Below are 56,965 nucleotides of genomic sequence, written 5' to 3'. Positions count from 1 at the left end.
GATCAGGGCCCGCGACGGGCAGGTGCACACCTCGCCCTGGTTGAGGGCGAACATGGTGAAGCCCTCCAGCGCCTTGTCGTGGAAGTCGTCCGCCGCGGAGGAGACGTCGTCGAAGAAGATGTTGGGGCTCTTGCCGCCCAGTTCGAGGGTCACCGGGCGCAGGTGCTCGGACGCGTACTGCATGATCAGGCGGCCGGTGGTGGTCTCGCCGGTGAAGGCGACCTTGGCGACCCGGGGGCTGGAGGCCAGCGGCTTGCCGGCCTCGACGCCGAAGCCGTTGACGATGTTCACGACGCCGGGCGGGAGCAGGTCCGCCACCAGGCTCATCCAGTAGTGCACCGAGGCGGGGGTCTGTTCGGCCGGCTTCAGGACGACCGCGTTGCCGGCGGCGAGCGCCGGGGCGAGCTTCCAGGTGGCCATCAGGATGGGGAAGTTCCAGGGGATGATCTGGGCGACGACCCCGAGCGGCTCGTGGAAGTGGTACGCGACGGTGTCCTCGTCGATCTCCGACAGGGAGCCCTCCTGGGCCCGGACGGCGCCCGCGAAGTAGCGGAAGTGGTCGATGGCGAGCGGGATGTCGGCGGCCAGCGTCTCCCGTACCGGCTTGCCGTTCTCCCAGCTCTCGGCGACCGCGAGCGCTTCGAGGTTCTGCTCCATCCGGTCGGCGATCTTGTTGAGGACGGCGGCGCGCTCGGCCGCCGGGGTGCGGGCCCAGCCGGGCGCGGCGGCGTGCGCGGCGTCCAGGGCCCGCTCGACGTCCTCGGCGGTACCGCGCGCGACCTCGCAGAACGGCTGCCCGTTGACCGGCGTCGGGTTCTCGAAGTACCGGCCCAGCGCGGGCGCGACGAACTCGCCGCCGATCCAGTGGTCGTAGCGGGGCAGGTAGCTCATGACGGCATCGGTGGAACCCGGGCTGGCGTAACGGGCCATGGGGCGGCCTCCCAATCGCTCTCGGCGCGGTGCCCGCCACTCCCGTGCGACGGGCGTCGTGCGCAGGCTATGAGCGGGGAGGTTGCGCGAACGTTGCGACGCGCGTGGTGGCCGGATTGCTCGTTGCGCCGTCGGTCAGACCGTAGGCGGCGCGCAGCCGGTCGGCGCCGGCGACGGAGGCGGTACGGGCGGGGGAGCGGGCCGGCAGGGCGTCCACCAGCGCCTCGAAGACCTCCAGATCGTCCTCGCCCCACGGCGTGCGCGACCACTCGCGCAGCAGGTCGGCGTCGCGGGTGGCCAGCAGCGTGCACCGCATCCGGTCCGCCAGCGCCTCCCGCATCCGCCGCACGCCGGGCGCCTCCGACAGCGGCAGCAGCGGGCCGCGGTACGCGCCGAGCGCGGAGCGGGGGTGCCCGGCCGCCAACTGGCCCTCGACCACGCCCAGATCGGTTTCTACGGCGCGGCTCAGGCGGTACGGGCGGGAGTGCAGCAGCGCCCCCACGAGATGGCGCAGCCGGGACAGTTCGGCCCGCAGGGTGACCGGCCGCATGTCGCGCTCCCCGTACAGCAGCAACGAGAGCTGATCACCCGTCAGGCCGTCCGGGTGCTGTGCGAGCAGCAGCATGATCTCGCTGTGCCGGCGTCCGAGGCGCAGCCGTTCCCCGTCCACGACCAGTAGCGCCTCGTCCCGGCCGAGCGCCGACAGGAACACCCCGGGCTCCGGGGACCCGGACGCCAGATGGGCCTCCGCGGCGCGGGCCGTGGCCTGCACCAGGGCCAGGCTGTGCGGGCTCGCCAGGTGGTCACCGCCGGTGATGTCCACCGCGCCCAGCAGCCGGCCGGTCCGCGGATCGTGCAGCGGGGCCGCGGCGCAGGTCCAGCGCTGCACCTGCCGGTTGTAGTGCTCGGCCGCGAAGATCTGGACGGCGTGGTCGGCGGCGAGCGCGGTACCCGGCGCGTTGGTGCCGGCGTGCCGCTCGTCCCAGCGGGCGCCGACGACGAAGTTCATCCGCTCCGCGCTGCGGCGCACCCCGCGGTGCCCCTCCACCCACAGCAGCCGCCCCTGCGGGTCGCAGACGGCCAGCAGATGCGCCCCGTCCTGCGCGAAGCTGCCCAGCAGCTCCCGGAACACCGGCATCGCGCGGGCCAGCGGGTGCGCCTCCCGGTAGGCGCACAGCGCGGCCTCGTCCAGCTCGATGGGCGCGGCCCCGTCCGAGGCGGCCCGGGCCTCGGCCGAGCGGCGCCAGGAATCGGCGACCACCCGGCGCACCGGCGCCGCCACGGTCCCGTCGGCCAGGAATTCCGCGTGCGCCCGCCGCACCGTACGGGTGCGCTCCGCCGGGTCGCCACCGGTCTCCATCGCCAGCCAGGGGTTGACCACGTGTCACCTCTTCGTCACAGCTCTGCCCTCGTACGGCCGATGGTGCTCGTACCGGGCGGTGCCGTAAACCCCGCGTGGGCCGCCGCCTCACGTGCCGGGGCCGCTCCGGGCACCCGCGCGCAGCCGCAACCCGTCCGCGGTGATCAGGTCCGAGGTGACCAGTGCCTGCTCGGCGTCGACGTCCGTCATGAAGACGAAGGGCGGGACGACCGGGGGCACCGGGAGGGTGTCCGGGGTGAAGGTGAGGCAGACCAGGCCCTCCAGGCAACCGCTGAACCGGGTGAGGTAGAGCGTCACCTCACCCCTGAGGTGCAACGTGTCGGCGCTCAGGCCGAGTTCGGGGCCACCGTCGTGGGTGGTGAGGCGGTAGTCGGTCAGCGAGGCGGCCGTCATCCTCAACACCATCGCCCTGACCGGGCCGCGGGCCGTGGGCACCTCCTCGACGCCGGCCAGGGTGAAGCCCTGAGGCGCGAACATCGTGGTGGTCACGGTCGGCGGGCGGGACGGCGCCGGGAGGCCGGCCGCCGCCCGGGCCCGCTGCGCCGGGCCGCCCACCGCGGCGAGCAGGGCCACCGGCAGCGCGACCGCGAGCACCTTGCCGCCACCACCGCGCACCGGAGCGGGGCCCGCGGCGGGCGCCGGGCCCCGCCCCGGCGTCCACCCGAAGCCCATCGCACTGCCCGCGATTCCCAGGGCCATACCGACCAGGAACCCGCCGAGGTTCGTCGCGGCGAAGGAGAGCACCGACAGGATCAGCGCGTTGATGCTCACGTAGTGGTGGGTGGCCGGCGCGCACCACAGGAAGAGCCCCGCGGCCATCAGCGCCAGCCCGATGCCCAGCGCCGCCAGCCCGCCCAGCCCCAGGCTGACCAGCACGGTCAGTGGCGAGAGCGGTACCAGCACCAGTTCCGCCCCGCCGAGGAGGAGCAGCAGCCCGGCCCAGAACGGCCGGGTCCGCCGCCAGCGGCGCAGCGCCGCCCGCCGCGCCGGCCGGCCCGGTGTCCGTCCGGCCCGGGCCCGGCGCCACGCGCTCAGAAGCACGTCGCGCCGTCCAGGCTCACGCTCACCCGCAGCCCGTTGAGGCGGAAGTTCCCGCCGGTGGCCGACCAGGCGTGCGACTTCACCCCGGCCACGGAGATGTCCCCGGCCTGCAGCCCGAACGCGCCCCGGCGGCCGTGCACGCCCGGTACGGCGTCCAGCGTGGCCGCGTCCCGGCCGATCTGCGCGGTGCCGAAGCGGGCGTCGCCCACCAGGTCCTCCCCGTCGATGACCAGGCTGTCGGCGCGCACCGGACCGGCCCGGCCGCCGGCGGTCAGCTTGAACACCACCGTCCCCACCGGCGTCCTCACCCGGGCCGACTGGCAGATGTCGGCGAGCGAGGCCCGGCCGATGCCGAGCAGCGCCACCGGATGGCCGCGGCCGTCCGCGTCGCGGTCGGTGTGCACGTACGAGGCCAGGCCGCTGCTGGTCAGCTTCCCCGACGACACCTGGAAGTGGGTGCCGGAGACGGCGAACGAGGCGGCCAGGGCGCCCTGCGCCATCACCGTGGCCAGTGCGCCCACGGCGAGTACGGCGGGCAGCGCCACCACGGCGCTCTTGCGCCAGGAGGTCCGCCCCTCGGGCGAGGTGTCCGTTGACGATCTCACTGCGTCCTCCCCGGGGCAGTGGTCGAATGCGCGGGGGAAGTGCTGGTGGCGCCGGCGGGAGGGCCCGTCGTCGTTCATGACGCCCTGTCATACTGCGGAAAACTCAAGGCAGTTGGAGACTAGGGCGGACTTTGAATAATAGTCAACAGCGCGGACGGGGTGGCTCGCAGACCGCCCGCGGATCCGTACGCTCCCAGGCCCGCCGCGCCGAACTCATCGCCACCGGGCGGAGGTTGTTCGCCGACACCTCCTACGACGCGCTGTCCATGGACGACATCGCGCGCCAGGCCGGTGTCGCCAAAGGCTTGATCTACTACTACTTCACCAACAAGCGCGGCTACTACCTGGCGATCATCGAGGACGCGGTGGCCGAGCTGGTCGAGCGGGCCGGCAGCACCCACGACCTGCCGCCCGCCGAACGCGTCCAGCGCACCGTCGACGGCTATCTGCGCTACGCCCAGCACCACCAGGCCGCCTACCGCGCCATCGTCACCGGCGGGGTCGGCTTCGACGCCGAGGTGATGGCGATCCGCGACGCGGTGCGGGCCCGGCTGCTCGGCACCATCGCCCTCGGCGCCTGGGGCCGCACCGACCTCCCGCCGGTCGCCCGCACCGCGCTGACCGGCTGGCTCTCCAGCGTCGAGGGAGTCACCCTCGACTGGATCGCGGAACAGGAACTGCCCCGGGAGACGGTGGTCGCGCTGCTGGTTCGCGGCCTGGGCGACACCCTGCGGCTGATCGAGGAGTACGAGCCCGGCTGCCCGGCGCCGCCCCGCCCGCCGGCCTGACGGCCCTGGAGGGCCGCCTGCGTCCGGACATGCGGGCGGGCGGGAGGCCGCCACCTCCCGCCCGCCCGGTCCGGTCGCCCGCGGCTACCTGATCGCCTTGATCAGCTCGCCGTTGGTGGTGTCACCGCTCAGCTCCCAGAAGAACGTGCCGCCCAGGCCCTGCGCGTCCTTGAAGGCCATCTTCGTGCCGATGGTCTCGGGGGTGTCGTAACTCCACCACTGGTCACCGCACTTGGCGTAGGCGGTGCCGCCCACCTTGCCGGTGGCCGGGCAACGGCTCTTGAGCACCTTGTAGTCGTCGATGCCGGCCTCGTACTTGCCCGGTGCCGCGCCGGTCGCCGTACCGCCCGGCGCGTCCTGGGTGACGCCCGACCAGCCGCGGCCGTAGAAGCCGATGCCCAGCAGCAGCTTGTTCGCCGGCACGCCCAGGCCCTTGAGCTTGGCGATGGTGTCGGTGGTGTTGAAGCCGGCTTTCGGGATGCCGTTGTACGACGACAGCGGGGAGTGCGGCGCCGTCGGGCCCTTGGCGTCCCAGGCGCCGAAGTAGTCGTACGTCATCGGATTGTACCAGTCGACGTACTGGGCGGCGCCCTTGTAGTCCGCGGCGTCCATCTTGCCGCCGGCCGAGGCGTCAGCGGTGATCGCCGCGGTCACCAGGTTGTTCTGGCCGAACTTCGCCCGCAGCGCCTTCATGACGTTCGTGAAGGCGTCCTTGCCGCTGGTGTCGCAGGTCAGACCGCAGGCGTTCGGGTACTCCCAGTCGATGTCGATGCCGTCGAAGACATCGGCCCAGCGCTTGTCCTCGACCAGGTCGTAGCAGGACTGCGCGAAGGCGGCCGGGTTCCGGGCGGCCTCGCCGAAGCCGCCCGACCAGGTCCAGCCGCCGAAGGACCAGATCACCTTGAGGTTCGGGTGCAGCTTCTTGAGCTTCCTGAGCTGGTTGAAGTTGCCGCGCAGCGCGCCGTTGTCCCAGGTGTCCGCCTGGCCGTCGACGCTCTGGTCGGCGGTGTACGCCTTGTCGTAGTCGGCGTAGGAGTCCCCGATGGCGCACTTGCCGCCCTGGACGTTGCCGAAGGCGTAGTTGATGTGCGTCAGCTTGGCCGCCGACCCGGACGTCTCGATGTTCTTGACGTGGTAATTGCGGTCGTAGACACCCCAGTTGGTGAAGTATCCGACGACCTTGCTGCCGGCTGCCGCCGGCTTCGCGGAGGTCGCGGCGGCCGTCGCGGGGTTCTGCTTCGCGGGGGCGCCGGCAGGGTGGGCGGAAGCCTGTCCGGCGAGCAGGGTGCCGGCCAGTGCCGCCGTACACAGCGCGGTGGCGGCGGCGATCACTCTGCGCGGTGATCGCATCCGGTGCGGTCTGAGCATGTCGTCTCCTCGGAGGGGGGCGAGGGGTGGAGCCTGACCTGCGTTCCGAATTGGCATGAACGCGTTGAACGTTGGAGGAGAAGTTAGAAGGACTAGACCAGTGAGTCAATGGTTCGGACCAATTTTGTTCACGCGGGGTAGCGGGGCACCGCCGCTTCCGGTAGGGGGCCGGATCTCCGCAGCAGATGATGATCAACCAGTGACGCGGGGCCTCCGATCGGGCATACTCCTAGCGCCACAGCCGCAGGTCATCGCCATCCGCGACCCGGAACGCGATCATCGGCCTGGCACTACGGAAACCGGCGCCGCCGCCCACCCCGCGCGTGCGTCGCCGCAGCGCCCGACAGGGAGGAGAGCGCCGCCATGACCGAGTACGGCCCCCAGCCGGTGGACCGCAGGCTGCCCACGGAGGAAGCCCGCGACCTGCTGACCCTCGTACGCGATCTCGCCGAGCGCGAGATCAGGCCCACGGCCGCGGAGGAAGAGGAGGCCGGCCGCTTCCCCCGCGAGACCTTCGCCCTGCTGTCGGAATCCGGACTTCTCTCCCTGCCCTATGACGAGGAATTCGGGGGCGGCGGCCAGCCCTACGAGGTCTACCTCCAGGTCCTGGAGGAGCTCGCGGCCGCACGGCTGACCGTCGGCCTCGGCGTCAGCGTGCACACCCTCGCCTGCCACGCCCTCGCCGGCTTCGGCACGAAGGAACAGCGCGCCGAACACCTCCCCGACATGCTGGGCGGCGGGCTGCTCGGCGCCTACTGCCTCTCCGAGCCCTCCTCCGGCTCCGACGCCGCCTCCCTGACCACCCGCGCCACCCGGCAGGGCGACGCCTGGACCCTGGACGGCACCAAAGCCTGGACCACCCACGGCGGCGTGGCCGACTTCTACACCGTCCTGGCCCGCACCGGCGGCAGCGGCGCCCACGGCATCACCGCCTTCCTGGTCCCCGGCGATGCCGAGGGCCTGAGCGCCGCGGCACCCGAGCGCAAGATGGGCATGAAGGGCTCCCCGACGGCCCAGCTGCACTTCGACGGCGTACGCGTCCCCGACTCCCGCCGCCTCGGCGACGAGGGCCAGGGCTTCGCCATCGCCCTCTCCGCCCTCGACTCCGGGCGCCTGGGCATCGCCGCCTGCGCCATCGGCGTCGCCCAGGCGGCGCTGGACGAGGCGCTCGCGTACGCCGCCGAGCGGCAGCAGTTCGGCCGGCCGATCGTCGACTTCCAGGGCCTGCGCTTCATGCTCGCCGACATGGCCACCCAGATCGAGGCCGGCCGCGCGCTGTACCTCACCGCCGCCCGGCTGCGCGACGCCGGTCTGCCGTTCTCCAAGGAGGCGGCGATGTCCAAGCTGTTCTGCACGGACGCCGCGATGCGGGTCACCACCGACGCCGTCCAGCTCCTCGGCGGCTACGGCTACACCGTCGACTTCCCCGCCGAGCGCTACATGCGCGAGGCCAAGGTCCTGCAGATCGTCGAGGGCACCAACCAGATCCAGCGCATGGTCATCGCCCGCCACCTCGCGGGCCCGGAGACGCGCTGAGCGCCGGCCGGGGCGGGGGAATCATCCCCCACCCCGGCCTCCCGGTACCGGAGAGGGTCTGGCTGTCGCACGACAGCTGACGTACCGTCAACTCCTCGCCGGGGGCGGCCTTTTGTCCGCTCCCCGGTCCGCCGCCGCGCGCCCAGGAGGAGACCGTGCCCGACCGCCCGATCGCGCTCGACGAGTACCCGATCCACCAGGTCCCGCTCTCCCTGCGGCACGTCGCCACCGGCGACCGCAACGCCTACGACCGGTGCATCTTCCACGTCATGGACCACGCGGGGCGGGCCCTGCTGATCGCGGGGCTCGGCGTCTATCCCAACACCGGCGTCATCGACGCGTACGCCACCCTCCGCCTCGGCGACCGGCTGCACGCCGTACGCGCCTCCGACGCGCTCACCGACGACCGGATGGCCCTCACCGTCGGCCCGCTCACCATCACCGTCGAGGAACCGCTCGCCCGCCTCCGGCTGAGCTGCGCCGCGGACCCGGACGATCCGGACGGCCTGGCGTGCGACGTGACGTGGAACGCGGCCTTCCCCGCCACCTGGGAGCCGCACCACACCCAGTACCGCGGCGACCGGCTGACGCTGGAGGGGCGGCGGTTCGTCCAGGCGGGCACCTGTACCGGCCGGATCCGCGCCGGGGGCGAGGAGCTGATCGTCACGGCGGGGGAGTGGACCGGCACCCGGGACCGCAGCTGGGGCGTACGGCCGATCCCCGGTGAGGACGCCGGACGGGCCGGTGCGGAGCTGCGGCCGGAGGGCTTCCACTGGGTGTGGTGCCCGGTCCGCTTCGACGACCGCTTCGTGATGGTCATCGTCCAGGAGGACGCCGACGGCCACCGCACCCTGAACGAGGCCCTGTTGGTCCGCAACGGCGCCCGCGACCTCCAGCTGGGCTGGCCGCACACCGACATCCGCTACCGCCCCGGCACCCGCCACCCCGAGACCGCGGTCATCCACCTCACCGACCCCGCCCGCCAACCCCTCGACCTCACCGCCGAGATCCTCACCTCCTCACCCCTCGCGGTGGGCGCCGGCTATCCGCCCGCCGACGACTGGCAGCACGGCACCTGGCGCGGCCGCGGCTGGACCGACCGGCGCAGCTACGACCTCTCCGACCCGGCCGCCCACCCCCTCGCCGCCTACGGGGTCACCGACCACGCCGCCCGCTTCACCCTCGACGGCCGCGTCGGCTACGGGATCTTCGAGCACGGCAGCTTCGGCCGGCACGACCCGAGCGGGTTCACCGGCTACGGCGACGTCGCGGGGGAGGCCGGACGATGAGCGCGGCGCCCCGCCCCCGTACCACCACCCGCGACCCCGCGGACCTCACCCGCCGCCTCACCGCCTGGCTCGGCACCCGCCTGCCCGGCGCCCGCGCGCTCGCCGCCGGCGTCCCCGCCTCCAACGGCATGTCCAGCGAAACCCTGCTCTTCGACATCGACCACCCGCGGCCGGCGCCCCCCGACGTCCCGGTTTCCTGCGCACTGCGCCTCGCCGCCGATCCGGCCGCGTACACCGTCTTCCCGCGCTACGACATGGCCCGGCAGTTCCGCACCATGCGCCTGGTCGCCGAGCACACCGACCTGCCGGTGCCCCGCACCCTCTGGCTGGAGGAGGACCCGGCGCACCTCGGGGCCCCGTTCTTCGTCATGGCCCGGGTCGCCGGGCGCGTCCCACCGGACGTCATGCCCTATACGTACGCGGGCAGTTGGCTCCATGACGCCACCGACGCCGAGCGCGCGCGCCTGGAGGCCGCGAGCGTGTCCGTGCTCGCCCGGCTGCACGATCAGGTCCCGCTCGCCGCGGCGGGCTTCCTGGCCACCAGCGGGCAGGGCAGCGCCCTGCACCGGCACGTCGCCTCCCAACGTGCCTACTACGCCTGGGTGGTTGACGGCCGGCCGCGCTCACCGCTCATCGAGCGCGGCTTCGCCCGGCTCGTCGAACTCTGGCCGGACGACCCCGGAGAGACCGTCCTCACCTGGGGCGACGCCCGGATCGGCAATATCGTCTACGACGGTTTCGAGCCGGCTGCGGTGCTCGACTGGGAGATGGCCGCCCTCGGTCCGCGTGAACTCGACCTGGGCTGGCTGGTGTTCCTGCACCGCTTCTTCCAGGACCTCACGGAAGCCGGCGGCGAGCGGGGGCTGCCCGGCTTCCTGCGCCGGGACGCCGTCGAGTCACGCTATGCCCGGCTCACCGGCCACACACCGCGTGACATGGAATTCCACACCCTCTACGCGGCCCTGCGGCACGCCATCGTCATGCTGCGGGTGGCCTACCGCCAGGTGCACTTCGGAGAGGTCCCCGTACCGGCCGACGCCGATGCGTTGATCCTCCACCGGGGTGCGCTGGAGGCGATGATCGAGGGCCGCTACTGGTGAGGCCGCAGCGGCCGTCGTCCGAACGAGGCGCTGCTCAGGCGCCGTGACGCATCCGCGGCACCCGGATCGGCCGGGTGCCCGGACCGCCGATGTGCGAGAACGGCTGACGGCGCCAGTCCAGGCCCTCCGGCAGCGTCAGCAGCATCGCCGCGTCCTGCTCCTGGGCGTCCAGGGTGTCCTCGGTCTCCGGCGCCTCGGACACCGCGCGGCCGGAGCCCTGGCACACCGTCAGGCCGAACGGATTCCAGGGAGTGGGGCACAGTGCGTGCTCCGGGAGCGTGTCCTCGTCGGCCAGCAGCGCGATCGGCTGGAGGCAGTCCGGGCAGGTCACGCGGTAGATCTCAAAGGTCTCGAACGCGTCGTACGCACCGTCGTCGCCGGAGAAGCCGGGACTGTCGCCCTCCTGGTCGCTGAAGTTCTCGGCAGTGGGGTCCTGCTGAAGGCGTCGCATGATGTCCATCCCCCTCGGGTGGGCCGGTCGGACCGCTGACTTCCTGTGACGGGCGGCCCCGGCCACCACCAGCAATTCCCTCCATGCCCCGCGCATAATCGCGACCGGTCCACGGACACCGGTTCACCCGTGTGGCATTGGTCACACAACCCGGCGCGGGGGTGTCCACGAGCCGGCGCGCGGTGCGCACACGCGTCCGCGCGCAGTAGGTTGAGCGGGTGGAGGAGTTGGACCGACAAATCGTGGATCTGCTCGTCAAGGACGGGCGGATGAGTTACACCGACCTGGGCAAGGCCACCGGCCTGTCCACCTCGGCGGTGCATCAGCGTGTGCGCCGCCTGGAGCAGCGCGGTGTCATCCGGGGCTATGCCGCCATCGTCGACCCCGAAGCCGTGGGCCTGCCGCTCACCGCCTTCATCTCGGTCAAACCCTTCGACCCCAGCGCGCCGGACGACATCTCCGACCGCCTCGCCGAGGTCCCCGAGCTGGAGGCGTGCCACAGCGTGGCCGGCGACGAGAACTACATCCTCAAGGTCCGCGTCTCCACCCCGCTGGAGCTGGAGCACCTGCTCACCCGCATCCGCACGCTGGCCGGCGTCTCGACCCGCACCACGGTCGTGCTGTCCACGCCGTACGAGGCCCGGCCGCCGCGGATCTGACCGGTAACGGCCCCCTGGACGCCGCCGGCCCGGGCGCAGGGGCCAAACTGTCCGGTATGAGCGAGCACATTCCCGCCCCCGCCCGGCAGCACGACCCGCACCCGGCGCAGCCCCGTACCGTCCTGCTGCGCGGCGGCGAGGTGCACAGCCCCGCGGACCCCTTCGCCACGGCCATGGTCGTGGAAGGGGACCGCATCGCCTGGGTCGGTGAGGAGGGCGCGGCCGACTCGTTCGCCGACGGCGTGGACGAGGTGGTCCAGCTCGACGGCGCGCTCGTCACCCCGGCGTTCACGGACGCACATGTGCACACCACCGCGACCGGCCTCGCGCTCACCGGTCTCGACCTGTCCGCCGCCGGCACGCTCGCCGACGCGCTGGCCCGGATCCGCGCGTACGCCGACGCCCGCCCCTCGGACCGGGTCCTGCTCGGGCACGGCTGGGACACCAGCGCCTGGCCGGAGGGCCGGGCGCCGTCCCGTACGGAGCTGGACGCGGCCACCGGCGGCCGTCCGCTGTACCTCACCCGCGTCGACGTGCACTCCGCGGTGGTCACCACGGCCCTGCTGGACCTGGTCCCCGGCATCCGCGACCGGTCCGGCTTCCACCCCGACGCCCCGCTGACCGGCGACGCCCACCACGCGGTGCGCCGGGCCGCGTACGCCACCCTCACCCCGGCCCAGCGCGCCGAGGCCCAGGCCGCCGCGCTGGCCCGCGCCGCCTCGCTCGGCATCGGCAGCCTCCACGAGTGCGCCGGACCGGAGATCTCCGGCGAGGAGGACTTCACGGCGCTGCTCGCCCTGGCGCGGGAGGGGAACGGCCCGCGGGTGGTGGGCTACTGGGCCGAGACCGTCGCATCCGCAAAGGACGCCGAGCGGATCCGTGAACTCGGCGCGATCGGCGCGGCCGGCGATCTCTTCGTCGACGGCTCGCTCGGCTCGCACACCGCCCATCTGCACGCGCCGTACGCGGATTCCCCCGGCCACACCGGCACCGCCCACCTCGACACCGACGCGGTCGCCGCCCATGTCGCCGCCTGCACCGAGGCCGGGCTCCAGGCCGGCTTCCACGCCATCGGCGACGCCGCGATCAGCAGCGTCGTCGACGGCGTCCGGGCCGCCGCCGAACGCCTCGGCACCGCCCGGATCCGCGCCGCCCGGCACCGCGTCGAGCACGCCGAGATGCTCACCGAAGCCACCCTCGCCGGCTTCGCCGACCTGGCCCTGACCGCCTCCGTCCAGCCCGCCTTCGACGCGGCCTGGGGCGGCCCGGACGGCATGTACGCCGCCCGCCTGGGCGCCGAACGGGCCGCCACCCTCAACCCGTACGCGGCCCTGCTCAAGGCCGGGGTGCCGCTCGCCCTGGGCTCCGACAGCCCGGTCACCCCGCTCGACCCCTGGGGCACCGTGCGCGCCGCGGTCTTCCACCGCACCCGCGCCCACGGCATCTCCGCCCGCGCCGCGTTCACCGCCCACACCCGCGGCGGCTGGCGGGCCATCGGCCGGGACGACGCGGGCGTCCTGGTGCCCGGCGCGCCCGCCGACTACGCGGTCTGGCGCACCGGCGAACTGGTCGTCCAGGCGCCCGACGAGCGGGTGGAGCGCTGGTCCACCGACCCCCGCTCCGGCACCCCCGGCCTGCCCGATCTCACGCCCGGCCGCGACCTCCCCGTGTGCCTGCGCACGGTCGTCGGCGGCCGGACGGTCTTCGGACGGCCGAACGAGTGACATCAGGCAGGCACGTGCTCTCGCGGCCCGCGCTTGCCGCTACTCGCCCCATCACGGGGCGTCCTCGGCTGACCTGGGGCGACGCGAAAGCGACGCAGGCCGGGCACCTGTTGACAGCAGGCGGTCGACGGCCGGTAGGTTCGGCCGAGTCCACCACAGGACGTCCGGCCGGGAGACCTCCGCGCACTCGTCGAACGCAGCTGGGCCATGGGGCGGTACGCCACACCGGCGCACCGCCACTGGGAGCCAGGTCCAGCACCAGCGGCACGGGGCGAGGGGACGTCTCGCCCGGTCGGCAGGTGCGACCCGGGTGGGGCCCGGACGCTCAGTAGACAACGGCTCTCGGTCGACCCGCAGCCAGCGGGTCCCAGGTCGGCCCGAAGGGCGCCCGGGCCCCTATCCGCACCCCGTCGCGGACCGGCCGCACCCTCCTCGCGGGGCCTTCACCTTTTGTGCACCCCGCATCCGCACGACGGGTCTTCCGATGTACGGTCAGCTCACACCTTCCGCCACGCGCGCGACGCGCCGGGAGGGTCCCCATCCGACCTGCAGGAAGGCCCGGCGACCGTGCCATCGGGTTCCGACACCACCGAAGAAGCCGTGAGCGGCACCACGCCCGACGGCCCGGTGCCGTCCGCCCGGACGGGTTCCCCGGCCTCACCCGGGCGCCCCGGTCGGGCCCGGCGGCTCCTGGCGTTCGTGCGTCGCGAGGCGCTGCGTACCGGCCTGGCCGTGGTCTTCGGCGTCGCGCTGGGCCTCGCCTTCCCGCCGTACGACCTGTGGCCGCTGTCCCTGGTGGCGGTGGCCGCGCTGTCGCTGCTGACCCGGGGCCGGACCGCGCGCCAGGGCGCCTGGACGGGCCTGGTGTTCGGGCTGCCGTTCTTCCTGATCCTGCTGAAGTGGCTGCATGTCGTCGGCTGGGACGCGGTGGTGGGCCTCTCGATCGCCGAGGCGCTCTTCGTGGCGCTGCTCGGCGCGGGGCTCGCGGTCACCTCCCGGCTGCCGGCCTGGCCGCTGTGGGCCGCCTGCCTGTGGGTCGCCGAGGAGTGGGCCCGCGACCGGCTCCCCTTCGGCGGCTTCCCGTGGGGGCGGCTGGCGTTCGCCAACACCGGCTCGCCGTTCACCCCGCTCGCCGCGCTCGGCGGCGCCCCGCTGGTGACGTTCGCCGTCGCGCTGGCCGGCACCCTGCTGGCCGCCTGTGTCGCCGCCCTGTGGGGGCTGCGCGGCAACGGCACCGTGCGCCGCGCGGTGACCGCCCTGGAGGCGTTCGGGCTGGCCGCCGCGGTGACGCTGGCCGGGCTGCTGGTCCCCGTCCCGACGAAGGCCGACGACTCCGTCGACATCGCCGTGGTCCAGGGCAACGTCCAGCAGGCCGGTATGGACTTCCTGGGCCGCCCCATGAAGATCCTCGACAACCACGCCACGGCCACCGAGAAGCTCGCCGCCGACATCAAGGCCGGCCGGGCCAAGAAGCCCGACCTGGTCATCTGGCCGGAGAACTCCTCCGACCTCGATCCGTTCCAGTACCCGCAGGCGTACGACCGGATCGACGAGGCGGTGAAGGCCATCGGCGTGCCGGTGCTCGTCGGCGCCCTCGTCGACCACCCCTCCAAGAAGGGCTACGTCTTCAACGAGGGCATCGTCTGGGACCCGAAGAAGGGCCCCGGCGCCTCGTACACCAAGCAGCACCCGGTGCCGTTCGGCGAGTACGTGCCGTTCCGGGAGCAGCTCAGCAAGATCATCACGCGCTTCCAGCGGGTGCCGCGCGACTTCTACCCCGGCGACCACACGGGCCTGCTCAACGTCGGCCCCGCCAGGCTCGGCGACGTGATCTGCTTCGAGGTCGCCTACGACGAGATCGTGCACGACACCGTGGGCGCCGGCGCCCGGGCGCTGGTGATCCAGACCAACAACGCCACCTACGGGCGCACCGGCCAGCCCGAGCAGCAGCTGGCGATGTCCAAGCTGCGCGCCGTCGAACACGGCCGGGCCGTGGTCACCGCCGCCACCAGCGGCATCAGCGCGGTGGTCGCCCCGGACGGCAGGATCACCCACCGGATCCCGGAGTTCACCCAGGGCGTGGTCTCCGCACGGATCCCGCTGCGGGACGAAACGACGCTCGCCGACCGCGTCGGTGCGGCGCCTGAGTGGGCGCTCGCTATCGTGGGTCTTCTGTCCTGTGCCGCCGCGGTGATCGTCGGCCGGCGCGGGCGTACGAAGGACGAGAAGGGGCAGCAGTGACAGACGGTCAGCGGCAATACGGTCCGCTCGGCACCACGTTGGTGATCATCCCGACGTACAACGAGGCGGAGAACATCAAGCCGGTCGTCTCGCGGGTGCGGTCCGCCGTCCCGGAGGCGCACGTCCTCGTCGCGGACGACAACAGCCCTGACGGCACCGGCAAGCTCGCCGACGAACTGGCCGCCGAGGACGAACACGTCCACGTCCTGCACCGCAAGGGCAAGGAAGGGCTGGGGGCCGCCTACCTCGCGGGCTTCCGCTGGGGCATCGACAACGGCTACGGCGTCCTGGTCGAGATGGACGCCGACGGCTCGCACCAGCCCGAGGAGCTGCCGCGGCTGCTCACCGCCCTCAAGGGCGCCGATCTGGTCCTCGGCTCGCGCTGGGTGCCCGGCGGCCGCACCGTGAACTGGCCCAAGTACCGCCAGTTCATCTCCCGCGGCGGCAGCACCTACTCCCGGCTGGTGCTGGACCTGCCGCTGCGCGACATCACCGGCGGCTTCCGCGCCTTCCGCGCCGAGACCCTGGAGGGCCTGGGCCTGGACGAGGTGTCCTCGCAGGGCTACTGCTTCCAGGTCGACCTCGCCCGCCGCGCCGTCCAGGCCGGCTATCACGTCGTCGAGGTCCCGATCACCTTCGTCGAGCGGGAGCACGGCGACAGCAAGATGAGCCGGGACATCGTGGTCGAGGCGCTGTGGCGGGTCACCGCCTGGGGCGTCGGCTCCCGGGTGGAGAAGTTCCGCGGCCGCTGAGCCCGGAGCCCCGGGTGCACCGCGTCCCGTGGTCCCCGGCAGGCGCCGCGGACCGTCCAGGCACACTTGAGGCATGACGTTCACAGGCACGCCATCGCCGAGTCCCCGTCCGCCCCAGCGCTCGCGCGCCCGCCGGTTCGTGCCGCTGGGCGTCGTCGCCTGGGTGGTGCTGGAGATCTGGCTGCTGACCCTGGTCGCCGGGGACACCAACGGTCTGACCGTCTTCCTGCTGCTGCTCGCCGGGGTGGTCGTCGGCGGCTGGGTGGTCAAGCGGGCCGGCCGCCGCGCCTGGAAGAACCTCACCGAGAGCCTTCAGCGGAGCGGGCCGGCGGACCCGGCCGAGGCCGCCCCGTCCCACAACGGCCGCTCCGGCAGCGGCAATACGCTCCCGATCGCCGGCGGCCTGCTGCTGATGGTGCCGGGCCTGCTCTCCGACGTGCTGGGGCTGCTCTGCCTTTTCCCGCCGACCGGGAAGCTGATCCAGGGCCGCGCCGAGAAGCTGCTGAACAGGCGGGCGTCGTACGCGCCCGGGTCGTTCGGCGACGCCTTCCAGCAGGCCCGGATGCACCGGCCGGACGGCAAGGTCGTGCCGGGCGAGGTGATCCGCGACGAGCCGCCGGCCTCCCGGCGCCAGGATCCGCCGCTGACCGGCTGAGCGTCCGACCGACCGACCCCGGCTGAGAAATTGCGCGCACGACAAGGGCCGGGGCCACTGCGAAGTGCAGTGGCCCCGGCCCTTGCTGCTGTCTGCAGGTCCGTCGTCAGGCGGACTTGCGGTTGGTGTCGCGCGGATGCACGGCAATGTTCATGGTGCCGGAGCGCAGGACGGCCAGCCGTTCGGCCAGCACCTCCTCGAGCTCCTCGCGGGTGCGTCGCTCCATGAGCATGTCCCAGTGCGTACGCGCGGGCTTACCCTTCTTTTCCTCAGGGCCATCGCCATCCACCAGAAGCGAGGGTGCACCACAAACCTTGCACTCCCACTCCGGCGGAATCTCGGCCTCAACCGAGAACGGCATCTCGAATCGATGTCCGTTCTGGCATGCGTACTCCACCGCCTGGCGCGGGGCCAGGTCGATGCCGCGGTCGGTCTCGTAGCTGGTCACCACGAGTCGCGTGCCGCGGAGAGCTCGCTCACTCATGAATCGTGCCTCCCGGGCTTGTCGCCCACAGGACAGGTGTCGCTGTCGTCGTCATCCGGTCAACGTCCGGTCGGCGGTGAAGATTCCCGTAATCGGGACATGTGCGTCGCCCGTCGTGCCGCCCCTTGTTGTACCCACCGACGCCCGGTTTGTCACATCTGGCAACAGATGTCACCCAGCGCCTTCCATCGTTGAGCGCGCAGTAACGGTCCGCCTGGTGAGCCAAAGGCGTACACTACCGCCCCGCACCCTCCGGGGCTAAATCCGGTCAGGCACAGGATTTCCGGCCGCGGCGATCGCCCGGCTCACAGGGACCCTCGCCAGCAGGACAAAACCGACCACAAAGAATGCCACGAGGGACACGATCGCGTCCCGGTAGCTCCCGGTCAGCTGGTAGGCCACCCCGAACACCAGCGGCCCCAGCCAGCTCACGCCCCGGTCGCTCATCTCGTACGCGGAGAAGTACTCCGCCTCCTTGCCGCGCGGCACCAGATGCGAGAACAGCGAGCGCGACAGCGCCTGACTGCCGCCCAGCACCAGGCCGATGCCGACGGCCAGGGCGAAGAACCACACGGGCGCCTTCGCGGGCAGGAAGTAGCCGGCCGCCAGCGTCAGCGTCCAGGCCACCAGCGACCCCAGGATCGTCCGCTGCGCGCCGTACCGCCGCGCGAGCCGCCCCATCAGCAGGGCGCCCGCCGCGGCCAGTACCTGGACCAGCAGGATCGCCACGATCAGCGTGCTCTGGTCCAGCCGCAGCTCCTCCGAGCCGTAGACGGACGCCTGGGTGATCACCGTTTGCACGCCGTCGTTGTAGAGGAGGTAGGCGAGGAGGAAGGAAAGGGTGAGCGGGTGCCGGCGCATGTCGCGCAGGGTCTCCCGCAGCTGCCGCCACCCCTGGGCCGGCGCGGTACCGCCCGCCTCCGTGGGCGCCGCCGCGGCGGTGCGGCGGTCACGCAGCCGCCGCAGCGGGATCAGCGAGAACGCGCCCCACCACAGTCCCGCCGACGCCAGGCAGATGCGCACCGCCGTGCCCTCGGAGACGCCGAACGAGTCGTGCGCGCCGTAGAGCGCCAGGTCGGCGACGAGCACCAGCGCCCCGGCCGCGTAGCCGAAGGCCCAGCCGCGGGAGGAGACCGCGTCGCGCTCGTCCGGCTCGGCGATCTGCGGCAGGAACGAGTTGTAGAGCATCATCGACACCACGAACGAGGCATTCGCGACGATCAGCAGCGCCCCGCCCAGCAGGTAGCGCTCGCCGGACAGGAAGAACATCCCCGTCGTCGCCCCCGCGCCCAGATACGCGCAGCCGCCCATCAGCGGCTTCTTGCGGCCGGTCCGGTCGGCCAGCGCCCCGGCGAGCGGCATCGCCAGGACGGACAGCACCAGCGAGGCCGACACCGCGTAGGCGTAGAAGGAACCGGCCCGCACCGGGATGCCCAGGGGGTGCACAAAGCCGTCCGCGTCCGCGGCGGCCTTCGCCACGGACGTCAGATACGGCCCGAGGAACACCGTCAGCACGCTCGTCGAGTAGACGCTGTTCGCCCAGTCGTACCAGTACCAGCCGCGTTGCTCGCGGCGCCGGGCGGCCGTCTCGTCGACGACCCCGGTCACGGCCTCCGTGCTCTGCACGCCCACCCCCGTCTTCCCGTGCCCGTTCCCCGCGGCGGACGCGCGACGGGGTGGGCGCCCCCGGACGTCATGCGCCCGGGACCCAGCACCCCCGCTCGGTCAGCACCGTGCGCAGCGTCTCTATGTGGTCGGTCATGATGCCATCCACACCGAGGTCCAACAGCGCGTTCATCCGATCCTGGTCGTTGACCGTCCAGACGTGGACCTGCATGCCCAGCGCGTGCGCGGCGCGCAGGAACAGCGGATCGACGACCGGTATCCCGGACTGCGCCTCGGGGACCTGGACGCACACCGCGCTGCGCCGTACCGCCGCACCCAGCAGCCGGTCCAGCGGCAGCACTCCGCGGCCGTACGAGCGCAGCCGCAGGCCGGCGACGCCGCGGGTGCCGAGCGAGCTGGCCATCCGGCCGCCGGCCAGCCGCTGCGCCCGCGCCACCCGGGCCTCCGAGAAGGAGCCCACGCACACCCGGTCCCAGGCGCCGGTGCGGCGCAGCAGGTCGAGCAGCGGGCCGAGTGCGGCGTCCGCCTTGAGGTCGACGTTCCAGCGGGCCTCTGGGAACTCCTCCATCAGGTCCTCGAACAGCGGCAGCGGCTCCCGGCCGCCGACCCGGGCCCGGCGCACCGCGCGCCAGGGGAGGTGCCCGATCGCGCCCCGGGCGTCGGTGACGCGGTCGAGCGTCGCGTCGTGGAAGGCGACGAGCCGGCCGTCCGACGTGGCGTGCACATCGGTCTCCAGATAGCGGTAGCCGAGGCCGACCGCGCGGCGGAAGGCGGCGGCGGTGTTCTCCAGGCCCTCCGCGGCCCCGCCGCGGTGGGCGAAGGGGAGCGGCGCGGGGTGGTCGAGGTAGGCATGGCGGAGGCGTATCGCGGGGGTCACTCCGGCAGTATGGCGCGCTCGGGTGAAGTGACGTGGCGGGCCACCACCCGCGACGGCTGCTCGGGCAATCCCTTGATCGCGAAGAGCCGCAGGAAGAGCTGTGCCAGCGGTCCGATGGCCAGGGCGTAGACCACCGTGCCGGCCCCGATCGAGCCGCCGAGCAGGAAGCCGACCGCGAGCACCGTGACCTCGATGCAGGTGCGCACCAGCCGCACCGGGCGGCCGGTACGCAGGTGCAGTCCGGTCATCAGCCCGTCGCGCGGCCCGGGGCCGAAGCGGGCGGAGATGTACAGGCCGGTCGCGGCGCCGTTGAGGAGGACGGCGAACGCCAGCAGCGGGATGCGGGCGCCGAGCGCGTGCAGCTCGGGCACCAGGGTGATGGTCAGGTCCATCACGAGGCCGAGCAGCACCACGTTCGAGACCGTCCCCAGGCCGGGGCGCTGGCGCAGCGGGATCCACAGCAGCAGGATCAGCGCGCCGGACACGATGGTGACGGTGCCGATCGACAGTCCCGTGTGACGGGATATGCCCTGGTTGAGTACGCTCCAGGGCTCCAGGCCCAGGCCGGCGCGGACCATCAGGCCCATGCTCACGCCGTACAGGGTCAGCCCCGTGTACAGCTGGACCAGCCGGCGCGCCAGCAGGCCCCTCCGCGGACCGGCCTCTTTCGTTATGGACACAAAAATTCCCCCTCCTGGCAGGATTGGACCGACGCGTGACACCATGTGGCGTGTCGGGGCTCGGGAAGTAGAGCCAATTCCGGGAAGGTGGACTGATCTTCATGGCTCAGTGGACTTCAGCGGTGGGGGCGCCCCAGCTGGCCCGGCTGCTCCGGTCGCAGGACCCGCGCGATGCCCAACTCGCCGTCGGCGGACGCCGGTTGCCCGCCTACCGCAGCCTCGCCGACGGCGTCCGCCTGCTCGTGCTGGAAGGCCGGATACCGGTCGCCGCCCGGCTGCCCGCCGAACGGGAGCTGGCCGCCGCCTTCGGCGTCAGCCGCACCACCGTCGCCGCCGCCTACGAAGCGCTGCGCGCCGAGGGCTTCCTGGAGTCCCGGCGCGGCTCCGGCAGCTGGACCGCCGTCCCGGCCGGCAACCCGCTGCCCACCCGCGGCCTGGAACCGCTGCCCCCGGAGGCCGCCGGTTCCATGATCGACCTCGGCTGCGCCGCCCTCCCGGCACCCGAACCCTGGCTCACCCGCGCCGTCCAGGGCGCCATGGCCGACCTCCCGCTCTACGCCCACACCCACGGCGACTACCCGGCCGGCCTGCCCGTGCTGCGCCAGGCCCTCGCCGACCGCTACACCGCCCGCGGCATCCCCACCATGCCCGAACAGATCATGGTGACCACCGGCGCGATGGGTGCCGTCGCCGCGATCTGCCGCCTCTGTACGAGCCCCGGCGAGCGGGTGGCCGTCGACTCGCCCTCGTACGCCAACATTCTCCAGCTGATGCGGGACGCCGGCGCCCGGCTGGTCCCGGTCGCCCTCGGGGAGCGGCTGGCCGGCTGGGACATCCCCGCCTGGCGCCAGGTGATGCGCGATGCCGCGCCGCGCATGGCGTACGTCGTCGCCGACTTCCACAACCCCACCGGCACGCTTGCCACCGAGGACCAGCGCCGCCGGCTCGTCGACGCCGCGCGGTCGGCCGGCACCCTGCTCGTCGTCGACGAGACCATGACCGAGCTCCAGCTCGACGAGGACACCGAACCGCCCCGTCCGGTCTGCGCGTTCGACCCCGCCGGCAGCGCGGTGATCACCGTCGGCTCGGCCAGCAAGGCGTTCTGGGCCGGGATGCGGATCGGCTGGGTGCGCGCCGCGCCCGACATCATCCGCAGCCTGGTCGCCGCCCGCGCCTACTCCGACCTGGGCTCACCGGTCCTCGAACAGCTCGCCATCGCCTCGCTGCTGGAGAGCGGCGGCTGGGAGCAGGCCGTCGGTATCCGCCGCGACCAGGCCCGCGAGAACCGCGATGCGATCGTCGAAGCCCTCCAACGGCACCTCCCCGACTGGGAGTACAGCGTGCCGCGCGGCGGGCTCACGCTCTGGGTGCGTACGGGCGGCCTCTCCGGCTCCCGGATCGCCGAGGCGGGCGAGCGGCTGGGGGTGCGGGTGCCCTCCGGCCCCCGGTTCGGCGTCGACGGTGCCTTCGAGGGCTTCGTACGGCTGCCGTTCACGGTCAGCGGGGCGGTCGCCGACGAGGCCGCCGTCCGGCTGGCCGGCGCCGCGCGGCTGGTCGCGACGGGTGCGCCGGTGGAGGCCGCCGAGCCGCGGCACAGCTTCGTCGCCTGAGGGGCACGTGGCGGGGCGGGACGTCAGGGGGCCGGCCGCCCCGCCCGTCACCGTTCCGCGCGCAGGGCCTCTCGCGAACCGCCCGTGACCGTACGGGACTCGCCGCCCTTGACGATGGACACCCGGGCGGCCGCTCCCACCGGCTCGGCCGCTGACGGCTCCGCCTCGCCCACCTCGTCGACCCCGTCCGTGCCGTCCACCCCGTCCGCCCCGTCCGCCCGGGCCGGGTGGGAGGGCGCGGAGCCGTCCTCCACGGTGGCGAGGGACTCGGTGTCGTCCGGGACCGTGCGCTCCGGCAGCAGCGCCAGGACGGCTTCCCGGTGCCCCTCGCTCGTCGCGTCGTCGAAAGGGTCGGGCGTGGCCGGCACCTGGACCCGCAGGACGGGCCCGCTGCCCAGCCGCGCATAGCCCCGCCCCGGCGGCACGCTCGCGGTCGGCGTGGTGTGCGGCGGCGCCCCGAGCACCGCCCGTACCTCCTCCGCCGTGGCGGTGCCGAGCACCACCCGCGCCTTGGTGTGCGCCCGCACCGGATCGCTCAGCAGGTCGGCGCTCTCGAACTGATCGGCCACGACCACCGTCACCTGGGCCGCCCGGCCGTGCCGCAGCGGCACCTGGAGCCACCGCTGCGGATCGTCCCGGCCCTCCGCCGCCGCGAGGTGGGACAGCGCGGTAGGGCGGTCCACGACGATCCACAGCGGCCGCCGGGTGTCGTCCGGCGCCGGCCGGCCGGACTGCCGGGCCCGGTTCGCCACGACCAGTCGCCGCTCGGTCTCCTGCGAGGCCCACTCCAGCGCCGCCAGCGCCCCCGCCAGCCCGCTCTCCACCCCCCGCACACCGCGGCGCCCGGCCAGACACCCGAACTCGCCGGTGCCGGTGCCGTCGACGACCAGCACATCGCCGTGGACCAGCGCCTGCAACGCGATCGAGCGCAGCAGCGTCGTGGTGCCGCTGCCCGACTGCCCCAGGGCGAGCAGATGCGGCTCGGTGGAGCGGGGGCCGGTACGCCAGACCACCGGCGGCGCGTCCCGGGTGCCGTCCTCGCCGTCGACCGGCAGCGTCCGCTGGACGGAATCCGGGTCGGTGAAGCCGAGCACCGTCTCGCCCGGCGAGGTGACGAAGCGCTGGGCGGCGATATCGGCGGGCAGCGCCGCCAGGACCGTCACGGTCAGCTGATTGGCCAGCTCGTCCCAGGCGAAGTGGTACTCGCGACCGCGGCCGGCCTTCGCGTAGAGGACCTGCTCGATGCGGCCCCGGGACCGGTCCTCACCGTCGGTGAAGTACGCCGGGTACTTGAGCTGCAGCCGCTCCAGCCGCCCGCTGTCGTCGAAGGCGTACTCGCCGAAGACCCGTTCCCAGTCGCCGCCGTGCGCGTACAGCGGGGCGGGGTCGCCCTCGGCGGAGAGGTACGGCACCAGCGCCTCGTACAGCGCCCGCAGCCGCTCCGTCTCCGCCTCGCTGGGACCGGTGACCACCGGGGTGCGCTCCCGGCCCGCCCAGGCCCCTGCCGCCATCGCGGCGATCAGGGCGAGCAGCGGCCCGTACGGCACCAGGGCCACCACCAGCACGCAGGCGCCGATGAAGAACAGCAGCGGACCGCGGCTCTCCTTGGGCGTGGCGTCCCACCGCCCCCGGGCCGCCACCGCCATCCGGCGCAGGCCCCGGCCGATGGTGATCAGGGGGTGGAACACGTCGGAGGCGCTGTCGGCGGCGGTGCGCGCGAACTCGCGACTGCGCGCCAGCGACGCGAAGTTGGCCATCCGGGCCAGCGGTGCGCTGTCGGTCAGGATGCGGGGCAGAGGGCGCCGGGCCACAACTTCTCCTGTTGCTCGTGCGGTGGGGCTTGCGGGCTCGGTGTGGGCGCCGAGCCGGGACGGGCGGCACACGGAGCCGCCCGGACGGGACCTGGGGCGGCCCGTGCGGGCGGGACCCGTGCGGGTGCGCCGGAGGAGGGCGTGGGAGCCACCCCTAGAGCTTGATGCCGCCGAGGAGGCTCGCCAGGCTCGCCCCGCCGGCCTTGATGCTCGGCGCGATGGCGGAACTGGCGAGATAGAACCCGAAGAGCGCGGAGATCAGCGCGTGGGACAACTTGAGGCCGTCTTTCCGGAAGAAGAGGAAGACGATGACACCGAGCAGGACGACGCCGGAAATGGACAGAATCATGGGGGGCTCTCTCCTGGAGGGTGGGGACGGTCACCATGAGTTCTTCCAGCCTCACGGCCCGGATCAAGCCACAAAAAGCCGCAAACGGGTGATTTGTCGTTGAAATTCCCTATATGGGCGCAGCTCCATGACGTGTCCCTCCGGCGTGTCGCTCCGGCGCGGCACCGGCGTGTCGCGACCGCCTCCCGCGGACCGGCACAATCGTCGGGTGTCGAAGCCGAAGAAGAAGCCGCTCACGAGTCCGTCGGACGGGCCCCGCCGCCCCGCCGCCCTCGCCCCCGCCGCGCCCTGCCCCTGCGGGCGTCCGGAGACCTACCGCGACTGCTGTGCCGCCTTCCACGAGGGCCGCGCCACCGCCCCGACCGCGGAGCGGCTGATGCGCTCGCGCTACAGCGCCTTCGCCGTCGGCGACGCCGCGTACCTCCGGCGCACCTGGCACCCGACGACCCGCCCCGCCGCCCTCGACCTCGAACCGGCGCAGCGCTGGACCGGCCTGGACATCCTCGGCACGACCGGCGGCACCGCCTTCCACACCGAGGGCACCGTGGAATTCCGCGCGCACTACAGCCTGCACGGCGTCGCCGGCAGCCAGTACGAGCACAGCCGCTTCGTCCGCGAGAGCGGCGAGTGGGTCTATCTGGACGCGCTGCCCGACGCCTGAGCCGGTCCGCTCACCGGCCGGCGCTCACCGCTGCCGCAGCTGGTCGATCTCGCGCCGGTCGCGCTTGGTGGGCCGCCCGGTGCCGCGGTCGCGGTGGGCGATCAGCGGCTGCTCCTCGCGCGGCGGGGCCGGCGGGGAGTTGTCGACGAAGCACTCGGCGGCGACGGCCGCGCCGACCCGCTTGCGCACCAGCCGCGAGACCACCACGATCCGCTCCCGCCCGGCGTGCCGCAGCCGCACCTCGTCGCCGTTGCGCACGGCGTGGGCCGGCTTCACCCGCTCCCCGTTGACCCGTACGTGCCCGGCGCGACAGGCCGCCGCGGCCAGCGAACGGGTCTTGGTGAGCCGTACGGACCAGATCCAGCTGTCGATGCGGGTGGTCCCCTCGTCTGAAGCCATACCCAGACTCTAGAACGGGCGGGGGAGGCGGTGGTGGACGGTCAGCCGGACTTCTTCGCCCGCGGCTTCCCGGCCGCGGTCTTCTTGGCCGCGGCTTTCCCGGCGGTGCTCTTCCCGGTGGCCTTCCGCGCGGCCTTTTCCGTGGTCCCGCCCGTGCTCTTCTGTGCGGTCCGCGCGGTGGATTTCTTCGCGCCGCCCTTTGCCGCGGTCTTCTCGGCCGGAGCGTCGGCCGTGCTCTTCCCGGCCGCGGGCTTCTTCTCCGCGGCCTTCTTCGTCGTCCGCCCCCGGATGGGCGTCACCGACGCCGACTCCGCGCCCTCCCCGCGGCCCGACCGGGCCGCCCGCACGCTCTTCTCCAGGGCCGCGGTCAGATCGATGACCTGGGCGTCGGACGCACTCGGCGCGGGGGCGACCGGCTCCTCGCCCTCCAGCTTGGCGGCCGCCAGCTCCTCGACGGCCTCCCGGTAGTCGTCGTGGAGTTCTGCCGGGTCCAGCTCACCCAGGGAGTCCATCAGCGTCTCGGCCAGCGCCATCTCGTTCTCGCGCAGCTTGACCTCCTCGTGCACGACGTCGGGGGCGGGGCGGACCTGGTCCGGCCACAGCAGCTGGTGCATCACGATCGCCCCGTCGTGCGCCCGCAGCATCGCCAGCGACTCCCGGCCGCGCATCGCCACCTTGCCGAGCGCCACCTTCCGGTGGTGCTCCAGCGCCTCCCGCAGCAGCGCGTACGGCTTGGCGGCGGACGCCCCGTTGGGTCCCAGGTAGTACGCCTTGTCCATCTGGAGCGGGTCGATCTCCGAGGGGTCGACGAACGACAGAATCGTCAGCGCCTTGCCGGTGGGCGCCGGCAGCCGTGACAACTCGTCGTCGGTGACCGGCACGACGGTGTCGTCGCCCGGCGGCTGATAGCCCTTGCCGACCTCCTCGTTCGGCACCTCCTTGCCGTCCAGCTCGCACACCTTCCGGTACTGGATCGGCGCGCCGTCCTTCTCGTGGATGCGCAGGAAGGAGACCGACGAGGTCCGCTCGGTGGCGCTGTAGGTCTTCACGGGGATGGTGACCAGGCCGAAGGAGATCGACCCATTCCATATAGAACGCATATTTCACCCCTTGTGTGGGATTCTCATCGTATGTCGCCGATCACCGTCGTGGAGGGGCGGCGCCTCCCGCTGACCAACCTCGACAAGGTCCTGTATCCCGAGACCGGCACCACCAAGGGTGAGGTCGTCCACTACTGCACCACCACCGCTGAGCCGCTGCTCGCGCACCTCCACGACCGGCCGCTGTCCTTCCTGCGCTACCCCGACGGGCCCGACGGCCAGCGCTTCTTCACCAAGAACGTGCCGCCCGGCACGCCCTCCTGGGTGAAGACCTGCGAGGTCCCCCATTCGACGTCCGGGCCCACCCGGCAGGCCCTGCTGCAGGACCTGCCCTCACTCGTCTGGGCCGCGAACCTCGTCGTCGAACTGCACACCCCGCAGTGGACCTGCCGCGCGCCGGGCACCGCAGACCGCCTCGTCCTGGATCTGGACCCCGGCGACCCCGCCACCGTCGTCGAGTGCTGTACCGCGGCGCAGTGGCTGCACGAGCGGCTGGCCGCCGACGGCCTGGAGGTCTTCGCCAAGACCAGCGGCTCCAAGGGCCTGCATCTGGTCGTGCCGATCGAGCCCACCCCGTCGGAGCGGGCCACCGCCTACGCCAGGACCCTCGCCGTCGAGGCGGCCAGGGCCCTGCCGGACCTCGTCGTGCACAAGATGACCAAGGCGCTGCGGCCCGGCAAGGTCTTCATCGACTTCTCCCAGAACGCCGCCGCCAAGACCACCGCCGTCGCCTACACCCTGCGCGCCCGCGCCACTCCCACCGTCTCCGCCCCGGTCACCTGGGACGAGATCGCCGACTGCCGCGACCCGGAGCAACTCAGCTTCCTCTTCGATGAGATCGGTCCCCGCATCGAGCACTACGGCGATCTGCACGCACCGCTCCTCGACCCCGATCGGGCCCGACCGCTGCCCTGAGCGGCATAGTTGTCCCCATGACCGACGGGATACCGGATGACACGTTGCCGCTGCGCGCCCCGAGCCGGCAGACCACCGGCGGGGGCGACGCCACGGGGAAGGAGGCCGCCGCCAAGGGCGGGGTGGCGCGTTCCTCGCTCCTGATGGCCGTGGGGACCGTGGTGTCCCGTGCCACCGGGCTGTTCCGCAATGTGCTCCAGGCCGCCGCCCTCGGCACCGGCCTGCTCGCCTCCACGTACAACACCGCCAACGTCGTCCCGATGAGCCTCTACACCCTGCTGATCGGCGGCGCGCTGAACTCGGTGCTGGTACCCCAGCTGGTGCGCGCCCGAGCCGAGCACGCGGACGGCGGCCGCGCCTTCGAACAGCGGCTGGTCACCCTCGTCCTGAGCGTGCTGGCGGTCGGCACACTGCTCTCGGTGTGGGCCGCGCCGCACCTCGTCGCCGTCTACACCACCGACACCCCGGCGACCCACGCCGCCTTCGAACTCACCGTCGTCTTCGCGCGCTTCCTGCTCCCGCAGATCTTCTTCTACGGACTCTTCTTCATCCTCGGCCAAGTCCTCAACGCCCGGAGCAAGTTCGGCGCGATGATGTGGACCCCGGTCCTCAACAACCTCGTCCTGATCGCGATGTTCGGCGTCTACCTCGGCCTGCTGGCCGGGCCCGACCGCATCGAGGACATCACCCGGAGCCAGATCGACCTGCTGGGCCTCGCCACCACCGGCGGCATCGCCCTCCAGGGCCTGGCGCTGATCCCGTTCGTGCGCGCCGCCGGCTTCCGCTTCCGGCCGCGCTTCGACTGGCGCGGCAGCGGCCTCGGCAAGAGCATCGCGGCCGCCCGCTGGACGCTGCTGTTCGTCCTCGCCAACCTGGCCGCGATGACCGTCGTCACGCACTACGCCAACGCCGCCGACCAGCAGCTCCCCACCGCCGGCGTGGGGTACACCGCCTACAGCTACGCCCAGACCGTCTGGATGCTGCCGCAGTCGATCGTCACCGTCTCGCTCGTGACGGCGCTGCTGCCCCGGATGAGCCGCGCGGTCGCCGAACACCGCCTGGACGATCTGCGCGGCGACCTCTCCCGCGCCTTGCGCGCCAGTGGCGTCCTCATCGTGCCGGCCGCGTTCTTCTTCCTCGCCTTCGGCCCGCAGACCGCCCAACTGCTCTTCGCACACGGCTCGGTGGACGCCGCCTCGGCCGCGCCCGCCGGTCACATGCTGCAGGCGTTCGGCCTCGGCCTGATCCCGTTCTCCGCGCAGTACCTGCTGCTGCGCGGCTTCTACGCCTTCGAGGACACCCGTACGCCGTTCTGGATGGCCTTCTGGATCAGCGCGGTCAACGTCGCCCTGGCCACCGCCTGCCATCTGCTGCTGCCCGCGCGCTGGTCGGTCACCGGTATGGCCGCCGCCTATGCCGTCGCCTACGGCGTCGGTCTGCTGGTCACCGCGCTGCTGCTGCGCCGGCGCATCGCCGGCCGCCTCGACGGCCGGCGGCTGTGCCGTACCTACGGCAGGCTGGCCGTGGCCGCCGCCCTGGCCGGTGCGGCCGGCCGGCTCGCGGCGTGGGCCTGCACCGGTGCGTCCGTTCCGGCGGGCTGGGCCCCCGCCCTGGCGCTGACCGCCGGCGGACTCACCATGGCGCTGCTCTTCCTGGGGCTGGCCCGCGTCCTGCGGATCGACGAGCTGCGCCGGCTGCCGGGGCTGCGCTGAGCGGTCCGGCAGGCCCGTTCACACCGCCTGCGGCCGTTGCCAGGATGCCCGCGCGGCGGCCTCGAGCCAGCCGACGACGGCCCGGACCGTGGCGTCGCCGAGCCCGGCCAGCTCCGCGAGGGCGGCCTGATCACCCTCGGACGGCGCGACCCCGGCCGCGGCGAGGGCGGCCCGGAGGTCCGGCCGCTGCCGGTCGGGCAGCGCCACCGGACCCTGTAGGCGCTCCTCGGGGCCCGGGGGTAGGAGCGGCAGATCCTCGGCGCGCGCGTCGAGCGGCAGCCGGTCCTCGGGGCGGGGCGGCGGAAGCAGGAAATCGGCCGGGAAGGCCAGGGTGCTGAGCCGGTCCTCGGCGCGCGGGGGAGCGAGCACCGGGACCGGTGTCGCGCCGTACGGCGGGGGAGTCGGGCAGTGCGGCGTCATCGGGGCCTCCAGATCGCGGTCCGAGGAGCGGAGGGGGTCGACGAAGCAGTCGTCAGCTCTTCGGAGGCCCTGGTACGCCCCCACGGTTCCGGAACGGGCCCTGTTTCACCCGATCGGGGCAGCTCACGCCGGGTGCCCGGCTACCGTTGCCGGATGCCGCCCACCGACGGACCGATGTCCCCGCGCCCGTACTGGAACCACAACGTGCACTACCACCGGCTCGTACGGGACGCGGTCCCGGACGGCTGCGCGCGGGCACTGGACATCGGCTGCGGCGACGGCCTCCTGGTCGCCGAACTGGCCGGGCTGGTCGGTGAGGTGACCGGAGTGGACCGCTCCGCCGCGATGGTGCGGCTGGCCCGGGTGCGCGGTGCCGGGCTCCCCAACGCCGCGTTCGTCGAGGCCGACGTCATGACGGCGGAGGAGATCCGGCCGGGTGCGTACGACTTCGTCACCGCCGTGGCCGTCGTCCACCACATCGGCTTCGAGGCCGCGGCCCGGCGGATGGCCGAGCTGCTGGCGCCCGGCGGACGTCTCGTCATCATCGGTCTGGCGAACAACCGGACGCTGCTGGACCGGTGCGTCAGCGGCGCGGGACTGCCCGCCGCTCGCCTCCTCGCCCGGCGCCACGGGGGCAAGAACGGGCCGCCGGGGATGCCGGTCGAGGACTCGGACATGGCCTGGGGTGGGGTCCGGCGGGCGGCCCGGGACTGCCTGCCGGGCAGTCGTGTGCGTCGCCATCTGCTGTGGCGCTATTCGGTGGTGTGGGACAAACCCCTGATCTGAGCACGGAGTTCGTCACCGCCCGGCGGCCGGGCCGGGCCGGGCGTCGGCTCGTCGAAGTTTTGGAATAGCCGATCCAAAATGATGTTAGAGTCCCGGGCATGTATTGGAACGATCGGTTCAGAAATGGGGTTCCGGGCATGTCGCGCGCCGTGTACGTCCTGGCCGTGGGCATCTTCGCCATGGTGACCAGCGAGTTCGCGGTGGCCGGGCTGATGCCGCAGATGGCGGACGGGCTGGGGGTGGGCATCCCGCAGATCGGCTATCTCATCACCGCCTTCGCGGTGGCCATGTCGGCCGGCGGGCCGTTCCTCACCGTTGCCGTGCTGCGGCTGCGTCAGAAGCACGCGCTGATGGTGCTGTTCGGGATATTCCTGACGGGCAACGTGCTGGCCGCCCTCGCGCCGGACTACGGGGTGATGCTGGCGGCGCGGATCGTCACCGGCGTCGCCTCCCAGGCGTTCTTCGGGGTGGCGATCTCCCTCTGCGTCCAGGTCACCCGCCCGGAGGTCCGCGGTCGGGCCATCGCGCTGGCGATGAACGGGCTGATGCTCGGCACGCTGCTCGGGCTGCCGCTCTCGACGGTGATCGGTGAACACCTGGGCTGGCGGGCGGCGTTCTGGGTCATTTCGGGGATCGCGGTACTCGCCGCACTCGCCACGCTCGTCGGAGTTCCGCCGCAGGGGCGTGCCGGAGGCGGCGGCGTCCGGGAGGAACTGGCCGCGTTCAGGAATCCCCGGCTGTGGCTGGTGCTCTCGACCAGCACCCTGATCATCGGCGCGACCTTCTCGGCGTTCAGCTATCTCCACCCCATTCTGACCGAGGTCACCGGATTTGATTCCGGAACCGTGCCGCTGCTTCTCATCGGATACGGTGCCGCCACGGTCATCGGCAATGCCGTCGTCGGACGACTCGCGGACCGGCACACCGTGGCGGTCCAACTCGTCGGGCTGGCGCTGAATTTCCTGTTCCTCGCCGGATTCGCCGTCCTCGCCCGGCTCGCCGTTCCGGCGGTATTGCTCACGACGGGAATCGGGCTGGTCGGAGTGACCATGAACCCGGCCATGGTCACTCGTGTCCAACGCATAGCCAATTCCGGTCCGTTGGTGAATACCGTGCATTCGTCCTTCATCACCCTCGGGGTCATCGTGGGGTCCTCGGGCGGCGGTCTGGCGATCAACTCCTTCGGCCTGCGTGCGCCGTTGTGGCTCGGCGCCGGGCTTGCCGTCCTCGGCGTTCTGACCCTGCTGCCCGACCTACGGCGGCGCTCCGGGGCGGTGCCGGCAGTCGCCCCCGAGCAGCGCGACTCGGAGCCGTACGCCCTCCGTGCGGATGCGGCGGGAGAGCCGGAAGGGGCCTGTCTGGCGCGGCCATGACAGACCGTTGACCGGCCCTGACGGACCGTCTATCAGCGGTGTGGCGTGTGCGGGGGGAATGCGGTGGTTGCCACGGAGCGGACACACAACTCCCCCCTGGTGTTCACACCGTGGTGATTACCGCGGTGGAAAGCTGCCTGCGGCCGTATAACCGACGGCCGGTGCCGGACGTGCCCCCACAGCTTTCACGCCCGGTACCACAATTCGGGGAGAGGACACCCTTCGTGGACAAGACCCACAAAACCCATCGCGGCCGCGCGCTGGCCCTCGCCACCGTCACCGTCGTGGTGGCGGTGGCCGCGCAGATCCCGGCCAGTGCGACCGCCGGGCCGGCACACCACGGATCCGGCAGCGCGACGGCCGCGCACCGCGCGTCCATATCCGTCGGCACGTATGACGACACCTACTACAAGGACGCCGTCGGAAAGACCGGAAAGGCGCTCAAGGACGCGCTGCACCGGATCATCAGCAGCACCCAGACCGGGAAACTGACCTATTCCCAGGTCTGGGACGCCCTCAAGAACACCGACCAGGACCCGGCGAACAGCGCGAACGTGATTCTGCTGTATTCCGGGAAGTCCCAGAGCAAGAACTCCAACGGCGGGGATCCGGATGACTGGAACCGCGAGCACGTCTGGGCGAAGTCGCACGGCGACTTCGGTACCGCCACCGGCCCCGGGACCGACCTGCACCACCTGCGCCCGGCGGACGTCTCCGTCAACAGCACCCGGGGCAACAAGGACTTCGACAACGGCGGCACGGAGGTCGGCGAGGCGCCGGGCAACTACACCGACGGCGACTCCTTCGAGCCCCGCGACGCGGACAAGGGCGATGTCGCCCGCATGATCCTCTACATGGCCGTCCGTTACGACGGCGGCGACGGCTTCCCCGACCTGGAGCCCAACGACACGGTCGGCAACGGCAGCCACCCGAACATCGGCCGGATCTCCGTCCTCAAGCAGTGGAGCCAGCAGGACCCGCCCTCGGCCTTCGAGAAGCGGCGCAACCAGGTGATCTTCGACAAGTACCAGCACAACCGCAACCCGTTCGTCGACCACCCCGAGTGGGTCAACCAGATCTGGTAGCGGACGGCCGGCCGCCCCGGCGGGCGCATCCACCGGGGCGGCCGGACATCGGATGGAGTACGTCAACCGGCGGGCGGCCGCGGTCGTTCTTAGCGTGGGCCTCATGTCGAGCGTGAGTTGGGCCCCCGTCAGAGCCGTTACCGCGGCCACCGTTTGCGCCGCGAGCCTGCTGGCCGCCGCCGGACCGGCGCTCGCCGACGGCCCGCACGGCGTCGACGATCTGCGGCCCGGCACGCACCTGGCCGAGCCGGGCGACGCCGGGAACCGGCTGGACCGGCACGGTGTGCAGTTCCAGCCCCGGGACGGCGTACCCGAGCCGCCGGACGTCACCGCACTGTCGTGGATGGTCACGGACCTGGACAGCGGCAAGATCCTGGCCGCCAAGGACGTCCACCGGCCGCTGCCGCCCGCCAGCACGCTCAAGACCCTCTTCGCGGTGACCGTGCTGCCGAAGTTCTCCCAGCGGCAGGTGCACACCGTCTCCCTGGAGGACCTGGCCGGCATCGAGTCGGGGAGTTCGATGGCCGGGCTCAAGGAGGAGGTGCCGTACCACGTCGCCGACCTGTGGCACGGCGTGTTCCTGAGCTCGGGCAGCGACGCCGTGCACACCCTGGCCAGCATGAACGGCGGCTGGAACAAGACCATCGACGACATGCAGGAGACCGCGCGGCGCCTCGGCGCCCGCGACACCAGGGTCGAGTCCGCGGACGGCTTCGACACACCGGGGCAGTTCTCCTCCGCCTACGACCTCACGCTCTTCGGGCAGGCCGGGCTGACCAACCCGGACTTCGCCCGGTTCGCCTCGACGAAGCGGGCGGAGCTGCCGCAGGAGGGCGGGCCGGACGCGTTCGGCATCCAGAACACCAACCGGCTGCTGGTCGGCTCGCACGGCGTCCGCCCGTACGACGGCCTGATCGGGGTGAAGAACGGCTACACCAGCCACGCCGGCAACACCCTCGTCGCCGCCGCCCGGCGCGCCGGCCGCACCCTGCTGGTCACCGTCATGAACCCGCAGTCCGGCGGCCGGAACGCCGTCTACGAGGAGACCCGCGCCCTGTTGGACTGGGGGTTCGCCGCGGCACCCCGGGCCGTGGCCGTCGGCATGCTTCCCACCCTGGCGCCCGGTGACAGGCTGGCGGACCTCCAGCGCGTCGCCCACCGGCCGGACGGGCAGACCGCGCTGCACAAGGCCCCCGTCGCGGCACAGACCGATGCCGGCGCGCGCCAGCGGTGGCTGCTCTCGGCGGCCGCGGCCGTCGGGGTCATCGCGGTCGCCGGGCTCGGCACCGGCCTGTGGCGGCGCCGGCGCAAGCCCCGCGAGGCAGCGGCCGAGGAGTCCGACTGAACTCACCCGGCCGCACCCACCGGCGGTCGTACGGGTGTCCGATCGGTCAGGGATACGGAGGACATCCGATGGCCTTGCCCGGTGAAGGGCGACGCGTCAGCCACGGTTGTGCGGCCCGCCGGGCGCTCTGCGGTGTAGCGTCCTGCTCAGCTGTCGTGGTTCCGAAGTACCGGGCGCCCGTGTCGCATTCACGGGCGTTCTTGCTGTGCGGTGCGTGTCCGGGCCAGGCGATCACCTCCGGGTTCCGCAGCACGCGGAAGCCGATTCGAGCCCATTGAACAAAGGAGACGTACATGGCTTCCGGCACGGTGAAGTGGTTCAACTCGGAAAAGGGCTTCGGCTTCATCGCCCAGGACGGTGGCGGTGCCGATGTCTTCGCGCACTACTCCAACATCGACGCGACCGGCTTCCGCGAGCTCCAGGAGGGGCAGAAGGTGACCTTCGAGGTCACCCAGGGCCACAAGGGGCCGCAGGCGGAGAAGATCCGCCCGGCGTAGTCCGTCCCACCCGCGTCGGCGCCCGTTCCCTGTCGGGGGAGCGGGCGTCGACGCATGGGGCACCGCCCCACCCGTCCGGCCGTCACGGCCGGCGGTCGTTGAGGATCTTCTGGAAGAGACGGTGGTCGCGCCAGGCACCGTTGATGTGGAGGTAGCGCTCGGCGGTGCCGAAGAGGGTGAAACCGCACTTGGTCAGCACCCGTTGCGAGGCGACGTTGTGCAGCAGGGTGCCGGCCTGTAGCCGGTGCAGGCCCAGCTCGGTGTCGGAGAGGGCGCACACCGCGCGTACCGCGGCGGAGGCCAGCCCGCGGCCCACCTGCCCGGCGTCGATCCAATAGCCGAGAGAAGCACTGCACATCGGCCCGCGGGTGATCCCGCTGAGGGTGACCGCACCGACGACGTCGGGCTCCGCCGCGTCCTGATCGGGCTGCCGGACCAGGACCCACGGCACGGCCCGCCCGGCGCTCCACTCCGCGAGCAGACCCTGAAGCCGCTCCGTCTGCCCGGCGGGCGTGAAGAAGGACTCGTGCCGGTCCGGCTCCCAGGGGCGGAGGTGGTCACGGCTGCGCTGATAGGCCCGGGCGAGGGGCGCGGCGTCCTCCAGCACCGGGAGACGCATCAGGACGTCGGGCGTCAACCGGGCGGACGGTGCGGGCGTCATCCGAACAGCGTACGCGCGGTGCGCCGGACGGGGGAGCGGCGGCCGAGCACCGCCGCTCGGGCCGCCGGCTCAGGGCTGCGGGGGCCGGTCCTCGCCGCGGCCGCCGCCGAACTGGTCCCGGAGCTTGTCCTGACCGGTGTCGACCTGACCCTTGTATTTGCCCTGGGTCCGCTCGTCGATCATGTCGCCGGCCTTGTCGATGCCCTTGTCGGTCTGGGATTCGTGACCCTTCAGCATGTGCTTGAGCTTGTCCATCATGGACATGGGCGGTCCTCCTCACCACGGTCCCCCACGCCTCCAGCATCGCCCCCCACCTGGCGATCTGCATCTGCGGGGCGGGGACGACGCCGGCGCGGCGCGGGGGAGCGGTTCAGGAGCCGCTCGCCACCGGGCCCTTCAGCTGGTCGCTGATGAACTTCATCGAGCCGGCGGCCATGCCCTTCTGGTAGTCCCAGGCGTTGTGCCGACCGCCCGGTATCAGCTGGAGGGCGGTGTGGATCGGGCCCTTGCCGTACGCGGTGCGGAATTTCTGTATCGCGGTGGTGACGGCGGGGGATTCCCTGGTTCCGGCCTGGAACGCGAGGTACACGTCCGGGCCGCCCTTGCGCAACAGGCCGCCGGCGAGCTTCCCGGGGTCGTTGGCGTCCTTCTCCGCCCGGTGGCCGGCCCACAGCGGGGAGTCCGGCGCGAGGTCGGGCCCGCTGGCTATCGCGGCCTTGAACTTGTCCGGGTGCTTGAGGACGGACTTCAGGCCGGCGAAGCCGCCCGAGGACGAGCCCATGAAGGCCCAGCCGTCCCGGGAGGCGAACGTACGGAAGTTGGCCTTCGTCAGGTTCACCACGTCCTCGGTCAACCAGGTGCCCATCTTCTGCTGACCGGGGATGTCGCTGCCGTCGTGGTACCGGGTGTCCGGATTCAGCATCGGCATCACCACGATGAACGGCAGGCTCTTGCCCTCCGCCGTCCACTTCGTGAGGTTCTCCTGGAGCTCGATGTCGCCGCCGACCCAGTAGTTGGTGACGCCGCCCGGCTCCTTGGGGCTGCCCAGCCCGCCGGGCAGTGCTATCAGCACCGGGAACCCGCTCTTGGCGTACTTCGCCTCCTGGTACTCCTTCGGCGCCCACACCCACACGCTTCCGGTGACACCGGACTTCGCGCCCTTCAACGTCGTGCGCGCTATATGGGTGCCGTCGTCCAGGGTCCGGGTGATGCGGAAGTCGCTCCGCGGGCCGGTCGGCATGCGGGTGTCGCCGTCGACGGGTTCGGTCCGCGTGGTGCCGTCGCTCTTCGCGCCGGCGTTGAAGTCGACCGCTTTTCCGGCGTCGGAGCAGCCGGTGAGCAGCGCGCAGAGGGTGACGAGGGTGGCCGCGAGCGCGACGGTACAGGGACGTTTCAACGGTGACTCCGCGACGATGGACCAGGGGCAAGTGCCCATAAAGAGGGAAAACGGGCCGCGGTGGTTCCCCTGGTCTCCTCGGCCCGTGCCGGCGGGCGGGCTCTGTCCGTGATCCTAGGGCCAGCGATCCGGCTCACCCGCCCGGCGCAACGGGCGCCGTCGTGTTCCCGCCGGAACCCAATGGCCCGCTCGACGGGCACGGTGCGACGGTCCGGCCGAGAATGCAGCGGTGACCGATGAACACCGCAGTGCCGATGCCACCGCGCCCCGCGCCGCGCCGTGTGACGAGGAACGACGGCTCGCCAGGAAGGCGCTGGCCGGCCGTGCGCGGGACGCCGATGATCTGACGTTGCTGATGGACATGCTCGGCCTGGACCCGAGCCGTGACCCCGGCCGGGAAGCGGGGTGCGGCCCCGCCCGGGGCCGGGTGCCGGACACCGGCCGCGACCGGCGGGCCGGCCGCGGCGGCGGGCGTGAGCGGCGCCGCGACACCTGCCCCGACGCCCGCTTCCGGCCGGGCCGCCCCAGAGACTAGGGGCGCCTCCCCTCCAGGGTCTGCCGGCCTCCGTCCGGCCCCGGACGCCGGCGCTCGCCCGCCCGGCTCAGTCGCAGCGTCACGATCTGGAACGGACGCAGCCGCATCCGGACCGTGTCGCCGTCGCGTTCGAGCGCCGGCCCGTCGTCCGTCGGCCGCTCCAGCAGATCGGTGGTGACCACGTCCGCCACCTCGAACCCGGCGGTCACCGCGGTGACCGCCCGCCCGCCGAGCGCCTCGTGCAGACGGACGACCACATCGCCGCTCGTGTCGTCGGCCAGCTTGACCGCGGTGACCACCGTCGCGTCATTGCCGACCGTGACCAGCGGAGGCACCGCCCGGGCGCCGGCGATCCGGCGCTCGGGCAGGTTGATGCGATGGCCCTCGCGGACCGCGTCCCCGAGGTCCGCGCCGGGCACCAGCGCGTACCGGAAGACGTGCCGGCCCTGGTCGGTCTCCGGGTCGGGGAAGCGCGGGGCCCGCAGCAGGGAGAGCCGTACGGTCGTGGTGGTGCCCCGGTCGCCGTCGTCCCGCACCGTACGCGTGACGTCATGGCCGTACGTGGCGTCATTGACCAGCGCGACGCCCCAGCCCGGCTCCGCGACGTGCACAAAGCGGTGCGCGCACGCCTCGAACTTGGCCGCCTCCCAGCTGGTGTTGGTGTGCGTGGGCCGGTACAGGTGCCCGAACTGGGTCTCCGCGGCGTACCGCTCGGCGTGCACGTCCAGCGGGAACGCCGCCTTGAGGAACTTCTCCGTCTCGTGCCAGTCGACCTCGGTGTCGATGTCCAGGCGCCGCTGCCCGCGGGCCAGCGTCAGCGACTGCACCACACGGGAGTCACCGAAGCTGCGGACCACCCGCACCGTCGCCGACTCGCCGGTCACCTCGCCGAGCGCGACCTCGTCGGCGTCCGTCAGATCGGTGACGACGTTGCGGTAGAAGGAATCCACGTCCCAGGCGTCCCACATGTTCGGGAAGTCCGGGTGGATCTGCAGCAGGTTCGCCGCCCCGCCGGGCGCCACCACCTCCCGGCCGGCGGCGCAGTCGTACGCGGAGACCACCAGGCCGCGGGCGTCGATCCGGATCCGCAGCAGCCCGTTGGCCAGCGTGAACCCGCCGTCCTCGCAGGGCGCCGCGGACACCTCGGGACCGTCGGCCACCGGCGGCGCCACCGCCCCCGCCGCGACCCCGCCGCGCCGGTGCGGCGCCGAGTTCACCGCCAGCTCCTCGCTCCCGCCGCCGGCCAGCGCCGCCAGGGCGCCCGCGATGATCCCCTCCAGCTCGGCGGCGACCGCCGCATAGGTCCGCTCCGCCTCATGGTGCACCCACGCGATGGACGAGCCGGGCAGGATGTCATGGAACTGATGGAGCAGCACGGTCTTCCAGAGCCGGTCCAACTCCGCGTACGGATAAGGGCGGCCGGCTGCCACGGCCGCCGTCGCCGACCACAGTTCGGCCTCCCGCAGCAGCTGCTCGCTGCGCCGGTTGCCCCGCTTGGTCCGCGCCTGGCTGGTCAGCGTCGCCCGGTGCAGCTCCAGATACAGCTCACCCACCCACACCGGCGCGTTCGGGTACTCCGCCTCCGCCTTCGCGAAGAAGTCCGCGGGCCGCTCCCACCGCACCGTCGCCGAGCCGTCCAGATCGCGCAGCCGGCGGGCCTTGGCGATCATCTCGCGGGTGGTGCCCCCGCCGCCGTCGCCCCAGCCGGTCGGTGCCAGCGAGTGGCTGGCCACGCCCTTGTCCTTGAAGTTCCGTGCCGCATGGGCGATCTCGCGCCCCGCCATCTGGCAGTTGTAGGTGTCCACCGGCGGGAAGTGGGTGAAGATCCGGGTGCCGTCGATGCCCTCCCAGCGGAAGGTGTGGTGCGGAAAGGCGTTGATCTGGCTCCAGGAGATCTTCTGCGTCAGCAGCCACTTCGAGCCCGCCGCCCGGATGATCTGCGGCAGCCCGGCGGCGAAACCGAAGGTGTCCGGCAGCCACGCCTCGTCGTTCTCGACGCCGAACTCCTCCAGGAAGAACCGCTTGCCGTGCACGAACTGCCGGGCCATCGCCTCCGATCCGGGCATATTGGTGTCCGCCTCCACCCACATCCCGCCCGCCGGCACGAACCGCCCCTCCGCGACCGCCTTCTTGACCTTGGCGTAGACCTCGGGCCGGTGCTCCTTGATCCAGGCGTACTGCTGCGCCTGCGACATGGCGTAGACGAACTCCGGCTCGTCCTCCAGCAGCGCCGTCATGTTGGACGTCGTACGCGCCACCTTCCGCACGGTCTCCCGCAGCGGCCACAGCCATGCCGAGTCGATGTGCGCGTGCCCCACCGCGCTGATCCGGTGCGCGGACGCCCCCGCGGGCGCCGCCAGCACCGCCCGCAGCTCCGCCCGTGCCGCCCGCGCCGTCGCGTTGACGTCCTGCAGGTCCACCGCGTCCAGCGCCCGGCCCACGGCCCGCAGCACCTCCCAGCGCCGCGGGCTGTCCACCGGCAGCTCCACCATCAGCTCGCCCAGCACCTCCAGGTCCAGGATCAGCTCCCACACCTCGGTGTCGAACACCGCCAGATCCATCCGCGCCAGCCGGTACTGCGGTTCACTGCCCGCCGTCTCCGGGTCGCCCAGCAGGGTCGGCTGGAACGGATGGACGTCGAGGAGGACGGGGTTGGACGCGGCCTCCAGATGCCACTCGACCCGCTCGCCACCGCGCACCGGCGCCCCCACCCGCACCCACTGGTTGCGCGGATTGATCGCCTTCACCGGAGTGCCGTCGGGCAGATGCACCAGCGCCTCGCACTGGAAGCCCGGCATCCGCTCGTCGAAGCCCAGGTCCAGCACCGCCTCGACGGTGCGCCCCGCCCACTCCGCCGGCACCTCGCCACTCACCTTGAACCAGGTCGTGCCCCAGGGCGCGCCCCAGGCGTCCCCCACCGCGACCGGGGTGTGCGCGGCGGCCAGCCCCTCGGCCACCGGCACCGTTCCGCCCGGTGCGACCCAGGCCGCGACCTCCAGGGGAACCGATTCCGGATACAGCGCGGGCCGGATGCGCTCGTCCAGGACCCGCTTGAGGCGGGCTTCGATCAGTGCGCGGTCGTCGTGCATGACAGGGGCTCCGTATCGTCGCGGGTGGTACGGGTAGTGGTGGGGGCGGGCAACGTCCTTGACTACCAGGGAAGTTGGACGCGAGCCGGTTCCGAGGTGGTGAACAGTTCGTGGACGGCGCGTACCTCGATCTCGGCGGCCGGCTCGGTCCCGGCGCGCCGCAGCCCCGGTACGTACAGGGCCGTGCCGCAGGTGCCGCCGAGGAAGCGCCGGCTGCCGTCCGGGAGCCGGCGGTGGAGCTCGTAGTGGCGCACCGGGCCGTTCGCGCGGCGCCAGGCCAGCCGCACCGAGACGGCACCGTCGACGGCGGCGGTGTCGGTGACCCTCAGCCCACCGGGAGCGGCCGGCGACGCCGGGCCGTCGTGGACCGCGAGCGCCCCCAGTCGCCAGGCCACCGCCGCCCCGCCGCTCCCGGTCAGCCGTACGCCCAGTGCGTGCAGCGTGCCGGAGCCGAGCGGGCCGAGCCGTACGGTGTCGGTGCGCCAGCCGTCGCCCGGCTGGAGCGTCCCGGCCGGCAGGTGGACGTACGGCGCGGGCCGGCCCGGCGCCGGGGCCGGCCGGGTCGCGACCGCCACCTCGACGGTCACCGGGCCGGAGGCCGGATCGAGCCGGTGGGTGAGGTCGAGGACCGTGGCGGCACCGGCCGGCAGCCGGGCGGGGAACAGCTCCACCGTGGCCGGTGCGTCCAGGGCGCCGCGCACCAGCAGACTGCTGCCGCCCCGCCAGGCGTCGTCGAAGTCCCAGGAAATATCCGGGTGTTGCCCCTCGGTGTGTACCACCCAGCGCCGCGGCGGCAGCCGGTCCTGCAGGCCGAGATGGCTCCAGGGGGCCTCGGAGGTGACCTTGCCGGCCTCGTACCAGCGCAGGCCGTGGCCGGTGTTGAAGCCGGTGGCGAACGGCAGCGCGGTGAGCGTCGACCGGTCGGCGACCGCGGTGGCCGGCGCCCGCCAGCCCCCCGCCCCGCCGGGCCGGGCAGCGGCCGCTCCCTCTCCCGCCCAGAACCGGTCGTCCGCGGCGTGGAACTGGCCCGGCGTACGCCCCGCCGGCAGGTGCTGAAGGGTCCACTCGGGCCGGTAGAAACCGAACGAGACGACCTGGTCCCGCCCCTCGGGGAGGATCGCGTCCCAGTCGGTGCCGGTGTCCCAGCCCGCCGACTCCACATCGACGCCGGCCCACAACTCGTAGCGGCTGCGTCCCAGCTGCTCCGCCAGCCGCCCGGAGTCCGCGAGCGACCGGGCGCTCCAGCGGAAGTCCACGAACAGGCTGTCGGCGACCGGCCCGGAAGCGTCCTGGAAGAACGACCGGTTGAGGTCGTCGAGCGCGCCCTGCCAGCCGACCTGCCCGGTCCGGTTCATCGCGTCGTACCAGGTGATCCGCACGCCCTGCCCGGCGCCCGCGGCACGCAGCGCCCGCAGGAACGCCTGCATCTCCGCGGCCAGCGCGGCGTCCCCGCCGCCGGTCTCCGCGTTGATGAACCAGCCGTCGAAGCCGTACACCGTCGCGACCTGCACCAGCTTCGCGGCCAGCGGGAAACGCCCCGCCGCGTCCCTGCGCACCAGGTCACGCGTCCAGCGCAGCTGCCCGCCGTAGGCGACCGGCGGCAGGAAGACGGTGCCCAGTACGGGTACGCCGTTGCGGTGCGCGGCGTCGACCAACGGGGCGTTCGGCGCCAGGATCAGCCCCTCGCCGGCGGAACCGCCCCAGAAGACCAGCTCGTCGAGCAGCGCCCAGTGGGTCGGCGCGTAGGTGTCCGCGGTCGCCGAGCCCTGCGACGGGTTGCCCGCGGTGTGGTCGAAGGCCGCCAGCGCGCTGATCCGGGCCTGTCCGGCGCGGGCGGTGGTGTGCGCCGGGACGGGCGTGAAGCGCCGGGCGAGCGGCACCGTCGACCGGTTGAAGGCCAGGTCCCGGTCGGTACCCGGCTGCCAGGCCGCGAGGCTGCGCCAGGTGATGCCGTCACCGGGCGTGCCCGGCGGCAGCGAATCGGGGAACCAGTACGAGGCGTACGGCTGCAGCGAGTCCGCGGCGCGCGGCCGGTGCCGGCCGGCGGCCCGTGCGGGGGACGCCCCGAGGGACGGGCCGGCCAGCGCGGCCGCGGCACCCGCCCCGGCCAGCAGCACACGACGGCGGGGGACGGGTGACGGTTGCCGGTTCATGAGGTACTCCTCCGAGGGGAGACGGACGGTGACGACGGGCGCCGGCTCGCGGGGGCGGACGGCCGGTGGTGCCGCGCGGCGCCCCCGACCTCCTCGGGCGTCAGGACCGCGGTGATGCCACGGGACGCCAAGTGGGCGCTGTCGGCGGCGCGTTCGGCCAGTACGAGGGCCGGCCGGACGCCCTCGGCGGCGAGCTCGGCCCAGGACTCGAAGACCGGGCCGCCGGGCGCGCACACCGACCGCCGCGGCGCGGCCCCGGCCTCGCCGGCGTCGACGACCAGCGCGGTGCTGCGGACCGCCGGCCGGTGCTGCCGGCCGCGCCACTGCTCGGCCAGCGCCGCGAGCGCCCGCCCCGCCGGTTTGACCGTGCGGTCGTTGCCGAGCAGCCCCAGCCCGTATTCCAGCTCCGGGAAGTCGGCGAGCGAGCGCGAGACGTCGTGCGAACACCACCAGGTCACGCCCCACACGTCCGGGCAGTCCAGGGCGTGGGTCACGGTGGCCTCGGTGAAGCCCGCCGCCCGCTCCTCGGGAATGTGCGGCGCGGGGGCGCCGACCTCCTGGAGCCACACCGGGCGGTGCGGGTCCTCCGCCCACGCCTTCGACAGTTCGATGAGATAGGCGGCGTGCTGCTCGGTGGCGGTGCCCGTCGGGCCGTGGCGCTGCGCGGTGCCGTTGAACACCCAGGAGTGCACGGCGGTGACCGCGCCCAGCCGGGCCGCCTGGGCGGGGGTGAAGGGGTGGCCGTCGCGGTACCAGGCGGCGTCGTAGGCGGCGTGCAGATGCGTCCGGCCCGGGGCGCCCCGCTCGCAGGCCGCCAGCATCCGTTCCAGCCAGGCGGTGGCCTGCGCGGCGGTGATGCGGTCGGGGTCCGGGTGCGGGCCGTCGGAGAACTGGTTGATCTCGTTGCCGAGCGTCATCCCGAGGAAGTTGGGCCGGTCGGCGAGCGCGGCCGCCAGCGTCCGCAGATACTCCTCCTGCCCGGCCAGTACGTCCGGGTCGGTGAAGAGGTTGCGGCGGTGCCAGGTCGCGGTCCACGCGGGGAGGAAGTCGAAGCTCGACAGATGGCCCTGCAGCCCGTCGACGTTGACGTCCAGCCCGCGTTCGGCCGCCGCGTCCGCCAGTTCCACCAGCTGTTCCACGGCGCGCGGCCGGATCAGCGTCCGGTTGGGCTGGAAGAGCGGCCAGAGCGGGAAGACCCGGATGTGGTCCAGGCCGAGACCGGCTATGGAATCGAGGTCGGCACGTACGGAATCCGCGTCGAAGTCCAGCCAGTGGTGGAACCAGCCCTGAGTGGGGGTGTAGTTGACGCCGAATCGCATGGGGCTCCTGTGGGTCGGGGCGGGTGCGGGCGCGTACGGGCGGGCTCAGCCCTTGACGGCGCCCTCACCGACGCCGCGGAAGAAGTAGCGCTGCAGACAGGCGAACAGCACGATCAGCGGGAGGACGGCGATGACGGTGCCGGCCGCGACCAGCCGCTGGTTGTCCGCGAAGGTGCCGTGCAGGAAGTTCAGGCCGATGGTCAGGGTGAACTTCGACTGGTCGCTCAGCACGATCAGCGGCCACAGGAAGTCGTCCCAGGCCCCCATGAAGGCGAAGATCGCGACGACCGCGAGAGTGCCCTTGACCGACGGCAGCGCGATCCGGACGAACCGCTGCCAGGCGTTGGCGCCGTCGACGAACGCCGCCTCCTCGACCTCGTACGGCAGGCCGGCGAAGGCGTTCCGCATCAGCAGCACGTTCATCGCCCCGATGCAGCCGGGCAGCACCACACCGAGCAGGGTGTTGTTGAGCTGCAGCTCCCGCATCGTCACGAACTGGGCGATCATGATGGACTCGACCGGCACCAGCATCGCCATGACGAACACGACCAGCGCGGCCCGGCGGCCCCGGAAGCGCATCCGGGCCAGCGCGTAGCCGGCCAGCGCCGCCCCCGCGCAGTTGGTGACCACATTGGCGGCGGCCACCTTCAGCGAGTTCAGCGCGAAGTCCCACACCGGGATGATCCGGGCCACGCCGCCGTAGTTGGCGAGGGTCGCCCGGTGCGGCACCAGACTCGGCGGATAGCGGTAGATGTCCTCGCCGGGGCCCTTGAGCGAGGTGGACAGCTGCCAGAGGAACGGTCCTACGGTCAGTGCCAGCACCGCGAGCAGCAGCAGGTAGCGCAGCAGCAGCTGCCACCGCGGCAGCCGCCGCCCGGCCCGTCGCCCCCGTGGCACGGCGGCCGGCTTGCCGTCCTCCCGCTGCGCCCCGCCCCGCGCCCGCGAGGGGCGTGCCATGACGCGCTCGCTCATGCGTCCTCCCTGCGGTTCGCGCGGAGCACCAGCAGCATCAGCCCGAGCGTGATCACGAACACCACGACGGAGAGCGCGGAGGCGTAGCCGACCCGGCCGCTGAGGCCGGTGCCGACCTGCTGGACGAGCATCACCAGGGTGGTGTCCTCCCCGCCGGGGCCGCCGGTCGGACCGGCCATCAGATAGACCTCGGAGAACACCTTGAAGGCGTTGACCGCGGAGAGCGCGGCCACCAGCACCATCGTCGAGCGCACCGCGGGCACCGTGACGGTCAGGAAGCGGCGCACCGCTCCGGCGCCGTCGACCGCGCATGCCTCGTGCAGCTCCCGGGGGACGTTCGCCAGCGCCGCCAGATAAATGATCATGTAGTAGCCGAGGCCCTTCCAGACCGTGACCGCCATCGCGCTGAACAGCAGCAGCCACGGATCGCTGAGGAAGCCGACCTTGCCGAAGCCCAGCCCGTCGAGCAGCGCGTTGATCAGACCCCGGTCGTCCAGCAGCCACACCCAGATCAGCCCCACCACGACGACGGAGGCGACCACCGGGGTGTAGAACGCGGCACGGAAGAAGGTGATCCCGGGGATCTGCCGCTGCACCAGCATCGCCAGCAGCAGCGGCAGGACCACCAGCAGCGGGACGACCCCGAGGACGTAGAGCGCGCTGTTGCGCAGCCCGGTCCAGAACATCGCGTCCTGGATCAGCTCCCGGTAATTGGCGCTGCCGATGAACCGCCCCTCGGTCAGGGTGCGGGCATCGGTGAACGAGTGCGCCACGGTGCTGAGGAAGGGATAGAGACTGAAGGCGGCGACCACCAGAAGGCCGGGGCCCAGGAAAAGCCACGGGCTGGCGGAACGGTGCGTTTTCACGGTTGCCCCGGCCTCAGCCGGTCTTCAGCAGACGGTTGCACTCGGCGACCGCGCCGTCCAGCGCCGCCCGGGGCGACTCCTTGCCCTGTACGGCCTTCGCCACCGCATTGCGCAGCACGGTCTTCATCTGGTCGCTGAGCAGCACCGGCGTGTAATTGACCGCGGTCTTCAGCGACTTGGCGGACGCCACCCGCACGCGGGTCGTGTCGGTACCGTCCTCCTTGGTGAAGTACGGATCGTCCAGCGAGCCCTTGGTGCTCGGGAAGATCGTGACCTTCTTGGCGAAGGCCATCTGGTTCTCCTTGTCGGTGACGAAGTGCGCGAACGCCACCGCGGCCGCCTTCACCTTGCTCTGCGCATTCACCATCAGGCCCTGGACGTACATATTGGCCTTACCGGTGTTGTTGACCGCGTCCGTGATGCCGATGTGCCGGTAGAGGCTCGGTGCCTCCTTCTTGAAGTTCTCCAGGTCGAGAGCGCTGCCCGGATTCATGGCCACCGACTCCTGCTGGAACTTCCGCCCCGATGACTCGGCCTGCGCGGTGAGCGCCTGGGAGTCCAGCGCCCCGGCCGCGTACAGCTCCTTGTAGTGCCGCAGCAGCTCGACGCCCTTGGGCTCGTTGAACGTGAACTCCGTGCCCTGGGCGTTCATCAGCCGCACGCCGTACCGCCCGAAGTCCTCGATCGACGGAGTGCTGGCGAGCATCGCCGTCTTCCGGTCGCTGTGCCGCGCCATCGACACCGCGTCCCGGAACAGCTGGTCGTAGGTCGTCGGCGGCTTCTCCGGATCGAGTCCGGCCTTCCGGAAGAGCTCTTTGTTGTAGAACATCGGGCCGGTGTTCAGATACCAGGGGAACGCGTAAACGCCCGGCAGTCCCGGCATCTCATGGCTCTGCCACGCCCCGGGCAGATACTCGCCGCGGTACTTCCCCGCCGCCTTGTCCAGGTCGAGTGCGAGTCCCGCCTTCGCCAGCGGATAGGCGAGATCGGGTGACACATTCACCACATCAGGCAGCGTGCCGCCCGCCGCGTCCGCACTCAGTTTCTCCGGATATCCTTCGGCCGGCTGATCCACCCACTTCACCTTGGTGTGCGGATATTTATGCTCGAAGTCCGAGATCACGCCCTCGAAGTAATCCTTGAAATTCGCCTTGAGGTTCCAGGTCTGGAAGGTGACCTGCCCCTCGACCTTCCCCGAGGCGCTGTCCGCCCCGTCGGATCCTCCCGAGGCCCCGCACGCGGTCAGGGCGAGTGCCGAGGTGACCACGACGGCGGTCGCGGCGGCGGCTCGACGGGAAATACGCATGACTGGCGGCTCCTCTGCTCGGACCAGACATCGGTGAATGCGCGCCGCGGAAGACCGAAAACGCCCCTTGCTTTATGGCATCAAAAAAGGAATATCTGGCGTTCACAGCTGCTCGGCCGAACGTTCTCCGAGCCCTCGGGCGACGATGCGGCAGACGCTACTAATGCGTTTTAGTAGGTGTCAATACCCGCGACTGGAACGGCTTTTCAGTGCTAGTGACCGGCCACCGCACCGACCGCCGCACCGGGCCTTTGCGCGGCGTTTGACAGCTCATCCCCGGCTGATCAGACTGAGCGCACTAATGCGGTTAAGTCCGAGGAGAGCCCGCCATGACAGCGCCCGGTGAGGCCGCCCGCCCCAAGCCGGCGCGCCGCCCGACCATCAAGGACATCGCCCGCCGGGCCGGGGTCTCGGAGAGCGCCGTCTCCTTCGCGCTCAACGACCGCCCGGGCGTCTCCCAGGACACCCGCGCCCGGGTCCGCCGCGTCGCCGAGGAACTGGGCTGGCAGGCCAACAGCGCCGCCCGCGCCCTGTCCGGCGAACGGGCCGGCGCCCTCGGCCTGGTGCTCGCCCGGCCCGCGCAGACCCTGGGCGTGGAGTCCTTCTTCCTGCAACTGGTCTCCGGCATCCAGGAAGTGCTCTCCGCCCGGAAGATCGCCCTGCTCTTCCAGGTCGTCGAGGACCTCGGCACCGAGTGCGCGCTCTACCGCCGCTGGTGGGCCGAGCGCCGGGTGGACGGCGTCCTCGTCGTCGATCCGCGCACCGAGGACCCCCGCCCGCAGCTGCTCACCGCGCTCGGCCTGCCCGCGGTCGTCATCGGCGGCCCGGCCGCCCCCGCCGCGGTGGCTCCGCACCCGGACGCCGCCGCCCCGGCAGCCCCGCCACCGGACGCCGCCGCGCAGCCGCCCCTCGCCACCGTCTGGGCCGACGACGCGAAGGCCATGGCCCGGATCCTCGACCACCTCTACGGCCTCGGCCACCGCCGCATCGTGCACGTCGCGGGCCTGCCCGGGCTGGCCCACACCGAACGCCGCATCCGCTCGCTGCGCACCGAGGCGGCGCTGCGCGGCCTCGACGCACGCCACGTCCGCTCCGTGACCACCGACTACTCCGACGCCGAAGGGGCCGAGGCGACCCGCCGCCTCCTCGACGCCGCACGGCCGCCCACCGCGATCATCTACGACAACGACGTGATGGCCGTGGCCGGCACCGCGGTGGCCGCCGGGCGTGGCATCCCCGTACCGGCCGCGCTGTCCATCGTGGCCTGGGACGACTCGGCGCTGTGCCGGGTCACCCACCCGCGCCTGACCGCGCTCGTCCGGGACACGCCCGGCTTCGGTCGGCTCGCCGCCCAGGAACTCCTCGCCGTCCTCGACGGCGGCCCGCACCGCACCGTGCAGGGCGAACTCCCGCACCTGGAGGCCCGCGAGAGCACCGGCCCCTGCCCCCACGACTGACCGGCGCGACCGCCAACGGCCGTACGCCGCCGCGCCGTTGCCGGCCGCGGACCGTTTCGCCCAGGCCGTGGAAGAGCGCCGCGCCGTGAACGCCCTGCTGCCCGCCTGACCCGACCGTCGCGCACCCGGGCCCCAGCCGGGCCCGCCCGCACGGTTCCCGTGCCGCCCCGGCCCCCGGGCCGTGATGCCCCGCCGGCGAACCGGTGACAGACTGGCGGGCAGGCCGGCCGTACCGCGCCCGCCGGCCGGAGGAGGCCGTCCGCATGGTCGACGTAGCCGGCTCGCCGGCGCCGCGCGCCCTGGTCACCGGCGCCACCGGATACATCGGCGGCCGTCTGATCCCCGAGCTGCTCGCGGCCGGATACACGGTGCGCGCGCTGGCCAGGAGCCCGGAGAAGCTACGCGACCACCCCTGGGCCGCGCGGACGGAGGTGCTGCGCGGCGACCTCACCGACGCCGACTCGGTCCGTCCCGCGATGGCCGGCGTCGACGTCGCGTACTACCTGGTGCACGCCCTGGGCAGCGGGCAGGGGTTCGAGGAGACCGACCGCCTGGCCGCCCGGACCTTCGCCCGTGCGGCCCGCGCCGCCGGCGTCCGCCGGATCGTCTACCTCGGCGGACTCACCCCGCAGGGCATCCCCGAACGGGACCTCTCGCCGCACCTGCGCTCCCGCGCCGAGGTCGGGCGGATCCTGCTGGACTCCGGAGTGCCCACCGCGGTGCTGCGCGCCGCCGTCATCATCGGCTCCGGTTCGGCCTCGTTCGAGATGCTCCGCTACCTCACCGAACGCCTCCCGGTCATGGTCACCCCCAGCTGGGTCCGCACCCGCATCCAGCCGATCGCTGTTCGCGACGTGCTGCGCTACCTGGTGGGCTGTGCCCGCCTCCCCGACGACGTCAGCCGGACCTTCGACATCGGGGGGCCCGAGGTCCTCACCTACCGCGACATGATGCAGCGCTACGCGCGCGTCGCCGGCCTGCACGAACGGCTCATCCTGCCGGTGCCGGTACTCACCCCCGGCCTGTCCAGCCTCTGGATCGGACTCGTCACCCCCGTACCGCCAAGCATCGCCCGTCCGCTCGCCGAGTCACTGCGCCACGAGGTCGTCTGCCACGAGCACGACATCGCACGCTACGTCCCCGCCCCGGACCCGCCGGGCCACCCGCTCGCCTTCGACGACGCCCTGGCCCTCGCCCTGCGCCGGGTACGGGACGCCGACGTCTCCACCCGCTGGTCCAACGCCGCCGCCCCCGGCGCCCCCAGCGACCCGCTGCCCACCGACCCCGACTGGGCGGGCGGCAGCCTCTACACCGACTGCCGGGAACAGACCGTGGACGCGCCCCCCGAGGCGCTGTGGCGGGTGGTGGAGAGCATCGGCGGCGAGAACGGCTGGTACTCCTTCCCGCTCGCCTGGGCGGTGCGCGGCTGGCTGGACCGGCTGGTCGGCGGGGTCGGACTGCGCCGCGGCCGACGCGACGCCCGCCGGCTGCGGGTCGGTGACTCGCTCGACTTCTGGCGCGTCGAGGAGGTCGTGCCGGGACGCCTGCTGCGGCTGCGCGCCGAGATGCGGCTGCCCGGCCTGGCCTGGCTGGAGATGACCGTCGGCCGCGACGACCGGGGCCGTACGCGCTACGGCCAGCGGGCCCTGTTCCACCCGCACGGGCTGGCCGGCCACGCGTACTGGTGGGCGGTCTCGCCCTTCCACGCCGCGGTGTTCGGCGGCATGGCCCGCAACATCGCCGCCGCGGCCGGACGGCTCACCGCCCGGGACGTGCCCGAGCACCTGCCCGCTGCCGGGGCCCCCGACCGGCGCTGACCTCAACTCCCGTTTCCCGCCGGGACGTTCTGGGCCGGCAGCGACGGCCGGTCCGTCTCCGCCTCCTCCGCCTCCGTCTGGAACTGGCTGCGCTGGAGCTCGTACAGGGCGCGGAAACCGCCCGGCGCGGACGGGGACATCAGCTCGCGGAAGGTGCCGCGCTCGACGGTCCGCCCGTGCTCCATGAGGTAGATGAGGTCGGCGTGCCGGACGGAATGCAGCCGGTGGGTGATCAGCACGATCGTCTGCCCGTCGGCGGCGAGATTCCGGATCTTGGCGAAGACCTCCTGCTCGGCCGCCGCGTCCAGCGCCGCGGTCGGCTCGTCGACGACCAGGATCTCCCCGTCGCGGTAGCGCGCCCGGGCGATGGCCAGCTTCTGCCACTGGCCGCCGGAAAGATTGTGACCGCCCTTGTAACCGCGGGCGAGCAGGGTGTCCAGCCCCCGCGGCATCTCCCGGACCACCTCCTCGGCGTCCGCGTACCGCACCGCGCCGGCCAGCCGGTGGTCCGTCAGCGGCGCGTCCGCCCGGCCGATCGCGATGTTCGCCCGCGCGGTGAACGGCCAGCGGAAGTAGTCCTGGCCGACCGTGGAGACCCGGGAGAACAGGGCGTGCCGGTCGACGGCGTCGGTGGGCACCCCTCCCACCAGGACCTGTCCCTCGTCCGGCGTGTACAGCCCCGACAGCAGCTTCACCGCCGTCGTCTTGCCCGACCCGTTGCTGCCGACCAGCGCGACGATCTTCCCGGCAGGTACGACCAGGTCCAGCTCGCGCAGTGCCGGCACGTCGGTGCCCGGGTAGCTGAAGGTGACCTTCTCGAAGCGGATCTCGTCGAGCCGCTCCGGCAGCGCCCGCCCCCGGTCCGGGATCGCCCGGACCCCGGCCTCGGCCTGGACGTGCTCCAGATCGCCGACGAACAGGGCCTCCTCGTGCAGGTAGTTGATCTGGCGTACGAGGCTGTCGAGCGCCCCGGAGCCGGTACGGAGCGCGATCACCGCCGTGCCACCCACCGACAGCGCCATCGCGCCGCTCCACAGCAGCCACCCGAGCACCCCGAACGCGGCCAGCGTCGCCGCGCCCGTCCCCAGCGCCGCAGCCAGCCCCGTACGGGCGGCCAGTCGGGCCAGCCGGGTCTGCTCCAGCTCCGAGTCCTCGGCCATCAACCGGAAGTGCCGCAGCAGGAATCCGCCGATGCCGTGGACCCGGATCTCCGCCGCGGCCTGCGCGGAGGTCAGCAGATCGCTCAACAGCCTTCCCGCGCGGGCGTGTTGCATCCACGCCAGGTGCGAGAGGTAGTTCCGGCGGGCGACCGACAGCGCTGCCCAGGCGCTGGGCAGCGTCATCAGCACGATCAACGGCAGCAGCGCCGGATGCAACGCCGTCAGCACCCCGACCGCCGCGGTCAGCGACAGCAGGGCGTTGATCACCGAGGTGCCGTACTGGATCATCCGCCGCGCCGCCCCCGCCCCGAACCGCGCGCTCTCCAGCCGCTTGTGGAACTCGGCGTCCTCCACCGCCGCCATTTCCACCCGCTGCGCGGCCCGCAGGTACAGCTCGGTCGCCACCCGCTCGACCTTCGGCTCCAGCCGTCCGGTACCCATCGTCGACACGGACTTCAACACCGCACCGGCCACCGCGACGAGACCCACGGTGAGCAACGCGGGCAGGGCGCCGCGCAGCCGTTCCGTGGTCGCCCCGCCGCCCAGCAGCGCCGCCAGCACCCCGTTGAGGTTCACCATGGCGATGGCCTGCGCCACACCCCGGCCGGTCTCGGCGCCGACCACCGTCCGCAGCGCCCGGGCGTCGGCCCGGTGCGCCAGCCGGGCGGTGAGCGCCAGCAGGTGCGGCAGCCGCAGCACCATCGCCCGCAACCCGAGTTCGGTGAACGCACCGTCGTGCCGCGACCAGGCGTGATCGTCGCGCAGCCGGCCGCCGAAGAGTAACCGCTCCGACTCCGAGGCCGGCCGGTCCTCGCCCCCGGCTTCGGTTCCGGTACCTGCTGTGGAGCGACGGAATGCCATGCTGCCTCCTGGTCGGGTGGCCGGCGCCCGCCGTGTCGCGGGTGTCCGGAGAACGATGCCCATGAGGGGCGTCACGGCCGCTCCTCGCCGGCGGTTTCCGTACGCCTTGGCATGCTGGAGGCATGACGGAACGAGCCGGGGGCGCACGCGAGGCGGCAGTGGTGGTGGGCGCCGGACCGAACGGCCTGGCAGCGGCGGTCACGCTGGCGCTCGCCGGGCTGCGGGTGACGGTGCTGGAGGCGGCCGACGAGATCGGCGGCGGGCTCCGCAGCGGCGAGCTGTCGGTGCCCGGCGTGCTGTTCGACCACTGCTCCTCGACGCATGTGATGGGCGCCGGCTCCCCGTTCCTGCGGACCCTGGACCTCGCGGCGTACGGGCTGGAGTGGCGCCGCGCCGAGATCGACCTGGCCCACCCGGTGGACTCCGGCACCGCCGGGGCGCTGTACCGCTCGGTCGCGCGGACGGCCGACGGGCTCGGCGCCGACGGGCCCGCCTGGGAACGGCTCTTCGGGCCGACGGCGGCCGACGCCGAGGTTCTCCTGGACGAGGTGATGCGGCCGCTCGTCAAGATTCCCCGGCACCCCGTGCGGCTCGCCCGCTTCGGGCTGCACGCGCTGCAGCCCGCCACCCTGATCGCCCGCCGGTTCCGCACGGAGGCCGCCCGGGGACTCTTCGGCGGGGCCGCGGCCCACCTCTTCGGTCCGCTGACCCAGCCGCTGGCCGCGTCCATCGGACTCATGATCATCGCAGCTGGACACCGCTACGGCTGGCCGGTGGCCAAGGGCGGTTCGGCCGCCCTCGCCCGTGCGCTGGCCGCACTGCTCGAAGACGCGGGCGGCCGGATCGAGACCGGCGTACGCATCCACTCGCTCGACCAACTCCCGCCCGCCGCGACGGTGTTGCTCGACCTCGCGCCGGCCGCCGCGGCGGCGGTGATCGGCGACCGGCTGCCGCCCCGGGTGCGGCGCGCCTACACCCGCCACCGGCACGGCCCCGCCGCGTTCAAGCTCGATCTGGCGGTCGAGGGCGGGGTGCCCTGGCGCGCCGAGCCCTGCCGCCGCGCCGGCACCATACATCTGGGCGGCAGCTTCGAGCAGATCGCCCACGCGGAGCGTGCGGTGTTCCGCGGACGGATGCCCGAGCGCCCGTTCCTCCTGGTCTCCCAGCAGTACCTCGCCGACCCCGGCCGCTCCGCCGGCACGGTGCACCCCGTCTCCGCCTACGCGCACGTGCCGCACGGCTACCGCGGCGACGCCACCGCCGCGATGCTCGCGCAGTTCGAACGCTTCGCGCCGGGCACGCGGGAGCGCGTCGTGGCGGCCACGGCCACCTCGACGGCCGACCTCGAACGCGGCAACCCCAACCTCGTCGGCGGTGACATCATCGGCGGGGCCAACACCCCGCTGCGGCTCGCCATGCGCCCGCGGGTCGCCCTCGACCCGTACCGCACCGGCGTCCCCGGCGTCTTCCTCTGCTCGGCCGCGACCTGGCCCGGCGCCGGCGCGCACGGCATGTGCGGGCACAACGCGGCGCGCTCCGCACTGCGGGCACTGGGCCGGGAGTGGCCTCTCAACGCGCGGGCACAACACGGGAGTTGACCACGCGAGTGGCGCCCGGGCCGGGTTCCCGGGCGGGCGCTGCCCGGGAACCCGCCGCCGGGCGCCGCTCGGTGCGTCGTCAGCGGTGCCGTGGAGCGGGGGGCTCAGTGGTGCGTCACGACACCGGCGGCCAGCCGGCCGCAGTTGGAGCCGGAAACGCTGACGCTGACCGACCCGATCGCGCCGCCCCAGTCCACACAGATGCCCTTGCCGGGCAGATAGACCGGGCCGGCGTACGAGGTGTACTGACCGCTGTCGTAAACGTAGTCGGAACTGCCGTCGGTCGCGGTGAGATAGGTGTACATGTACACCGGCGCACCGGGGCTGTTCCGCACGGTGACGACACAGTTCTTTCCGGTCGTCGCGCTGTACGTCAGGTACACGGTCCCCTTGCCGGTGACCGGTACGGAATTCACCACCTTGTAGCCGCTGCCGCAGGCGCTGTTGTAGGCGGCGGCGGTGGGCGCGGCGGCTGCGCCGGTGGCGGTCGCCATTGTGGCGAGACCCGCCACGGCGAGTGCGGCGGCTGATCCTGCGATGGCACGGGAACGCTTCATGGGAATACCCCCGTCGGGTGCTGTGCTTCGCGTGGTCATTTCGCAGTGTTGGACCACGCAAGGCCACCGATGGTTGTACCGCGAGAAGAATTCCCTATTGTTCGAACGGGGTTGTCACGAACGGAGTTGTCGCGAACGGCAGGGCGAATCGCGACGGCCGGTCTCCGGTGCCCGGAAGGGCGGCGGAGACCGGCCGTCGCGGTGGGGAAGCGGAGCGCCGGGTCAGTCGTCGTCGCCGCCGTTCGCGAGGACCTTGAGGCGGCTGTAGCTCCCGTTGAAGCGGTTGCGGTCGCCGATCGGGTGGCCCGAGGAGGTGTGCTGCCAGATGCTGTGGAACCGCCAGCCGGCCGGAAGTGAGCCGACGGAGGAGCCGTAGCGCGGGATCCACAGCGGGTTCGACCGGCCGAACCGGCCGGAATTGCCCGTGCACCGCTTCCACCAGTTGGTCGAGGTGTAGATCACCGCGTCCCGGCCGGTCTCGTCCCGGTAAGTCTCCACGAAGTCGTCGATCCAGTTGACCATCGCCTTGGCGCTCTTGCCGTAACAGGTCGCACCGTAGGGGTTGTACTCCATGTCGAGCGCGCCGGGCAGCGTCCTGCCGTCCCTGGACCAGTCGCCGCCGTGCTCGGCGAAGTACCGCGCCTGCGTGCTGCCGCTGGAGTGGTCCGGCAGCGCGAAGTGATACGCGCCGTGGATCATGCCGGATTCGTACGAGCCCCGGTATTGCTGCGTGAAGTACGGGTTCGTGTAAGCGGTTCCCTCGGTGGCCTTGACGTATGCGAAACGCACCCCTGACCTGCGCAGCGACTTCCAGCCGACGTGCTTGTTGTGGCTGGAGACGTCGACGCCGGACACGGCCCGGCTGTGCGACGCCCGCGGCTCGATCCCGCCGGCCCGGTCACCGCCCTCGTGGGCGATGATCGTGGACCCCATCCAGTCCTGCTCGGGGTGGGCCGGCACCAGCCCGGTGTCCGACGCCGTGGCGTGGCCGGGCAGCGCGAGGGGCAGAGCGAGCACGGAGAGAAGAGAAAAGAGCTTTCCGGCCGCAAGGGGGACTGTACGGCGGGCCGGACCGGATCTGCGCAAGGGCATCGCATGCCTCCGAGGCCATCGGTTGAGTCAAGTTCGGCAGCTTTTGAGCAGAATTCTGCCGATAAGAGACTTATACGCAGAACCGCCTGGCCGTATGACCCAACAGGCCGTCAGTCCGCCGTCCGGCCCTTCATCTCACCCGGATGGCGGGTGGAACCCCCGTCCGGCGCGCGGTCCGGCGCGCGGTCCGGCGCGCGGTCCGGCGCCGGACGGTCCCGGACAGCGCGAAGCGGGCCCCGGCTGTGCCGTGGCCCGCTGTCCCGCGCAGCGGCGAACGCGCCATTCCGCCGCTTCGCAAGCTGCCCGCGCATGATGTTGCGGTGCAGGCCCTCGTAGGAGCCGGGGATGCCCTTGGCCTTCATGATGTCCAGCGACTGACGGATCCAGCCGTCCAGGTTGTTCGGGTAGCTCTTGACGGCCGGGCGGTCCGCGGAGCGGCTCGCGGCCTGCTGCGCCTTGTGCTGCTTGGCGACGGCGGTGACCTTGATGTGGTCGGCGACCGAGGCGGTCACCGGGCGGCCGGTCTTGGCGTCGTCGGCCTTCGCGGGCTGACCGTTCGCGTGGACGGGCTTGACCGCGACCGAGGAGTGCTCAGAAGCAGCCTGTGCGGTGTCCGGGGCCGAGGTGAGGGAAAGGCCCGAGGTGACGCCCGCGGCGGCCAGGACGGCCACGGCGACCTTGTGGGTGCGGGTGATGCGGGTGTTCCGGACAGCGCGGGGCAGGGTGAAGCTGGGCATGCAGGGTGACCTCTTCCAGGTACGGGTACGGGGAGGCGGCCTTATTTGGCGGCGCGTGGCGCACCGGAGTTCTTCGCTGCGTTCGCCTTCGTGGCGTGAGCCGCAAGCTCGCTCTCGGTGCGTCTGAATCCATGTTTAGCGACCGTCCCGAATTGAGGCAATGGTGCTCTGTACTAATCGCCTTCGTGAGATAAACCCTGATCTTTGAAGTGATGAGCGTATCTAGCCGCGTTGAGCGGGAAAGGGCGGATGAGAAACTCACTAGGCACGGTCGTAAGTGACGTACGTCGCGTGCCCCGAGTCACCTGGAAGCGGCCGTAAAAGCCGCTTGAGTGGGGTCTATAAGTTGCCTGGCTCACAGCGGAATTACCGCTCCCCGGCACCACTTCATGCGCGCCTGGAAGGCAATTCATCCGCCCGGCTGTCCGGCGCCGGGCCGGGAAGTGTGTCAAATGTGGTGAGGGGCACTGGTGCTGAGGCCAAAAGGGCGGCAATTGTGCCCTGATTCACTTGCCGGCCGGCGGCGGGCCGGCGCGGGTCCCTCGCCGGGACCGGCCGCCGCCGGCTGGGCCGTTGGGGAACCGTCCGGTACGGCGATACGGCGGTGCTGCTGGTCCGTTCGCAGCAGCGACCGGGCTGTCGCGTGACGACGGGCCGTCCGCTCCCCGACAGTGACACCGCACACAGCTGTCACTCACCGTAGGGAAGTGCGCCATGTTCCGTCGTATCGCCGTTGTCGTCAGCGGCCTTCTGGTCACCGGCTTCCTCGCCACCGGCTCCGCCGTCGCGGCCCCCGTGGACGACCACCGCCAGCTCACCGCCAGGGACCAGGAGGGACTTCGGGTCGCCGGTGAGGTGATTCACGCCCTCCTCGGGGGCGGCAACCTGGCCCGCGACTTCCGCTACTGACGCGGACGCGACCGGCAACGGCAATGGCCCCACCCGCGCGATGCGGGCAGGGCCACTGCCGTTGCCGTGTCCGGGTGCCGTACCGCGGCACCCGGTGCGGTCCGACCGGACCGCTGCTGGGCTGCTACACCCGGCTCAGTAGGCCGAGTTGACGTTGTCGATGGAGCCGTAGCGGTGCGCCGCGTAGTTGGCGGCGGCGGTGATGTTGGCGACCGGGTCGGTGAGCTTGT

Annotated in this window: 51 protein-coding genes and 1 pseudogene (1 of these 52 cut by a window edge); 23 read left to right on the top strand and 29 right to left on the bottom strand. The window is 72.6% G+C overall.

The genetic code is table 11. From position 1 onward, the window contains the following. The 4 genes from adh to OO62_RS21110 all read right to left on the bottom strand — a co-directional run. Positions 1-930 carry the 5' portion of an aldehyde dehydrogenase gene (gene adh / locus OO62_RS21125; RefSeq protein WP_033269071.1) on the bottom strand. The gene continues 594 nt to the left of window position 1, outside the view, so the window shows 930 of its 1,524 coding nt (coding positions 1-930); the start codon lies at positions 928-930; its stop codon lies off the left edge, out of view. A gap of 67 nt (positions 931-997) precedes the next feature. Further along, positions 998-2,311, bottom strand: coding sequence for a GAF domain-containing protein (locus OO62_RS21120; RefSeq protein WP_033269070.1), 1,314 nt, complete (start codon positions 2,309-2,311; stop codon positions 998-1,000). Between the two features lie 87 nt (positions 2,312-2,398). Next, the gene (locus OO62_RS21115; protein ID WP_033269069.1) at positions 2,399-3,352 is read right to left on the bottom strand and encodes a DUF6114 domain-containing protein; all 954 of its coding nucleotides are present in this window, start codon (positions 3,350-3,352) and stop codon (positions 2,399-2,401) included. After that, positions 3,343-3,852, bottom strand: coding sequence for a DUF6230 family protein (locus OO62_RS21110; protein ID WP_228332694.1), 510 nt, complete (start codon positions 3,850-3,852; stop codon positions 3,343-3,345). Before OO62_RS21110 ends, OO62_RS21115 begins: the two co-directional genes overlap by 10 nt. Positions 3,853-4,088: 236 nt before the next feature. On the opposite strand from OO62_RS21110, the gene OO62_RS21105 reads away from it, so the two are divergent. Beyond that, on the top strand, positions 4,089-4,745 hold the full coding sequence (locus OO62_RS21105) for a TetR/AcrR family transcriptional regulator (RefSeq protein ID WP_033269068.1): 657 nt from the start codon (positions 4,089-4,091) through the stop codon (positions 4,743-4,745). Positions 4,746-4,829: 84 nt separating this feature from the next. Here OO62_RS21105 and OO62_RS21100 read toward each other — a convergent pair whose 3' ends face one another. Then, entirely contained in the window at positions 4,830-6,113 is a 1,284-nt protein-coding gene (locus OO62_RS21100) for a glycoside hydrolase family 18 protein (protein WP_033269067.1), read from the bottom strand. Between the two features lie 363 nt (positions 6,114-6,476). On the opposite strand from OO62_RS21100, the gene OO62_RS21095 reads away from it, so the two are divergent. The 3 genes from OO62_RS21095 to OO62_RS21085 all read left to right on the top strand — a co-directional run bounded on the left by OO62_RS21095 (position 6,477) and on the right by OO62_RS21085 (position 10,038). After that, positions 6,477-7,649: an acyl-CoA dehydrogenase family protein gene (locus OO62_RS21095; protein WP_033269066.1), complete on the top strand. Its 1,173-nt coding sequence runs from the start codon at positions 6,477-6,479 to the stop codon at positions 7,647-7,649. Positions 7,650-7,804: 155 nt separating this feature from the next. Next, a complete protein-coding gene (locus OO62_RS21090; RefSeq protein WP_033269065.1) occupies positions 7,805-8,938 on the top strand; it encodes an Rv3169 family protein in 1,134 nt (377 codons plus the stop codon). Beyond that, entirely contained in the window at positions 8,935-10,038 is a 1,104-nt protein-coding gene (locus OO62_RS21085) for a phosphotransferase family protein (RefSeq protein ID WP_033269064.1), read from the top strand. The genes OO62_RS21090 and OO62_RS21085 overlap by 4 nt, the downstream gene beginning before the upstream one ends. A 34-nt stretch (positions 10,039-10,072) precedes the next feature. Here OO62_RS21085 and OO62_RS21080 read toward each other — a convergent pair whose 3' ends face one another. Continuing rightward, positions 10,073-10,498, bottom strand: a complete 426-nt coding sequence (locus OO62_RS21080) for a hypothetical protein (protein ID WP_033269063.1) — start codon at positions 10,496-10,498, stop codon at positions 10,073-10,075. A gap of 209 nt (positions 10,499-10,707) precedes the next feature. On the opposite strand from OO62_RS21080, the gene OO62_RS21075 reads away from it, so the two are divergent. The 5 genes from OO62_RS21075 (at position 10,708) to fxsA (ending at position 16,520) form a co-directional block, all read left to right on the top strand. Then, entirely contained in the window at positions 10,708-11,148 is a 441-nt protein-coding gene (locus OO62_RS21075) for an Lrp/AsnC family transcriptional regulator (protein ID WP_077194248.1), read from the top strand. A gap of 56 nt (positions 11,149-11,204) precedes the next feature. Continuing rightward, positions 11,205-12,872, top strand: coding sequence for an amidohydrolase (locus OO62_RS21070; RefSeq protein ID WP_033269061.1), 1,668 nt, complete (start codon positions 11,205-11,207; stop codon positions 12,870-12,872). 567 nt (positions 12,873-13,439) lie between these two features. After that, positions 13,440-15,113 (top strand): apolipoprotein N-acyltransferase, encoded by a 1,674-nt coding sequence (gene lnt / locus OO62_RS21065; protein WP_033269060.1) that lies wholly within the window; start codon positions 13,440-13,442, stop codon positions 15,111-15,113. Beyond that, positions 15,110-15,865 carry a polyprenol monophosphomannose synthase gene (locus tag OO62_RS21060; RefSeq protein WP_033269059.1) on the top strand — a complete coding sequence of 252 codons (756 nt, stop codon included), beginning with the start codon at positions 15,110-15,112 and terminating at the stop codon, positions 15,863-15,865. The genes lnt and OO62_RS21060 overlap by 4 nt, the downstream gene beginning before the upstream one ends. A gap of 73 nt (positions 15,866-15,938) precedes the next feature. Further along, positions 15,939-16,520 (top strand): FxsA family membrane protein, encoded by a 582-nt coding sequence (gene fxsA / locus OO62_RS21055; protein WP_033269058.1) that lies wholly within the window; start codon positions 15,939-15,941, stop codon positions 16,518-16,520. A 106-nt stretch (positions 16,521-16,626) separates the two neighbouring features. Here the strand turns inward: fxsA and OO62_RS21050 are convergent, their stop codons facing one another. From OO62_RS21050 to yczE, 4 genes are all read right to left on the bottom strand, one after another. After that, complete coding sequence (locus tag OO62_RS21050; RefSeq protein WP_006601711.1) at positions 16,627-17,004, bottom strand: RNA polymerase-binding protein RbpA; 378 nt, start codon at positions 17,002-17,004, stop codon at positions 16,627-16,629. Positions 17,005-17,262: 258 nt separating this feature from the next. After that, complete coding sequence (locus tag OO62_RS21045; RefSeq protein WP_106974881.1) at positions 17,263-18,630, bottom strand: MFS transporter; 1,368 nt, start codon at positions 18,628-18,630, stop codon at positions 17,263-17,265. A gap of 67 nt (positions 18,631-18,697) precedes the next feature. After that, a complete protein-coding gene (locus tag OO62_RS21040) occupies positions 18,698-19,507 on the bottom strand; it encodes a glycerophosphodiester phosphodiesterase family protein (RefSeq protein WP_033269056.1) in 810 nt (269 codons plus the stop codon). After that, a complete protein-coding gene (gene yczE, locus OO62_RS21035) occupies positions 19,504-20,094 on the bottom strand; it encodes a membrane protein YczE (protein ID WP_180290184.1) in 591 nt (196 codons plus the stop codon). The genes OO62_RS21040 and yczE overlap by 4 nt, the downstream gene beginning before the upstream one ends. Positions 20,095-20,288: 194 nt before the next feature. Between yczE and OO62_RS21030 the strand changes: the two genes are divergently transcribed. Continuing rightward, the gene (locus OO62_RS21030) at positions 20,289-21,797 is read left to right on the top strand and encodes an SCO1417 family PLP biosynthesis transcription factor (protein WP_033269055.1); all 1,509 of its coding nucleotides are present in this window, start codon (positions 20,289-20,291) and stop codon (positions 21,795-21,797) included. A gap of 47 nt (positions 21,798-21,844) precedes the next feature. On the opposite strand, the gene OO62_RS21025 is transcribed toward OO62_RS21030, so the two are convergent. Further along, complete coding sequence (locus tag OO62_RS21025) at positions 21,845-23,608, bottom strand: membrane protein (protein ID WP_033269054.1); 1,764 nt, start codon at positions 23,606-23,608, stop codon at positions 21,845-21,847. A gap of 154 nt (positions 23,609-23,762) precedes the next feature. Then, a complete protein-coding gene (locus OO62_RS21020; RefSeq protein WP_033269053.1) occupies positions 23,763-23,957 on the bottom strand; it encodes a hypothetical protein in 195 nt (64 codons plus the stop codon). Between the two features lie 208 nt (positions 23,958-24,165). Between OO62_RS21020 and OO62_RS21015 the strand changes: the two genes are divergently transcribed. After that, positions 24,166-24,618 (top strand): YchJ family protein, encoded by a 453-nt coding sequence (locus OO62_RS21015; protein WP_033269052.1) that lies wholly within the window; start codon positions 24,166-24,168, stop codon positions 24,616-24,618. A gap of 24 nt (positions 24,619-24,642) precedes the next feature. On the opposite strand, the gene OO62_RS21010 is transcribed toward OO62_RS21015, so the two are convergent. Beyond that, positions 24,643-25,017 (bottom strand): RNA-binding S4 domain-containing protein, encoded by a 375-nt coding sequence (locus OO62_RS21010; protein ID WP_033269051.1) that lies wholly within the window; start codon positions 25,015-25,017, stop codon positions 24,643-24,645. A gap of 41 nt (positions 25,018-25,058) precedes the next feature. Further along, the gene (gene ku / locus OO62_RS21005; RefSeq protein ID WP_033269050.1) at positions 25,059-26,117 is read right to left on the bottom strand and encodes a non-homologous end joining protein Ku; all 1,059 of its coding nucleotides are present in this window, start codon (positions 26,115-26,117) and stop codon (positions 25,059-25,061) included. A gap of 30 nt (positions 26,118-26,147) precedes the next feature. On the opposite strand from ku, the gene ligD reads away from it, so the two are divergent. Together ligD and murJ are read left to right on the top strand one after the other, a co-directional pair. Beyond that, positions 26,148-27,032 (top strand): non-homologous end-joining DNA ligase, encoded by an 885-nt coding sequence (ligD, locus tag OO62_RS21000; protein ID WP_033269049.1) that lies wholly within the window; start codon positions 26,148-26,150, stop codon positions 27,030-27,032. Positions 27,033-27,175: 143 nt separating this feature from the next. Then, positions 27,176-28,744 (top strand): murein biosynthesis integral membrane protein MurJ, encoded by a 1,569-nt coding sequence (murJ, locus tag OO62_RS20995; protein WP_033269107.1) that lies wholly within the window; start codon positions 27,176-27,178, stop codon positions 28,742-28,744. Positions 28,745-28,762: 18 nt separating this feature from the next. Here murJ and OO62_RS40230 read toward each other — a convergent pair whose 3' ends face one another. Continuing rightward, on the bottom strand, positions 28,763-29,248 hold the full coding sequence (locus OO62_RS40230; RefSeq protein ID WP_211267956.1) for a hypothetical protein: 486 nt from the start codon (positions 29,246-29,248) through the stop codon (positions 28,763-28,765). Positions 29,249-29,317: 69 nt separating this feature from the next. Between OO62_RS40230 and OO62_RS20985 the strand changes: the two genes are divergently transcribed. From OO62_RS20985 to OO62_RS20965, 5 genes are all read left to right on the top strand, one after another. Continuing rightward, a complete protein-coding gene (locus OO62_RS20985) occupies positions 29,318-29,950 on the top strand; it encodes a class I SAM-dependent methyltransferase (protein ID WP_051733473.1) in 633 nt (210 codons plus the stop codon). 137 nt (positions 29,951-30,087) lie between these two features. Next, entirely contained in the window at positions 30,088-31,323 is a 1,236-nt protein-coding gene (locus OO62_RS20980) for an MFS transporter (RefSeq protein ID WP_078617292.1), read from the top strand. Positions 31,324-31,547: 224 nt separating this feature from the next. Continuing rightward, positions 31,548-32,408 (top strand): endonuclease I family protein, encoded by an 861-nt coding sequence (locus OO62_RS20975; protein WP_033269048.1) that lies wholly within the window; start codon positions 31,548-31,550, stop codon positions 32,406-32,408. A gap of 103 nt (positions 32,409-32,511) precedes the next feature. Further along, the gene (locus OO62_RS20970; protein WP_033269103.1) at positions 32,512-33,753 is read left to right on the top strand and encodes a D-alanyl-D-alanine carboxypeptidase family protein; all 1,242 of its coding nucleotides are present in this window, start codon (positions 32,512-32,514) and stop codon (positions 33,751-33,753) included. Positions 33,754-34,046: 293 nt separating this feature from the next. After that, positions 34,047-34,250 carry a cold-shock protein gene (locus OO62_RS20965; protein WP_033269047.1) on the top strand — a complete coding sequence of 68 codons (204 nt, stop codon included), beginning with the start codon at positions 34,047-34,049 and terminating at the stop codon, positions 34,248-34,250. 82 nt (positions 34,251-34,332) lie between these two features. On the opposite strand, the gene OO62_RS20960 is transcribed toward OO62_RS20965, so the two are convergent. The 3 genes from OO62_RS20960 to OO62_RS20950 form a co-directional block, all read right to left on the bottom strand. Then, the gene (locus tag OO62_RS20960) at positions 34,333-34,911 is read right to left on the bottom strand and encodes a GNAT family N-acetyltransferase (RefSeq protein ID WP_033269046.1); all 579 of its coding nucleotides are present in this window, start codon (positions 34,909-34,911) and stop codon (positions 34,333-34,335) included. 69 nt (positions 34,912-34,980) lie between these two features. Beyond that, positions 34,981-35,175 (bottom strand): antitoxin, encoded by a 195-nt coding sequence (locus tag OO62_RS20955; RefSeq protein WP_033269045.1) that lies wholly within the window; start codon positions 35,173-35,175, stop codon positions 34,981-34,983. A gap of 106 nt (positions 35,176-35,281) precedes the next feature. Next, entirely contained in the window at positions 35,282-36,307 is a 1,026-nt protein-coding gene (locus OO62_RS20950; RefSeq protein WP_033269044.1) for an alpha/beta hydrolase, read from the bottom strand. A gap of 229 nt (positions 36,308-36,536) precedes the next feature. On the opposite strand from OO62_RS20950, the gene OO62_RS20945 reads away from it, so the two are divergent. Further along, entirely contained in the window at positions 36,537-36,842 is a 306-nt protein-coding gene (locus tag OO62_RS20945; RefSeq protein WP_033269043.1) for a hypothetical protein, read from the top strand. On the opposite strand, the gene OO62_RS20940 is transcribed toward OO62_RS20945, so the two are convergent. From OO62_RS20940 to OO62_RS20915, 6 genes are all read right to left on the bottom strand, one after another. Further along, positions 36,839-39,931 carry an alpha-mannosidase gene (locus tag OO62_RS20940; RefSeq protein ID WP_078617291.1) on the bottom strand — a complete coding sequence of 1,031 codons (3,093 nt, stop codon included), beginning with the start codon at positions 39,929-39,931 and terminating at the stop codon, positions 36,839-36,841. The genes OO62_RS20945 and OO62_RS20940 overlap by 4 nt on opposite strands. Before the next feature lie 62 nt (positions 39,932-39,993). Then, positions 39,994-42,084 (bottom strand): endo-beta-N-acetylglucosaminidase, encoded by a 2,091-nt coding sequence (locus OO62_RS20935; RefSeq protein WP_033269042.1) that lies wholly within the window; start codon positions 42,082-42,084, stop codon positions 39,994-39,996. Beyond that, complete coding sequence (locus OO62_RS20930; protein WP_033269041.1) at positions 42,081-43,403, bottom strand: glycoside hydrolase 5 family protein; 1,323 nt, start codon at positions 43,401-43,403, stop codon at positions 42,081-42,083. Before OO62_RS20930 ends, OO62_RS20935 begins: the two co-directional genes overlap by 4 nt. A 45-nt stretch (positions 43,404-43,448) precedes the next feature. Continuing rightward, entirely contained in the window at positions 43,449-44,375 is a 927-nt protein-coding gene (locus OO62_RS20925) for a carbohydrate ABC transporter permease (protein WP_228332601.1), read from the bottom strand. Further along, positions 44,372-45,241: a carbohydrate ABC transporter permease gene (locus tag OO62_RS20920; RefSeq protein WP_033269040.1), complete on the bottom strand. Its 870-nt coding sequence runs from the start codon at positions 45,239-45,241 to the stop codon at positions 44,372-44,374. The genes OO62_RS20925 and OO62_RS20920 overlap by 4 nt, the downstream gene beginning before the upstream one ends. Before the next feature lie 13 nt (positions 45,242-45,254). Continuing rightward, positions 45,255-46,547, bottom strand: coding sequence for an ABC transporter substrate-binding protein (locus OO62_RS20915; RefSeq protein WP_033269039.1), 1,293 nt, complete (start codon positions 46,545-46,547; stop codon positions 45,255-45,257). Between the two features lie 329 nt (positions 46,548-46,876). Between OO62_RS20915 and OO62_RS20910 the strand changes: the two genes are divergently transcribed. Then, positions 46,877-48,004, top strand: coding sequence for a LacI family DNA-binding transcriptional regulator (locus OO62_RS20910; RefSeq protein ID WP_033269038.1), 1,128 nt, complete (start codon positions 46,877-46,879; stop codon positions 48,002-48,004). Positions 48,005-48,267: 263 nt separating this feature from the next. Then, complete coding sequence (locus tag OO62_RS20905) at positions 48,268-49,821, top strand: SDR family oxidoreductase (protein WP_033269037.1); 1,554 nt, start codon at positions 48,268-48,270, stop codon at positions 49,819-49,821. 2 nt (positions 49,822-49,823) lie between these two features. On the opposite strand, the gene OO62_RS20900 is transcribed toward OO62_RS20905, so the two are convergent. After that, positions 49,824-51,842 (bottom strand): ABC transporter ATP-binding protein, encoded by a 2,019-nt coding sequence (locus OO62_RS20900; RefSeq protein ID WP_164993238.1) that lies wholly within the window; start codon positions 51,840-51,842, stop codon positions 49,824-49,826. A 122-nt stretch (positions 51,843-51,964) separates the two neighbouring features. On the opposite strand from OO62_RS20900, the gene OO62_RS20895 reads away from it, so the two are divergent. Next, positions 51,965-53,440, top strand: a complete 1,476-nt coding sequence (locus OO62_RS20895) for a phytoene desaturase family protein (protein WP_051733472.1) — start codon at positions 51,965-51,967, stop codon at positions 53,438-53,440. Between the two features lie 104 nt (positions 53,441-53,544). Here OO62_RS20895 and OO62_RS20890 read toward each other — a convergent pair whose 3' ends face one another. The 3 genes from OO62_RS20890 to OO62_RS20880 form a co-directional block, all read right to left on the bottom strand. Further along, entirely contained in the window at positions 53,545-53,997 is a 453-nt protein-coding gene (locus tag OO62_RS20890) for a hypothetical protein (RefSeq protein ID WP_051733471.1), read from the bottom strand. A 222-nt stretch (positions 53,998-54,219) separates the two neighbouring features. After that, a complete protein-coding gene (locus tag OO62_RS20885; protein ID WP_033269036.1) occupies positions 54,220-55,089 on the bottom strand; it encodes a lysozyme in 870 nt (289 codons plus the stop codon). 110 nt (positions 55,090-55,199) lie between these two features. Then, on the bottom strand, positions 55,200-55,826 hold the full coding sequence (locus OO62_RS20880; RefSeq protein ID WP_248782301.1) for a hypothetical protein: 627 nt from the start codon (positions 55,824-55,826) through the stop codon (positions 55,200-55,202). 714 nt (positions 55,827-56,540) lie between these two features. Between OO62_RS20880 and OO62_RS20875 the strand changes: the two genes are divergently transcribed. After that, positions 56,541-56,735: a hypothetical protein gene (locus OO62_RS20875; RefSeq protein WP_033269035.1), complete on the top strand. Its 195-nt coding sequence runs from the start codon at positions 56,541-56,543 to the stop codon at positions 56,733-56,735. A gap of 135 nt (positions 56,736-56,870) precedes the next feature. Here OO62_RS20875 and OO62_RS39060 read toward each other — a convergent pair. Further along, positions 56,871-56,965, bottom strand: a pseudogene (locus OO62_RS39060) (transglycosylase SLT domain-containing protein); the annotation flags it as partial.

The sequence above is a fragment of the Streptomyces lydicus genome, assembly GCF_000717345.1.
Classification (GTDB): Bacteria; Actinomycetota; Actinomycetes; order Streptomycetales; family Streptomycetaceae; genus Streptomyces; species Streptomyces lydicus.
This window is presented reverse-complemented; position numbering and strand designations above follow the sequence as displayed.

Coding starts and splice junctions, on each gene's coding strand:
- OO62_RS21110 (WP_228332694.1), bottom strand. CDS start 3,852: ATGGCGCAGGGCGCCCTGGCCGCCTCGTTCGCCGTCTCCGGCACCCAC.
- OO62_RS21100 (WP_033269067.1), bottom strand. CDS start 6,113: ATGCTCAGACCGCACCGGATGCGATCACCGCGCAGAGTGATCGCCGCC.
- OO62_RS21095 (WP_033269066.1), top strand. CDS start 6,477: ATGACCGAGTACGGCCCCCAGCCGGTGGACCGCAGGCTGCCCACGGAG.
- OO62_RS21085 (WP_033269064.1), top strand. CDS start 8,935: ATGAGCGCGGCGCCCCGCCCCCGTACCACCACCCGCGACCCCGCGGAC.
- OO62_RS21080 (WP_033269063.1), bottom strand. CDS start 10,498: ATGGACATCATGCGACGCCTTCAGCAGGACCCCACTGCCGAGAACTTC.
- OO62_RS21070 (WP_033269061.1), top strand. CDS start 11,205: ATGAGCGAGCACATTCCCGCCCCCGCCCGGCAGCACGACCCGCACCCG.
- fxsA (WP_033269058.1), top strand. CDS start 15,939: ATGACGTTCACAGGCACGCCATCGCCGAGTCCCCGTCCGCCCCAGCGC.
- OO62_RS21050 (WP_006601711.1), bottom strand. CDS start 17,004: ATGAGTGAGCGAGCTCTCCGCGGCACGCGACTCGTGGTGACCAGCTAC.
- yczE (WP_180290184.1), bottom strand. CDS start 20,094: ATGGGCCTGATGGTCCGCGCCGGCCTGGGCCTGGAGCCCTGGAGCGTA.
- OO62_RS21030 (WP_033269055.1), top strand. CDS start 20,289: ATGGCTCAGTGGACTTCAGCGGTGGGGGCGCCCCAGCTGGCCCGGCTG.
- OO62_RS21020 (WP_033269053.1), bottom strand. CDS start 23,957: ATGATTCTGTCCATTTCCGGCGTCGTCCTGCTCGGTGTCATCGTCTTC.
- OO62_RS21010 (WP_033269051.1), bottom strand. CDS start 25,017: ATGGCTTCAGACGAGGGGACCACCCGCATCGACAGCTGGATCTGGTCC.
- ku (WP_033269050.1), bottom strand. CDS start 26,117: ATGCGTTCTATATGGAATGGGTCGATCTCCTTCGGCCTGGTCACCATC.
- ligD (WP_033269049.1), top strand. CDS start 26,148: ATGTCGCCGATCACCGTCGTGGAGGGGCGGCGCCTCCCGCTGACCAAC.
- murJ (WP_033269107.1), top strand. CDS start 27,176: ATGGCCGTGGGGACCGTGGTGTCCCGTGCCACCGGGCTGTTCCGCAAT.
- OO62_RS20985 (WP_051733473.1), top strand. CDS start 29,318: ATGCCGCCCACCGACGGACCGATGTCCCCGCGCCCGTACTGGAACCAC.
- OO62_RS20980 (WP_078617292.1), top strand. CDS start 30,088: ATGTCGCGCGCCGTGTACGTCCTGGCCGTGGGCATCTTCGCCATGGTG.
- OO62_RS20970 (WP_033269103.1), top strand. CDS start 32,512: ATGTCGAGCGTGAGTTGGGCCCCCGTCAGAGCCGTTACCGCGGCCACC.
- OO62_RS20965 (WP_033269047.1), top strand. CDS start 34,047: ATGGCTTCCGGCACGGTGAAGTGGTTCAACTCGGAAAAGGGCTTCGGC.
- OO62_RS20960 (WP_033269046.1), bottom strand. CDS start 34,911: ATGACGCCCGCACCGTCCGCCCGGTTGACGCCCGACGTCCTGATGCGT.
- OO62_RS20955 (WP_033269045.1), bottom strand. CDS start 35,175: ATGTCCATGATGGACAAGCTCAAGCACATGCTGAAGGGTCACGAATCC.
- OO62_RS20940 (WP_078617291.1), bottom strand. CDS start 39,931: ATGCACGACGACCGCGCACTGATCGAAGCCCGCCTCAAGCGGGTCCTG.
- OO62_RS20935 (WP_033269042.1), bottom strand. CDS start 42,084: ATGAACCGGCAACCGTCACCCGTCCCCCGCCGTCGTGTGCTGCTGGCC.
- OO62_RS20930 (WP_033269041.1), bottom strand. CDS start 43,403: ATGCGATTCGGCGTCAACTACACCCCCACTCAGGGCTGGTTCCACCAC.
- OO62_RS20925 (WP_228332601.1), bottom strand. CDS start 44,375: ATGAGCGAGCGCGTCATGGCACGCCCCTCGCGGGCGCGGGGCGGGGCG.
- OO62_RS20915 (WP_033269039.1), bottom strand. CDS start 46,547: ATGCGTATTTCCCGTCGAGCCGCCGCCGCGACCGCCGTCGTGGTCACC.
- OO62_RS20910 (WP_033269038.1), top strand. CDS start 46,877: ATGACAGCGCCCGGTGAGGCCGCCCGCCCCAAGCCGGCGCGCCGCCCG.
- OO62_RS20905 (WP_033269037.1), top strand. CDS start 48,268: ATGGTCGACGTAGCCGGCTCGCCGGCGCCGCGCGCCCTGGTCACCGGC.
- OO62_RS20900 (WP_164993238.1), bottom strand. CDS start 51,842: ATGGCATTCCGTCGCTCCACAGCAGGTACCGGAACCGAAGCCGGGGGC.
- OO62_RS20895 (WP_051733472.1), top strand. CDS start 51,965: ATGACGGAACGAGCCGGGGGCGCACGCGAGGCGGCAGTGGTGGTGGGC.
- OO62_RS20890 (WP_051733471.1), bottom strand. CDS start 53,997: ATGAAGCGTTCCCGTGCCATCGCAGGATCAGCCGCCGCACTCGCCGTG.
- OO62_RS20885 (WP_033269036.1), bottom strand. CDS start 55,089: ATGCCCTTGCGCAGATCCGGTCCGGCCCGCCGTACAGTCCCCCTTGCG.
- OO62_RS20880 (WP_248782301.1), bottom strand. CDS start 55,826: ATGCCCAGCTTCACCCTGCCCCGCGCTGTCCGGAACACCCGCATCACC.
- OO62_RS20875 (WP_033269035.1), top strand. CDS start 56,541: ATGTTCCGTCGTATCGCCGTTGTCGTCAGCGGCCTTCTGGTCACCGGC.